At 47.7% G+C, this 57,671-nt stretch carries 47 protein-coding genes (1 of these 47 cut by a window edge); 9 read left to right on the top strand and 38 right to left on the bottom strand.

Going from position 1 to position 57,671, the window contains the following annotated elements:
* Positions 1-919: the 5' portion of an ROK family transcriptional regulator gene (locus tag FHS16_RS23800; RefSeq protein WP_183568854.1), read on the bottom strand. 113 nt of this gene lie to the left of the window's left edge; only the first 919 of its 1,032 coding nucleotides appear in the window; the start codon lies at positions 917-919; its stop codon lies off the left edge, out of view.
* Between the two features lie 159 nt (positions 920-1,078).
* Positions 1,079-2,005, bottom strand: coding sequence for a nucleoside hydrolase (locus FHS16_RS23795; protein WP_183568851.1), 927 nt, complete (start codon positions 2,003-2,005; stop codon positions 1,079-1,081).
* Between the two features lie 141 nt (positions 2,006-2,146).
* Here FHS16_RS23795 and FHS16_RS23790 point away from each other — a divergent pair, with 141 nt between their 5' ends.
* Positions 2,147-2,905, top strand: a complete 759-nt coding sequence (locus FHS16_RS23790; RefSeq protein ID WP_183568848.1) for a helix-turn-helix transcriptional regulator — start codon at positions 2,147-2,149, stop codon at positions 2,903-2,905.
* 103 nt (positions 2,906-3,008) lie between these two features.
* On the opposite strand, the gene FHS16_RS23785 is transcribed toward FHS16_RS23790, so the two are convergent.
* The 6 genes from FHS16_RS23785 to FHS16_RS23760 form a co-directional block, all read right to left on the bottom strand.
* Positions 3,009-3,902 (bottom strand): carbohydrate ABC transporter permease, encoded by an 894-nt coding sequence (locus tag FHS16_RS23785; protein WP_183568845.1) that lies wholly within the window; start codon positions 3,900-3,902, stop codon positions 3,009-3,011.
* Between the two features lie 26 nt (positions 3,903-3,928).
* Positions 3,929-4,840 (bottom strand): ABC transporter permease, encoded by a 912-nt coding sequence (locus FHS16_RS23780; RefSeq protein WP_183568842.1) that lies wholly within the window; start codon positions 4,838-4,840, stop codon positions 3,929-3,931.
* 77 nt (positions 4,841-4,917) lie between these two features.
* Entirely contained in the window at positions 4,918-6,534 is a 1,617-nt protein-coding gene (locus tag FHS16_RS23775) for an ABC transporter substrate-binding protein (RefSeq protein WP_183568839.1), read from the bottom strand.
* A gap of 297 nt (positions 6,535-6,831) precedes the next feature.
* Positions 6,832-8,214 carry an ABC transporter substrate-binding protein gene (locus tag FHS16_RS23770; protein WP_246431922.1) on the bottom strand — a complete coding sequence of 461 codons (1,383 nt, stop codon included), beginning with the start codon at positions 8,212-8,214 and terminating at the stop codon, positions 6,832-6,834.
* 21 nt (positions 8,215-8,235) lie between these two features.
* Positions 8,236-10,092: a sensor histidine kinase gene (locus FHS16_RS23765; RefSeq protein ID WP_183568836.1), complete on the bottom strand. Its 1,857-nt coding sequence runs from the start codon at positions 10,090-10,092 to the stop codon at positions 8,236-8,238.
* 18 nt (positions 10,093-10,110) lie between these two features.
* A complete protein-coding gene (locus tag FHS16_RS23760) occupies positions 10,111-11,715 on the bottom strand; it encodes a response regulator transcription factor (protein ID WP_183568832.1) in 1,605 nt (534 codons plus the stop codon).
* A 339-nt stretch (positions 11,716-12,054) separates the two neighbouring features.
* Between FHS16_RS23760 and FHS16_RS23755 the strand changes: the two genes are divergently transcribed.
* Positions 12,055-12,597, top strand: coding sequence for an NADPH-dependent FMN reductase (locus FHS16_RS23755; RefSeq protein WP_183568829.1), 543 nt, complete (start codon positions 12,055-12,057; stop codon positions 12,595-12,597).
* A 203-nt stretch (positions 12,598-12,800) separates the two neighbouring features.
* Here the strand turns inward: FHS16_RS23755 and FHS16_RS23750 are convergent, their stop codons facing one another.
* From FHS16_RS23750 to FHS16_RS23710, 10 genes are all read right to left on the bottom strand, one after another.
* Positions 12,801-13,907, bottom strand: a complete 1,107-nt coding sequence (locus FHS16_RS23750; protein WP_376769698.1) for a Gfo/Idh/MocA family protein — start codon at positions 13,905-13,907, stop codon at positions 12,801-12,803.
* A gap of 123 nt (positions 13,908-14,030) precedes the next feature.
* On the bottom strand, positions 14,031-15,344 hold the full coding sequence (locus FHS16_RS23745) for an ABC transporter substrate-binding protein (RefSeq protein ID WP_183568826.1): 1,314 nt from the start codon (positions 15,342-15,344) through the stop codon (positions 14,031-14,033).
* A gap of 118 nt (positions 15,345-15,462) precedes the next feature.
* A complete protein-coding gene (locus tag FHS16_RS32305) occupies positions 15,463-15,594 on the bottom strand; it encodes a hypothetical protein (RefSeq protein WP_281379174.1) in 132 nt (43 codons plus the stop codon).
* A 108-nt stretch (positions 15,595-15,702) separates the two neighbouring features.
* The gene (locus FHS16_RS23740) at positions 15,703-18,705 is read right to left on the bottom strand and encodes a GAP1-N2 domain-containing protein (protein ID WP_183568823.1); all 3,003 of its coding nucleotides are present in this window, start codon (positions 18,703-18,705) and stop codon (positions 15,703-15,705) included.
* Positions 18,705-19,964, bottom strand: a complete 1,260-nt coding sequence (locus FHS16_RS23735) for a TRAFAC clade GTPase domain-containing protein (protein ID WP_183568820.1) — start codon at positions 19,962-19,964, stop codon at positions 18,705-18,707. The genes FHS16_RS23740 and FHS16_RS23735 overlap by 1 nt, the downstream gene beginning before the upstream one ends.
* Positions 19,965-19,978: 14 nt before the next feature.
* A complete protein-coding gene (locus FHS16_RS23730) occupies positions 19,979-20,614 on the bottom strand; it encodes a beta-mannanase (RefSeq protein WP_183568817.1) in 636 nt (211 codons plus the stop codon).
* A 19-nt stretch (positions 20,615-20,633) separates the two neighbouring features.
* The gene (locus FHS16_RS23725) at positions 20,634-21,923 is read right to left on the bottom strand and encodes a vWA domain-containing protein (protein WP_183568814.1); all 1,290 of its coding nucleotides are present in this window, start codon (positions 21,921-21,923) and stop codon (positions 20,634-20,636) included.
* 58 nt (positions 21,924-21,981) lie between these two features.
* The gene (locus FHS16_RS23720) at positions 21,982-24,378 is read right to left on the bottom strand and encodes a transcription initiation factor TFIID (RefSeq protein ID WP_183568811.1); all 2,397 of its coding nucleotides are present in this window, start codon (positions 24,376-24,378) and stop codon (positions 21,982-21,984) included.
* Positions 24,379-24,380: 2 nt separating this feature from the next.
* A complete protein-coding gene (locus FHS16_RS23715) occupies positions 24,381-27,770 on the bottom strand; it encodes a tubulin-like doman-containing protein (RefSeq protein WP_183568808.1) in 3,390 nt (1,129 codons plus the stop codon).
* Between the two features lie 24 nt (positions 27,771-27,794).
* Entirely contained in the window at positions 27,795-29,573 is a 1,779-nt protein-coding gene (locus FHS16_RS23710; protein ID WP_183568805.1) for a vWA domain-containing protein, read from the bottom strand.
* 151 nt (positions 29,574-29,724) lie between these two features.
* On the opposite strand from FHS16_RS23710, the gene FHS16_RS23705 reads away from it, so the two are divergent.
* On the top strand, positions 29,725-29,880 hold the full coding sequence (locus FHS16_RS23705) for a hypothetical protein (RefSeq protein WP_183568802.1): 156 nt from the start codon (positions 29,725-29,727) through the stop codon (positions 29,878-29,880).
* Positions 29,877-30,827: a toprim domain-containing protein gene (locus FHS16_RS23700; protein ID WP_183568799.1), complete on the top strand. Its 951-nt coding sequence runs from the start codon at positions 29,877-29,879 to the stop codon at positions 30,825-30,827. Before FHS16_RS23705 ends, FHS16_RS23700 begins: the two co-directional genes overlap by 4 nt.
* Positions 30,828-31,190: 363 nt before the next feature.
* Here the strand turns inward: FHS16_RS23700 and FHS16_RS23695 are convergent, their stop codons facing one another.
* Both FHS16_RS23695 and FHS16_RS23690 read right to left on the bottom strand, forming a co-directional pair.
* Positions 31,191-31,529 carry a hypothetical protein gene (locus tag FHS16_RS23695; protein WP_183568796.1) on the bottom strand — a complete coding sequence of 113 codons (339 nt, stop codon included), beginning with the start codon at positions 31,527-31,529 and terminating at the stop codon, positions 31,191-31,193.
* A 186-nt stretch (positions 31,530-31,715) separates the two neighbouring features.
* Positions 31,716-32,444: a ThuA domain-containing protein gene (locus FHS16_RS23690; RefSeq protein ID WP_183568793.1), complete on the bottom strand. Its 729-nt coding sequence runs from the start codon at positions 32,442-32,444 to the stop codon at positions 31,716-31,718.
* 206 nt (positions 32,445-32,650) lie between these two features.
* Here FHS16_RS23690 and FHS16_RS23685 point away from each other — a divergent pair, with 206 nt between their 5' ends.
* A complete protein-coding gene (locus tag FHS16_RS23685) occupies positions 32,651-33,592 on the top strand; it encodes a helix-turn-helix domain-containing protein (RefSeq protein ID WP_376769700.1) in 942 nt (313 codons plus the stop codon).
* Between the two features lie 38 nt (positions 33,593-33,630).
* On the opposite strand, the gene FHS16_RS23680 is transcribed toward FHS16_RS23685, so the two are convergent.
* Positions 33,631-35,697, bottom strand: coding sequence for a beta-galactosidase (locus FHS16_RS23680; protein WP_183568787.1), 2,067 nt, complete (start codon positions 35,695-35,697; stop codon positions 33,631-33,633).
* A gap of 125 nt (positions 35,698-35,822) precedes the next feature.
* On the opposite strand from FHS16_RS23680, the gene FHS16_RS23675 reads away from it, so the two are divergent.
* Together FHS16_RS23675 and FHS16_RS23670 are read left to right on the top strand one after the other, a co-directional pair.
* A complete protein-coding gene (locus FHS16_RS23675) occupies positions 35,823-36,680 on the top strand; it encodes a helix-turn-helix transcriptional regulator (protein WP_183568784.1) in 858 nt (285 codons plus the stop codon).
* A 152-nt stretch (positions 36,681-36,832) separates the two neighbouring features.
* Complete coding sequence (locus FHS16_RS23670; protein ID WP_183568781.1) at positions 36,833-37,210, top strand: PH domain-containing protein; 378 nt, start codon at positions 36,833-36,835, stop codon at positions 37,208-37,210.
* Positions 37,211-37,336: 126 nt separating this feature from the next.
* Here the strand turns inward: FHS16_RS23670 and FHS16_RS23665 are convergent, their stop codons facing one another.
* From FHS16_RS23665 to FHS16_RS23650, 4 genes are all read right to left on the bottom strand, one after another.
* Positions 37,337-38,161 (bottom strand): ABC transporter permease, encoded by an 825-nt coding sequence (locus FHS16_RS23665; protein ID WP_183568778.1) that lies wholly within the window; start codon positions 38,159-38,161, stop codon positions 37,337-37,339.
* Positions 38,158-39,192, bottom strand: a complete 1,035-nt coding sequence (locus FHS16_RS23660) for an ATP-binding cassette domain-containing protein (protein WP_183568775.1) — start codon at positions 39,190-39,192, stop codon at positions 38,158-38,160. The genes FHS16_RS23665 and FHS16_RS23660 overlap by 4 nt, the downstream gene beginning before the upstream one ends.
* A gap of 122 nt (positions 39,193-39,314) precedes the next feature.
* The gene (locus tag FHS16_RS23655) at positions 39,315-40,019 is read right to left on the bottom strand and encodes a response regulator transcription factor (protein WP_183568772.1); all 705 of its coding nucleotides are present in this window, start codon (positions 40,017-40,019) and stop codon (positions 39,315-39,317) included.
* A complete protein-coding gene (locus FHS16_RS23650; protein ID WP_183568769.1) occupies positions 40,003-41,175 on the bottom strand; it encodes a sensor histidine kinase in 1,173 nt (390 codons plus the stop codon). The genes FHS16_RS23655 and FHS16_RS23650 overlap by 17 nt, the downstream gene beginning before the upstream one ends.
* A gap of 415 nt (positions 41,176-41,590) precedes the next feature.
* Between FHS16_RS23650 and FHS16_RS23645 the strand changes: the two genes are divergently transcribed.
* Entirely contained in the window at positions 41,591-41,944 is a 354-nt protein-coding gene (locus FHS16_RS23645; RefSeq protein WP_183568766.1) for a LuxR C-terminal-related transcriptional regulator, read from the top strand.
* 169 nt (positions 41,945-42,113) lie between these two features.
* Here FHS16_RS23645 and FHS16_RS23640 read toward each other — a convergent pair whose 3' ends face one another.
* Positions 42,114-43,004 (bottom strand): ROK family protein, encoded by an 891-nt coding sequence (locus FHS16_RS23640; protein ID WP_183568763.1) that lies wholly within the window; start codon positions 43,002-43,004, stop codon positions 42,114-42,116.
* Between the two features lie 209 nt (positions 43,005-43,213).
* On the opposite strand from FHS16_RS23640, the gene FHS16_RS23635 reads away from it, so the two are divergent.
* Entirely contained in the window at positions 43,214-44,011 is a 798-nt protein-coding gene (locus FHS16_RS23635; protein ID WP_183568760.1) for a Nif3-like dinuclear metal center hexameric protein, read from the top strand.
* Between the two features lie 115 nt (positions 44,012-44,126).
* On the opposite strand, the gene FHS16_RS23630 is transcribed toward FHS16_RS23635, so the two are convergent.
* The 12 genes from FHS16_RS23630 to larC all read right to left on the bottom strand — a co-directional run bounded on the left by FHS16_RS23630 (position 44,127) and on the right by larC (position 57,564).
* Positions 44,127-45,098 carry a proline dehydrogenase family protein gene (locus tag FHS16_RS23630; protein WP_183568757.1) on the bottom strand — a complete coding sequence of 324 codons (972 nt, stop codon included), beginning with the start codon at positions 45,096-45,098 and terminating at the stop codon, positions 44,127-44,129.
* An 80-nt stretch (positions 45,099-45,178) separates the two neighbouring features.
* Positions 45,179-45,988 carry an AraC family transcriptional regulator gene (locus FHS16_RS23625; protein WP_246431921.1) on the bottom strand — a complete coding sequence of 270 codons (810 nt, stop codon included), beginning with the start codon at positions 45,986-45,988 and terminating at the stop codon, positions 45,179-45,181.
* A gap of 9 nt (positions 45,989-45,997) precedes the next feature.
* Positions 45,998-46,612 carry a TetR/AcrR family transcriptional regulator gene (locus FHS16_RS23620; protein WP_183568754.1) on the bottom strand — a complete coding sequence of 205 codons (615 nt, stop codon included), beginning with the start codon at positions 46,610-46,612 and terminating at the stop codon, positions 45,998-46,000.
* A gap of 272 nt (positions 46,613-46,884) precedes the next feature.
* On the bottom strand, positions 46,885-47,430 hold the full coding sequence (locus FHS16_RS23615) for a hypothetical protein (protein WP_183568751.1): 546 nt from the start codon (positions 47,428-47,430) through the stop codon (positions 46,885-46,887).
* Between the two features lie 188 nt (positions 47,431-47,618).
* Complete coding sequence (locus FHS16_RS23610; protein ID WP_376769699.1) at positions 47,619-48,446, bottom strand: carbohydrate ABC transporter permease; 828 nt, start codon at positions 48,444-48,446, stop codon at positions 47,619-47,621.
* 67 nt (positions 48,447-48,513) lie between these two features.
* The gene (locus tag FHS16_RS23605; protein WP_183568745.1) at positions 48,514-49,395 is read right to left on the bottom strand and encodes a carbohydrate ABC transporter permease; all 882 of its coding nucleotides are present in this window, start codon (positions 49,393-49,395) and stop codon (positions 48,514-48,516) included.
* A gap of 92 nt (positions 49,396-49,487) precedes the next feature.
* On the bottom strand, positions 49,488-50,813 hold the full coding sequence (locus FHS16_RS23600; RefSeq protein WP_183568742.1) for an extracellular solute-binding protein: 1,326 nt from the start codon (positions 50,811-50,813) through the stop codon (positions 49,488-49,490).
* 111 nt (positions 50,814-50,924) lie between these two features.
* On the bottom strand, positions 50,925-51,713 hold the full coding sequence (locus FHS16_RS23595; protein WP_183568738.1) for a response regulator transcription factor: 789 nt from the start codon (positions 51,711-51,713) through the stop codon (positions 50,925-50,927).
* Positions 51,691-53,469, bottom strand: a complete 1,779-nt coding sequence (locus tag FHS16_RS23590) for a sensor histidine kinase (protein ID WP_183568735.1) — start codon at positions 53,467-53,469, stop codon at positions 51,691-51,693. Before FHS16_RS23590 ends, FHS16_RS23595 begins: the two co-directional genes overlap by 23 nt.
* Before the next feature lie 271 nt (positions 53,470-53,740).
* Complete coding sequence (locus FHS16_RS23585; RefSeq protein WP_183568732.1) at positions 53,741-54,868, bottom strand: SGNH/GDSL hydrolase family protein; 1,128 nt, start codon at positions 54,866-54,868, stop codon at positions 53,741-53,743.
* Positions 54,869-55,110: 242 nt separating this feature from the next.
* Positions 55,111-56,430, bottom strand: a complete 1,320-nt coding sequence (locus FHS16_RS23580) for a glucuronate isomerase (protein ID WP_246431920.1) — start codon at positions 56,428-56,430, stop codon at positions 55,111-55,113.
* A gap of 84 nt (positions 56,431-56,514) precedes the next feature.
* Positions 56,515-57,564: a nickel pincer cofactor biosynthesis protein LarC gene (gene larC, locus FHS16_RS23575; protein ID WP_312891059.1), complete on the bottom strand. Its 1,050-nt coding sequence runs from the start codon at positions 57,562-57,564 to the stop codon at positions 56,515-56,517.
* Positions 57,565-57,671 lie beyond the last annotated feature (107 nt).

Genomic DNA, 57,671 nt, shown 5'->3' with positions numbered 1-57,671 from the left:
AAACAGCACTCCTCAAGGCAATCTGAGCGAGAGCGGAATCGTTCATTTCATGCTTGCAAAAAATAATCGCATGCGGGTTAATGATGGCCGTGAAGGTAGCCACTAGCCGGCTAATGGCATCCCACCTGTCAAGCTTGGCGGCGTCTGGACGCCTGCTCTCCTCGCCAACGTTCAATGCCTCCCCAAAATTCATATCATCATATTGCGGTACATACGTAACCTCTCCGGAGAAAAAAGTGCTGCCTCTCAGCACCTGCCCGTTAATAATGATGCCCGCTCCAGGTCCATTTTGTCCGAAATACAAGTATATGAACGACATTTGGCCTTTATCCGCTTGATGAACGTTGTAGCCGAGAACGGCTGCGTTCATATCATTTTCTACCACAACCGGAATGGAGAAGCGAGTCTCCAAATATCCTTTCAAATCGAAATCATGAAAGTGCCCATAGCCCGGAATATGAATAATCCTTCCGCTGTTCACCGAGCCCGGCACGCCGATCGCAATGGATTTGACCTTCGGATGTTTCGCAAGGATCGCTTCGATATTGCTCGCAAGGCTTTGTACATCATCCGCGATGGCAGCCGAGGAGCTGCCCGTCTCCTTCACTTCACCCAAGCAATTAAATAGCCAATAATTCATTTCTGTTTTCTCCAAAAAAACAGCAAGACCAAGCATATGCTCCGGATTATACGCATAGCGATTCGCTCTTCGCCCGCCGCTAGAATGATCAAGTCCTACGATAAGCAGCTCGCCCTCTTTGTCCATCTCGCTTAAAAACTTGGATACAGTAGGAAAGCTAATGCCTAATCTATTGCTGAGCTCGACTTTCGTTGCGCTGCCAAGCGTAAGCAGCGCTTCACGGATATTGTGCAGAATGACTTTCTTCATCTCTTTCGCCGATGAAATCCGATCGCTCAAATCAATCACATCCTCCCTGCAAACCACTTATTAAACACGTTTAATAAGTCTAGATGATAATAGCAGATTGCTCAGCAAATGAAAAGACATTTTAACTGCTGCACAATCTGCTGCTAGGTGCACATTATCCGTATTCGTTTAATGCCTGCTTGCTAAGCTTCAGTTTGACGCCATTTTCAGCTTCGTAAATAAATCATGAAATACAGCATCGCGGTCGATATAGCTTGCGCAGCGAATCAAATGCCTAGTAGAATCGACACTCCAACGACAGTCCGCGGAAATTCTAGGACTTGGGATTAGCCTCGAAGGAACCGTATTCGACTGATTAAGCCAAGCGATAACCGAGATATCCCAAATCACTCTGGAATATGCAAAGTGATCATCCTTGCAGTTTTTATATGTCTCATACAGATAGGCGCCGATAGCGCCAGAAGGCAGAACATAGTCCCGAACCTCCGAAAGGGTTGTTCTAAGATTGGATGCAACGCCCATGCAAGGAATCAGCATGAGCGGAACGCCGCTGTCAAATATCACCCTGGACGCATGCAGGTCCTGCTCTAGATTAAATTCACGAGTATCTTGCCAATCGATCGCATGGCCGCCTAGCCAGACCACTACGATCCGCTCGATGATCCGCGGCTCAATGAGAATTGCACTGGCTATATTCGTGATCGCTCCGATTCCAACAACATACAATGGATCTGCTGGATCGCATGCCATTGCACGCTCAACCAGATTATAAGCTGCCGCGCTGTTTACCGGAGTATGCGGCGCTGCCAAATAGCTCTCCGATCCCCGGTAAACAGGTACGTCTTCCCGATCCATCAGCTTTAGAATTCGAATAATTTCCTCATAGCTTTTCTCCATTCCATCCTTCGGTCCCGTTGACAGATCATTATGGAAAGGAGCGGCATAAAGCGCCTGAAGCTCGATTCTCTCCGGCGAGAGGAGTGCATAGATGACCGCGAATTGATCGTCAATCTCATTAAACGTATCCGTATCGAGCACCATTTTAATTGGGCCTGCCGGTGATTCCAGCTTGCGGACCCGCTCTCCGTCTGTCATTGCTGGATAATTGATTTCCATAATTAATTCCTCCGTCTATATAATGAATTGGTTTTTCTGGCATGCTATAATACATTCATTCTATAAGTATCCCATTACTTTCTGTAGCATTAATCGGTTATCCTATATCACGAATTGGCTATATTGAGAGGAGCAGTCTGCATGTCCGCTTCTTTGGACTTTTTCTATCAGGAATCGCGAGCCAAGCATGAGTATATTGCGCTGCATAACCATCAGAGCTATGAGCTTGTCTATTATGTGAGCGGACAGGGAACGACCAGAATTGGCCATTCGGATTATGCCTTCAAAGCAGGCGATTACGCTATAATTGCGCCGCGCACGCTGCATGATGAACGACACGAAGTACTAGCGAAGGTTCTCTTCGCAGGATTCAGCAGCCGGCTATATCCGTCGTTAACCGAAGGAATCTATCAGGATACGCCTGCGAGGCTTGTTTTCACGCAGATGCATGCCATGGCATGCGAGCTTCGCGACAAGCAGCCCTATTACAAGCAGATGCTGGATTCTCGCATTTCGCATCTCTATTTAGAGCTGTTGCGAGCCCAGCCCGCGCAGGAAATAGACAGCCGCATAAACATTATTCAATTCGCCAAAACCTATATCGACGAGTACTATATGCACAAAATCGACTTTCAAGCTTTAGCAGATCAATCCGGCTATAGCTATGACCGCTTTCGTCATTTGTTCAAACTCAAGGTAGGCAGCTCTCCGAGCCAGTATATTTTGCAGCGAAGACTCGAGCAGGCCAAATCGATGCTCCAGCACACACGGTTGCAAATATCTGCCATCGCGATGGAATGCGGTTTTTCAACGGACGCGCAGTTCTGCAGCTTATTCAAGCGGGAAACCCGAATGACTCCCAAGAGCTATAGAGAGCAGATCACAGCTGATGGTCTATAGAATATGTTTTTCCTATTCATTTACTTTCGAAATGACAAAAAACTGATACCGAGCTTACCTAGTATCAGTTTTTCGAATGCTATGAGAAAGCTGACCGAATGAGTCAGCCTTTGACTGAGCCAATCATGACACCTTTCTCGAAATACTTCTGCAAGAAAGGGTAAAGCATCAATATTGGCAAGGTCGATACGATAATAACGCCGTATTTGATCTGGTCCGCGTATTTCTGCGCATAGCCGCCCGCGTTCCCGCCCGACCCGGCACCATTCTGGAACACCTGGTTGGACAGAAGAATATCTCTTAAAATGATTTGCAGCGGTTGAAGATTATTGTCCCGGATATAGATCAAGCCGGTGAAGAAATCATTCCAATGGCCAACCAGATAGTAAAGCCCGACGACGGAAATCAATGCTTTGGACAAAGGCAGCGCGATTTTGATGAAAAATCCGAAATGCGAGCAGCCGTCGATTGCCGCCGCCTCATACAATTCAGAAGGCAAAGATGACTCAAAAAACGTTCTTGCAATAATGAGATAAAACACGTTGACGCAAAACGGTAAAATAAACATCCAAATCGTATTGGTCATATGCAAGTCCTTCATCAACAGATAGGTTGGGATTAAGCCACCGTTGAAAAACATCGTAATAACAAATACGAGCATGATGATCCGTCTTGCCCGGAATTCGCGTCTGGAGAGCACGTACGCTGCAGGAAGGGTAACGAGTAAATTTACGAGCGTTCCTGCGAACGTGTAGAATACCGTATTGCGGTAACCATTCCAGATACGGTTATCCTGGAATATCTGATCGTAGCCGAAAAAACTAATGTTCCGGGGCAGAAACAATACCTTCCCGGTTGAAACAAGCGTCGAATCACTGATCGAAGCGATAATGATGAAATAGAGCGGATATACGATCGCCAGAAAAATGATGGCGCATATGACAAACAAAACAAGCCGGAAGCCCCATTCACTACTGCTAACACGGTTTCGCAACATACCTACCACTCCTCCTTGCAGCCTGCTTAGAATAAGCTCGTATTGGAAGCTTTTTTGGCGATCGCATTCATCGCAAATAAGAAAATAAAATTAATCAGCGTGTTAAACAAACCGATTGCCGAAGCATAGCTAAACTGGTTGGACACAATCCCTATTTTGTACACGTACGTGGCGATAACCTCTGAAACGGGCAGGTTTAATGAATTTTGCATCAAAAATATTTTTTCAAAGCCCGTGCTGAGTATATTCCCCATGCTGAGAATGAACAGAATGACGATTGTCGGAATCAAGGCTGGAAAATCAATATAACGGATCGTCTGCCATCTGCTGGCGCCATCCATTTTGGCAGAATCATAAAGCTGCGGGTCTACTGTAGATAGGGCCGCTAAGTAAATAATGCTGTTCCAGCCGCAGTGCTGCCAAATATCAGATACGATATTGACAGGGATGAAGGTCGAGGTTGAGGCTAATAAATTGATATCCCCAAAACCGATAGATTTCATGAAATATCCTACAATGCCCGTTTCCGGCGAGAGCAGGACATTCATCATACCCACCAGTACGATAATCGAGATGAAGTGAGGCAAATAAACAGTGGTCTGCATCAAGGTTTTAAATCTTTTCCGACGGATCTGATTCAGAACGAGCGCTAATATAATGGGAGCAGGAAATCCAATAATGATTGCTGTGAAGCTGATTAGAAACGTATTGGTCATCAGATCGGCAAACAGGAAGCTGTCGATAAACTGCTTGAAATAAAATAATCCGCGCCATTCCCCGCCCGTAAGCCCCTTGCTGAAGTCGAAATCCCGGAACGCAAGCTGGATTCCGTACATGGGGATGTAGTTGAAAATGATAATGGCTGCAATAGCCGGGAAAATCATCACCCACAATTGAAAATCACGTTTGAAGGCATTGAAGATCATCCGAGTGCCCATAGGAAATACCCCCTTTACTTTAAAAAAGAAGCTATGCCTGCTTGTGGGCGGCATAGCCCCCTTTCATGCGCAGCCTATTATTTGCTCATATACTCTTCATAATATTTTTGCATGATTTCGAGATTTTGGTCTAAGCCCGCTTTCTTGCTTTGATTCACGTATTGCTCCCACTCTGCTTCGACACCGCCTTTGGTTACCCATTTGGCAAAGCTCGTGTTCGCAAGGTTCATAATATTCGTATTGCTTAGGCTCATCGTGTTATTATCTGCCGTTGTGTATTTGATGAACATGTTCGGGAATACATCCTTCTCCGTATCAACCGCCAAGGCATCATTCAGAGGCTCTGACTGAACGAGCACCTCCTGCATATCCTTTCCAAGCGTCAAATTAAGGGTATCGGGAAGGTACAACGCCCCGTTATCGGCCCACGTAGAGGTCCATTTCCATGTGCCTGGATCCATTTTGGTATCGGCTGGCGGCAGTACGCTGTAAGAGCCGTCTCCGTTATCCTTAATATTCTCTCCGATTGAACCGAATAGCACCTGCATGCTCACTTCTTCTTTGTACAGCTCATTAATAAACCGCATAGCCGCTTCTTTGTTTTTCGTTTTCGCTGACATGACGATTTGATTTACCCCGTAATTCAACGTATCGAAATCGTAGCTCCACGATACTTTGCCGGAGAAGCCAGCCGATTCCTTAAGTGGGGACATCGACGAATATTGCGGCGCCAGCTGTTCCCCGAATCGGTCAGACGCCACCCAGCCCCATGTAAAGCCAACCTTCGCGTTGTCGCCTTCACCGCGGGCAACGGACTGGAACTTCGTATAATCATGAGTAAAGACCTCTGGATTGATCAGTCCTGCTTTGTATAGTTTGCCAAGGAATACGACCATCTTTTTGTAGCGCTCATCGGTCAAGAAGTTTTTCACTTGGCCGTCTTCAACGAAATAGCCTTGCCCGCTTCCGTCCGTCAAGGTGATGCCTAAGCCTCCAAGCAGGACAGCCGGGTTAAAGAAGCCGCCGATACCGCCTGGCCAGTCCATTGGAATTTCATCATTGGCGTCTCCGTTGCCATTTGCGTCCTTCTCTTTGAAGGCTACTAAAACGTTATAGAGCTCATCCCATGTCGTTGGCATGTCCAGACCCAGATTGTCCAGCCACTTCTGATTTATAAATTGCCGAGTGGCGGATGCTGGCCAAAATCTTTGGTATTTCGGCAGACCGTATATTTTCCCGTCGGGCTGCGTCGCAATTACTTTAGTCTCCGGCTTCGTATCAAACATGCCCTGCACGTTTGGCGCACCTGCAACCAGCTCCGTCAGATCCTGAAACAGTCCTTGGAACTGCGCGAAATCGGCATCCGTAATGACATTTGGTCCAACAAAAAGATCTGGCGTATCACCGCTTGCGAGCATCGTTCCTTTTTTCTGAGCCCAATCCGCTGTTATTTCCTGCCATTCAATATCTACACCTGCAGCATCCTCCGCTTTTTGCAGCCATTCCATCTCGGCAAGCGGCTTCGTTAAAGGATGCTTGGTTATGATCGCGGTTAGCTTTACCTTCTCCCCGCCAGAATTCCCTTGATTATTGCCGGCATTCGGGGATGATTGATTATTATTGTTGCTGCAACCTGCAATAAGCAGTGAAGTACATAAGCATGCTGTCAGAACGAGGTTCAACGATTTTTTCATTCGACATCGACTCCCTTTTCTTTTCTGATATCGCTTACAATACACTTTGCAATCTTTATGGCGTGGTGCCAGCTCGCTGGCCATATTCGCTTGTTTATTGCTTGTCTTTCGCTTGTCTTTCGCTGCAGCTCCTGACAGCCCTAATGTTAGCAAGCGTTTTCATAGCGGACAATACGTAAAATCATTGGATTTGGGAGACTTTCATTAGGTACTCCATTTTGACGGCATGATCGTTGTTTTCGTTAAACAAACAGAAAAAGGCCTCCGGCAACAGCCGAAGGCCTAACGTATAGCTCATTACGGATACGTGCCTTTGAAAGTGGCGTCGATCTTCTCGTCTACGCTCTCGAATGCTTCCTTCACGCTTTTCTTGCCCAACCATACTTGGTCTAACGCCGGATTTAGAATCGCGGTAATATATTCGTTATTTTTGAGATAGAAGTCGTAAGAATTGACTCCATTCTCGATCGTCTGCCGCATGACTGCATCTTGATAGCCGCTCGGATGGCCAGGCTTCACATCCGCCCAGCGTGCGATTAATTCGGGCTTCTCATAATAATCCTTAAGCAGCGGCATCCATAGGCCGCTGGCATGCAAATCGATGGAATTCTCAGAATCCAGCTGCCATTTGTAGAACAGCCAGGCTTCCTTCGGATGTTTCGTCGTAGCGGACATGACCAGCGGCTCCCCGAATTGCACCGTTTTGCTGGACTTCAGCTTAGGCAGCACGCCAACCCCGAAGTTGACGCCTGCCGCTCCGAGATCGAGCTGTACCCATTGTCCGTCAAGGTCCATGGCAATCTTTCTGCTTTGAAGCGCAAGCGCGGGCTGCGGCAGGTTCTTCTCTTGAACGGGAGAAGGCGAAACATGATGGACATAAATAAGGTCGGCTAGCTTTTGCACAGCATCGATGACAGCCGGATCATCGAGATTCATTCGGCTTCCGTCAGGGGTAATCACGCTCGTATTGTTGGAAGGCACCATTAAATGCCACATCCAAGTATTGAATCGAACGCCAAACTGTACGATATGCGCAGCATCGAATTCCGAACTGAGCGCGTTTTGCCCATTTCGATCCAATGTCAGCTTCTTCGCTGCCTCCAGAAACTGCTCCCACGACCATGCGTTTTCTGATTTGGCCGGAGGCAGCTCTACACCCGCTTCCAGAAATAGGTCAGCATTGTAATATAGAGCGAATGCTTCCTCCGCCACTTTGACACCTGCAACCTTCCCCTCATCCCAATACATGACTGCATTCGGAATAAGGGTTTCCTCATTGATCTCCGCATCTTCATCCAAGAAGCTTTTCAGATTATAGAACTTGCCTTGCTCCGCCCACTGCAGTGCGGTATGCTTGTACATCATAAATACGTCGGGCGCATTGTTGCTCGCATACATCGTCGTCAGCTTTGTCGTATAATCGCCGGGCTCATACATGTACTGTATCGTAATCCAAGGATATCGCTCCATAAACTTCTCGATCATCCGCTCCTTGGCTTGCTTCTCGTTAGGGGAGCCCCAAGATGCGTAGGTTAACACGACTTTATCTTTGTTCCACTCAGCCGATTTGTCATGTAGATCAGCATCGGTCGAATCGGATCCGCTTTCGCTGCAGCCCGCAAGCATTAATATGGCGCATAGTAACAGCATAAAAGACAATCCGCTCCTCGTTCGGTTCATTCGTCAGCCTCTCCTCTCTGCTCACTTTATTTCCACCATGTCACGCCTGCTGGCAATTAAGCCCATGCGAATATGAACAGTCGTTCCACCGTCTTCACTGGGATGTATGTCAACGCCATACTCGCTGCCATACAGCAGCTTAATTCTTTTATCCACATTCGGCATGCCCGTCGAATTCATTTTGCCAGTCTTTAACTGATCGATAAGAGCTTTATCCATCCCGCACCCATTATCCTCAACGGTGAAATAAACCATTAAGCTATCCGACCAGCCATTAATCACAATCGCTCCATCCTGTTCTTTCTCCGCAAGACCATGGATAATCGCATTCTCAACAAACGGCTGCAGAAACAGCTTAGGCACCTCCATGTCCAGAAGCTCCGCTGCCACATCGATCTGCACATGAAACACATTCTCGAATCGGCTGGACATGATGTAAATATATTTGTTGAGCCAGTCCAAATCCGTTCGAAGCGGCCACGTTTCCTTTTTGTTTCTGGTCGAGGTCTGAAGCATATCGGCTAGATTATGAATGATCAAGCTCATCTCCTGCTGATTGTTCTCGACAGCAATCCAGTATAGCGTCGTAAGCGTGTTATACAGGAAATGAGGATTAAGCTGCAGATTCAGCGCCATAAGCTCTGCTTCCTTCTCCCGCAGCCTTGATGCATAGTTTTCCTCGATCAGCGTTTCTATCCGGCCATTCATATGATTGAAAGTACGAATCAAATGGCCGAATTCGTCACGACCATGTTCGGGTATATGGATATGAAAATTACCTCGCTCCATCAGCTTCATGGCCTTCTTCATCCGACTGATCGGTTTCGTGATGAACACGGACATTGCGTACGCCAGAATAATCGAAACGATGAGCATGATGATTAGAAATAAAGTCGAATATCTGCGCAGCGCATTCAAATCCTGCAAGGCATCCTCTACCGGAATTTCAATATAGGATATCCAGCCCGTGCTTTCCATGCGGCTAAAACTAATGACGACCGGTTTGCCGTCAATGACCTTCTGTATGCTGCCATTGTTTCTATCCGCAGCTTCCTCCAACCAGACAGGCCGATTATGTTTCGCGATCAGCGCCTCGTCCGAATGAATGACTACTGCCCCTCCATCATCTACGATTCCGTAGGATAAATGACGGTACTCGCTATGCTGGGCATAGTCAGCGAATAACCGCCCAATATAATCCGTCGTCAAATTAACCATTAGAATGGGCTCCGGTATCGTGTCCGGCAGCGAGTGAAAGATCCCCTTCTCGTCGACAAAGGTGAGCTTGAGCTGCTTTACGGCGGAAGCGAGCTTATTGAACTCGAATTTCAAGCTGGACATATCCTTTTCACCGAGCGTCTCGGCATAGCGATACGTTGGAATCCAAACGAGATTCCCTTTCCCTTCAATCGATTTGCGATACAAAGAGGATGCCATAAAACCGTCAGGCATGACGAACATTCTTGCCGTGTTCCCGAAATTATAGGATGGAGTCACGATAAACGAAGCGTATATATCCATATCGCCGCCAAAATATTTGAATAAAATTTGTGTAATCTTGCGGTCTGTCTTCAGCAGCGACGCATTGTCCGTCACGTCTGTCTCGGTAATGACACGATACAGCTCATTGTCGATGGGCAGCATTTCGCTTTTGTCCCGAATCGATTGCAGCTTCTCATCAAGCAGTTGATTATTGTTAATAACGACGTTGCCTAAGCTCTCTTTCACGTTCAAGAGCATGTTCTTGGCACTAATTTGATAATAGGCAAAGCCAAGAATGAGGATGATAAAGCTTACCAGCAGGAAATAAGAGACCAGCAGCTTGATTCGAAATTTTGCATTGGCAGCCATATCTGCCATTTTTCTCAGGATGCGCATCGGTTTGGCCTCTTTTAATTAGGATGAGAACATTCTTCGGAATTCTTCTGGGGAATACAAAAACGTTTTTTTGAACACCTTGTTGAAATATTTAATATCTTTATAGCCTGACTGCCTAGCAATCTCCTGCACCTTCAGGTCCGAGTTCAGCAGTAAGCCGCGCGCCTTTTGCATTCGCATTTTGACAAGGTAATCGGTAAACGATACGCCGACGTTATTTTTGAATAAAATGCTGAAGTACGACGGGTTGTAGAAAAATCGTGTCGCAACCATCTCAAGTCCCAAGTCCTCATGCAGGTTATCCTCGACAAACTCGCGGCATTTCTGCATAATCAGGTCGCTGCGCGAGGATTTGTCCTTTTTCATCTGCTTAATCATATCTGCAAGCAGCTGTGCCGCGATTTCTTTCATAGACTTGAAGGACTTCGCTTCCAACAGCTCCTGGTCGATTCGTCCCGCAAGCAATCGGTATCCTTCCTCGTCTATGACCAGCTGAGCTCGCTTCAGACAGGTCGAAAGCAGCTGAGCTGCGCTGCATTGCAGCCGGAATGGGGCTGGATATCCCGCAGCCAACCGATCAAGCAGCGATACTAAGGTCGAGACCGCGAGCTCTGTTTGAATCTCTGCAACTGCACGCTCCATATCGTCAATGTCCTTGGCGGCAAGCGGTGAGCTATGCTCTTTGCCTTGAAGGCTTCGCAGCTCATTCGCCGAGAGCCACATGCCTTCAGGAAAGTAATACAAATACTGCAGTGCATGCTTAGCGCCGTCACAGCAGAGACGCATATCGGCTTCAATGCTCTCCGTTTCTTGTCCAATACCGACGCTGATTGACCTCCCATACAGCATTTCCAGTTGGTTTAACGCTTTACGCAGCTGCTCCAAGCATGCCGTTCCCGTCGTCTCCGGCTTCCATGCAGCCATAATATAAAGGCGGTCCTTCTCATGCTCCGGCGCGACAATGACCGCGTCCGCACAGCTCGAAAAGGCTTGCGTTACCGCTCGTTTTAGGATGCTTTTCCATTCGGAATCATTTTGCGGACGGCCATCGGATTTGGATTCAAGGATCAGTACTGTTCCCTGGCCGCTTAGCGCACAATGGCTTCGCAATTCGCTGCGTTCGGCTGTGTGGAGTTCCTCCGTCAGGCATTTGTACAGCAAATGCTCGAGATAGACAGGCTTTGTATGTGCAAGCTGATCACTCAGCCTCTTCTTCTCTAATTGAAGCGCGCTCTCCTGCAGAAGCTGCTGCTCCAGCTCGCATATAATCGGCTCCAGCTGCTCGGTTATGACCGGCTTGACCAAATAGTCTTTTGCACCTAGCCGCAGTGCCTGCTGTGCATAATCAAACTCATGGTATACGCTTACAAAAACAACCTTCGGCATATCCGAGCCTTGATTGTTTAACGCTTTCAAAAAATCGATGCCATTCACCAGCGGCATCTGAATGTCCGTGAATACGATATCCAGTACGCGCGTTTCAGCTAGCTCCAAAGCCTCTTTTCCATTCTTCGCCTCATGGACCTTATAATCCGGACGAAGGGAACGTACCATTGCCGCTAAGCCACGTCGCTGCTTGGGCTCGTCATCCACCACTAGAATTTCCATTCGATTCGAAATCATAATCACATCCCACTAGCGGTATGGTTAAACGATTGTCTACCTTTATTGTAGCGCCTACTCGCGCAATTGGGAATGAAGCTGAAGGAGAAAATAGTTGGATTAGGGGAATCCTATTAGATCATTTTTGCATACATAAAGATGATGATATACAAACTAATTGTAAGTAGCTTGACATTAGGTATCCTGACCGCTATCATATTTGTCGTACAAGCAATTGGAGAATAAAACCAACGCTTACACATTGTATCGCATCATCCTGCATAATTCTAAGAGCTGGTTGACCATTCTAATGCTTGAAAGACTATTTAGAAGCAAACTACTTTAGAGGAGGCAATAACAATGTCAAAGCTAAATATCGGTATTATCTTGGGAAGCACCCGTCAGGGTCGCTTAAGCCCGCAAGTCGGCGAATGGGTGAAGAGCGTTGCTGACAAGCGCGATGATGCCAATTATGAGATCGTGGATATTGCGGACTACAAGCTTCCTTTGCTCGGCGAGGAAGATGCGACTGTACAGGCAACCGCATGGAATACCAAGCTGGCAAGCTTGGACGGCTTCGTATTCATCGTGCAGGAATATAACCACAGCATCTCAGGCGCCTTGAAGAACGCACTTGATTATGCGCGTGATGCTTGGAACAATAAAGCAGCTGGCATCGTCAGCTACGGTTCGGTCGGAGGCGCTCGCGCCGCTGAGCATCTCAGAGGCATACTTGGCGAATTGTCTGTCGCAGACGTTCGCGTGCATCCTGCTCTTTCGCTGTTTACAGATTTCGAGAACGGCTCCGTGTTCAAGCCTGCTGACCTCCACCTTACAAATGTCAATGGCATGCTCGACCAAGTACTTGCTTGGAGCGGCGCGCTAAAAACGCTGCGTTCATAATGAAAACCTCGGCTCTCCATAAAGAGCCGAGGTTTTTTTAATTACGCATCCTTCATTCTTACGTTTCAATTAAACATCCTTTTATTCTTACGCTATTCTTAAATAAGCTTTTATTCTTACCCTTTGCTTAAACATCCTTTTATTCTTACGCTTTGCTTATACAACCTTTCATTCATACAACTGCTTAATCTGTCTTGCAAATGCTAATCCTCCATCATTTCGACCGATTTCCCGGTTTCCGCCGATTCGTAAATCGCTTCCAGTATCCGAGTGACCATATACGCTTGCTTCGGCATAACAACGGGATCGGTATCCAGCATGATCGCATCAATCCATTGCCCGATTTCACGGTCTGCGATCGTCTCTTCCTCCGGCGAAATATATGCGATGCCTGCTGCGGTTTGCAGCTTCGTTTCAACTAAATTGCCGAACATTTCACCATTGAACACGAGCTCATCGGTATTCGTCAGCGCATTTCTGCGCATCTCTGCTCCGCCTCGGGTACCGGACAACGTCGTCATGGCTTCACGCTCATCAAGCGTATTCAGTGCCCAAGCCGCTTCCAGATAGATTGTCGCGCCGTTCTTCATCTTAATGAAAGCAAAAGCCGATTCCTCCACGTTGAAATCCTCAGGCTCCCAAGGACCAAACGGATTCGCCTCGTTCTGTTCCCTTAATTTATTGTGGGTTACTCCGGTTACCGATTCAACCTCATAGTTGTCCATTAACCACAGTGTCAAATCCAGCGCATGGGTTCCGATATCGATGAGCGGACCTCCGCCCTGCAAATTCTTGTCCATGAAAACGCCCCAGGTAGGAACGCCGCGGCGGCGCACTGCATGGGCTTTGGCCACGTAAATCTCACCCAAATCTCCCCTTACGCAAGCGTCCTTTAACAAGAGGGAGTCTTTTCTGAAACGGTTCTGATAGGCAATCGTCAGTTTTTTGCCGGTGCGCTCCGCTGCATCCAGCATTCTTTTCGCTTCATGCGCATTAATCGCCATCGGCTTCTCACACATCACATGTTTGCCGGCTTCAAGCGCGGCAACCGCCATTGGTGCATGATGCACGTTAGGCGTGCAAATATGGATGACATCGATGTTGGCATCCTTGACCATATCCAAATAATCCGTATATAAGGCAGCCTGCGGCGCATACTCGTCCGCAGCTTTGCGAATCGTCTCCTCATGCCTGCCACAGAACGCGACCAGCTCTACTTTGTCGCTGAGCTTTGCCAGGGCGGGGAGATGCTTCTCAAGCGCGATGGCTCCGCAGCCAATGATTCCTACTCTTAGTTTGCCCATATCCATATGAGCACCTCCTTTTTTGCTAAACACTTCGTTTTCACGCGACCGAATCATTCTGATCCCATTGCGCTATACTGTATTTAACCGATTTAGAGGCTGCGTAAACTTTAATAGCGATCGTCCTCTCTATTTGCCAGCATGCGATAGCGCGATGTTCAGTTGTTTCTCTATGGTAGCCAACGCTTCCGGCACAGAAATCTTCCCTGAAGAAATATCAGACATGTAGGCAGGCGTTATTTCGTCCATCATGGTTATTAACGGAGCCGGCAGATCTCTCAGTTGGTTGATTAGTTTGTTGTTTATCCGCTGTAACTGATAGAAGGCGGCTATCTTCTGATCCTCCATGTCCGAATTAGATCTCGATGGAAGCTCCGTTAAATTAATTTGCGGCAGCAATTTTGCGTAATTTTTCCCCGCGACATAGCTGACAAACTCCCAAGCGTTATTAGCATCAGGAGCATTTGCTGAAATGGAAATAATATCGTTCATTTCAATCCCGTTGCCCATATCCGGATTTTCGGCGCTTGTGGGAAAAGAGACAACGCCCCACTCGAATGTTTCATCGGCATCTTTATTTTTTTCTAAAATTTTGTACAGGTTGAAGCCGTCAATTGCAAGCGCAATATTGCCATTCAAAAAGGGATACGACTCTTGCTCCATCGTTTTAATATCCCTTGTCTCTTTTTTAATGCTTTCATTAGGATCGTAGCAAACGCTATTCTTAAAACATAGGGCTACATGTTGAAACACGTTGTGCCAGGATGGCGTGTCCAATGTGAATTTTCCATCGTTAATCATTGACAACCCGCTGCCCTCGCCAATTGTCAGCCCCATCATAAAAGGCGAATATAGGTTTTTATAATACAACCCGAATTGTCGATTCTCTTTGTCTTTCAAACTAGGGAATTGCTGCGCTATTTCAAACATCTCGTCCCAAGTAATGAGCCCTGCCGGATAGGCTAAACCGTATTGATCGAATAGCTTTTTGTTATAAAATAAAGCGTTACTGTTGAAAGTAGGTGCCAGACCGTGCAATGCCCCTTGCTCATTCCTCAAATAATCGATGACTGCCGGCGAATACGCCTCAATATCGAATTTGTCCTTTTTAATAAAATCTTCTAACGAAACCAGCTTTCCTTTCTCTACGAGTACGGAAAAGGAATCCATCATATTTACGACAATATCGGGATTCTCCTTGTCGATCAGCTCTTCGATGGTCGTTGTTATGTTCGTCCCAGCCTCTAGACTATCCATAATCGACACCACGTTAAGCGTATAGTTCGGATGAGTGGCCAAGAAAAAATTACCGTATAGCTGATTGAATTGCTGCGCATTAAACGCCAGCACCTTTAAGGTTTTGCTTTCCGGCTCCTCAGGTTGGCGCGATTGGCAGCCCGCCATAATGAAAACGAAGATGAGCAGCAAATAGTATTTCTTCATCCTACAATTCCCCTTGCTCTATTTAGTGGTTATTTCAAACAACAGATACAAATTATACCACGTATAATGTTGTATCTATCACCCTTTTTTTGTATTAGTAAGCTGCTTCATTAACCTTTTAATCAGACATTATTTTCATATGCGCAATTCTGATTTGCCACACAAACAAAAAGCCTGCCCAGCCGAATGAAATCGGCTGGGCAGGCTTGCTGTTTCTGACAAGATCGTCACTCAAGTCATCATCTCTCATTCTCATTACACTCGTTTACGCCATTATGCAAAAAAATAGTCAGCTCGCGTGTTGACTATCCTATTCGCTGATTAGCGCTGTTCCTTGGGGAACGCTGCAAACCATCCATTAAAGCTTTGTCAGCCTATATTCCGTCTCTCCAATCAGAATTGCGCTGTCGCCAGGAATTTCGACCTGTTTGCCAAGCTGTATGACCACCCGGCTTTCATAATTTGCGAAAAGCGTGTCCGCTGTGCTGCTCGGCGAAGGCTGCGGACTCGTGTCCGTGGCGCTATCCGTTGTTTCGCCAGCATCCGCTTGGTTGCCTGTAGCCGAAGAGCCATCCGTAATAGGCGTTTCCGAAGGCGTTGCCGCTGGGGAAATCGGAGCGTCTGTCTCAACAAGATCAGATCCATTAGATTCATTGGATCCATCTGATCCAGTCGTTTCTTCCGTACCGTCTGGATTAACCGTATTCAAGGCTGCATCAGATGTGTCCGCGCAATCTGCAAGCAGCTCCAGCTCCTTATACTCAACCGCCTCTGCGCTTGGCGCCTGTATCTTTAACGTGTTTGGCGCAAATGCGGCGCATGCTGCACCGTCCTTGAACAAAAATACGAGCGAGGTGGACGCCTCTTCCCCCTCGGCCGCCTCACTATGCTCCGCATATACAAGCGTGTCCGGCTCGTCGGAGCCCGCTTCAGCCGTTGGCGTCGCTCCAGGCAGTATGGCTTCTTCGTTTTTCGAATCACCCTTATCGGATAACGAAAACATAATGCCTGCGGTCACCAGAACAATGCCGATTGCAGCGAGTGAAGTAATCAGTGTCCCTTTGCGGTTCTGCCTGAAAAGCTTGGCAAGCGGAGATGCGAGCTCCCGCTCCGCCTGTTTGTATACTGCTTTTAATGCAGGGCCAGCCTTTTCGAAATAAAGCTTCCGATACGTGCGTTTTTTGAACGCATTCCGATCATGCTTTTTGAAGTACCCGACAACTGCCGCTGCATAGGCCGGCACAAAGCCCCTTGCCTTAATGAAGTCAGGCTCCTTCTCCGTCCATTGGAAAAAACGGTAAATCAACTCTTTGCTATGAGCGTGCTGCTGCCAGTAATCAATCAGTCCCGCATAATCGACCGCTTCCAAATCCGAGCTGCTCAGAAAGGCCAGTGTTAGCCTTGGAGCTTCCTTCAGCTCCAGCTGATCGGACAGCATCCGGCGGCCAGCCTGCTGCACACGGCTCACCTCCGACGGCGCCAATCGGCCGAAAAGGTCAGCGGTTGGCTCGGGCAGCATCAACCAGTCATAAAGGGCAAGCAGCGTTTGAGCTGACGATTTCTGCCTTGGATCACTTAGCTCGTTCTCCCACTGCTTAAGCTGATCCTTATGACTAAGGAAAGTCGCCTGTCCGAGCTGATCCTTGGTCAGCTTCTCCAAATTCAGCTCCGACAGCATGCCGCGATATACGGCTAGCTCAAGCAGCTCATACAAGTCAGCTGCGGGATAAGCAGGCGGCTGCTTTCTTGACTGCGTGCGCGCCTCCCCAGCCAGCTTGCTCAATTGCGTCAATACTTTGCTGCTCGTCGTAATCGAATACCGCTCGCGTTCAAGCTTTGAAGCGAGCTGCTGGCGGGCAAGTTCTTGAAACGATTCATAACCGAACAATGCCGGATGAATGCTCCCCAGGCTTTCAATTTGCTCCAGCACGCTCTTTGCACCAGTCAAAGCGCCGAGCTTCTTCTCGATATAAGGCAGCAACAAACGGTCAGCCAGTCTTCTATCGAACAAAAGCTTGGCGAAAAACGCTTGGCTTAAAGCCAGGTTGCTTTCGACGGCTGCATAGATGGAATCAATTGTCTCCTGCCCGTTTCGCTTTCCCGCATCATTAAGCGCATGGACAAAATAAGTTACGAGCTTGCTTTCGATATTCGGACGGTCAATCACATAATAATCCTTAAACGCCTCAACGATAAATGCTTCTGGTACGAAGCCTTGCCTGATCCTGTCAAATTCATAATCAAAACGCGATAGCATCACATCATTCAGGCGGAGCTTGGTATCAAGCGCTCCTGCCGGCCGCAAATAATCGAGCAGCACGCGAAGCACCATCGGTTTATGCGCTTCATACAACGCTTCGTTGCCTTCCTCGATCTGATACAGTACGCTAAGCTCATGATAGCTCGCAGCTGCAAGGCGACGAGCCGGATCCATGCCAGCGAGCATCGACTCCGCGAATTGAAAGAAACGGTCGGCATGCTCGGGATTGTCCAAATGGTTCCAGGCAAAATCCAGAAACGGATGCTCCACGCCGTCCAGCTCGACATTCGATATACGCCCGCTTACGAAATCGAACGCATAATCCTTCTCAATGCTTCGATCTCCCGGGCGCAGACTTCCTTGCTCCACAAACGTAAGGTGGATCGATTTACGGCTCTGGGGCTCCTTGGCGTAGGTTATGAAGCCGAGCTGATTACGATAAGCATACGGCAAGCTTGCATAAAGAACATGCAGCAGCTGCAAGGCCTTTTCAGGCAGCTGCGCAATCGGAACGTCAAGTGAAACGTACATTTTCTTTTTGCCGCTGACTGCTGACATCACCGCGTAAAGCAGCTGCTTAAACGGCTTTTCCCCCATGTTCAGCAGCGACAGCAGCGAGCGATTCGACGGTTTGACGGCAGAGGCTGCTTGGACCGGAAGACTGCTGAGTTCGGGAAGCTCCATGCCATTATCGATTTGATAACTACTCGTGAACGCGGCTTTCAGCCAGCTTTTATAATCATCAGCGGATTCACGAACCGTCTCGTGCGGAATCAAATAGTTATGCGTAAAGAAAGCGCTGCGGAGTCCGGTGAAATCCGCTGCTTGATAGATGCTGCGTCCGAGCAGCACATCGCCATTCTCCAGATGAAGCAAATGCATGGTCTCGGGATACAGCGCTTCGTCTTTCTCGCCGCGAGCAGCCAGCTCGGTCGGCGCATCGTACACGCAATAAGGATGGAGCATTTTTTTAATGAAAGAAGGGTCTAAGCCGCTTGATTTGGCAATCGTATCGTACCCTTCCGTGGATCTGAAAATACCGCGTCTCTCCCGTGCGTACATCTGCTGCTGGATCATCCTGCGGGGCATGGAATCGCGCACTATTCTCTTCTCCCTTCAATGAAATTCAGCTTGTAAAGCAGCCAGATGAAGGGCTCGTCCACGCGGATCGGACTAACGACGGTTTGCAGCTTCTGGTCAACGGGATTGCTGCCGAGAGCCGAAACCGCATAATAAGCCGTTTCCTTGAAATAGACATCCATTGTGCCTTTGAAGGGCCGATCGACCTTCTCTATAAAACGGCGGATTTCCCCATCGATATTTTCGAATTCCGTCAGATTGAAATAATCACGGTGGACCATATTATTAAAAATATTGCTGTTGGATTTAATATATTCGCCATCCTCATCCTTTAGGGAATGAAGCATATCGCTTTTAGTTAGCACCACGGCTGTCGGAATATCCGTTTTGTTATTGTCCTGGTACGCAATAAAGTCACCGAACATCGTCAGCACGACGTCGCGGGGCTCATCATATTGGGAAACCCACTCGCCCGGCTTGTCGCCTAGCTTGATTCGGATTTTTTCCCGAATGGAACGGATTTGGAGCGGATCAACCATTAACAGAATGCCTGCCGAGTTTTTAATATGCTGGCCATGCAGGCCAAGATAATCCTGTTCCACCATACCCTCGCCCGCCACATCGAAAAAAACAAGCGTAAGCGGAGGCTTGGACTCATCCTTAAAGACGAATTGGAAAATAAACGGCTCCTGCATCTTTTCTTTCTGCGTAGACGCCAGCAGATCGCCGCGCTCGAACAGCGGCTCCTCGTAATTGGTGCGGAACTTGCGGCTGATCTCCGCATTCAGCGGCATGCATGCCGCATTGAAGTGGTCGGCTGTCGTGTTCTGAAGCGTATGGATCAATGCGGTCATATAAACCGATTTGCCGACTTGGGATGCGCCAATAATCGATATGATGTTGCTTGGCACCTTGCCTGCCGTTACCGGAATCTCATTATGGCATTTCGGGCAGAGCCTTCTTCGCGTCAGCTCTCCGTAACGGTCATTGATCCCGATAAGTACATGATCCGAATATACCCGGTGCTCCTCGGGCACGTCATTCGGATAAAGAACCGCCTCCATGTCGTGCACGGAATCGAGGCCGAAGCGCTCGCGGTATTTGTTCAGCTCCTCGTCCTCGCCTAGCGCGTAATCCTCATCATCCTCACGGGAGTGGGCAGCGCGGAATACGACCTCGTCCGGCGTAAATTTACTAAAGCAGTAAGGGCAGACAATATCGTAATACAACGGCCGCTGCTTCGCTTCCGGCTTTTTTTTGAATAGATCGAACAAACCCACGCAATCTACCTCCTTTATACTGAAATCAATTCATATAATTGTCCGTATGTCTTGCCGTCCGTGAAAAACAGCCGAACGTAATCCTCTTTCCCAATTTCTATAGCAGGCAGCATGTTTTTACCCGCGTCAAAAGGAGCTACGAATGGGTATGCCATGCCATCTTCCTTATTGGCGGGATAGCCGCCTTGTTTCTTAACGTAGCACAGGACATCCTTCGCGATCGGCACTTCAGCCGTCACTTGGATTTGTACCGTTTTGAACTTGCGGAACAATCCGCTTTTACTCATGACCGAATAATGGATTTTGGCTCTGCCGGCACTGATCTCAATCCGATTCTCGCGGTTGGCCTGCTGAATAAGCAGGGGACCGCCGTCCCCCTCTTGATAGGCATACACCGTAAACGCTACTATTCCGATTCCTTCAATCCGGGTTTGATAGCCGTTATTCGCTTTATACTCCGCCCTCGTGTAAAGCTTGGGCTCGCCTTTGTTTCCGAAACCGTCCGCTGATTGGCCGGCAGCCATTCTCTCAATATATACGGCATCTATGCCACTTGGCCAAATCCAGCGCAGCGTGCAGTGATCCTCCTCCAAGGAGCGAGTCAAGCCGGTGATGGCTGGAGAACCGTCCTCTGCATCGACAAACCGCATCTATATCCGCCTCCCGCTTCTATTTAAATCCATGGCTGCGGCTATCTTTCTCCCGCTGGCCTATACCCGCAGAAGCAGTTTGATTTAGACTGCCCGTTCTTCCGCCTCCGCGCGGCTTTGATGCGTTGTTATCCCTTATAGGTACGACTAGCGTGAACAGTCCGATGATTGCTGCGAGCACAAGTACGGCTATCAATCGAGACATAGCATCTGTCAATAAATGGCCGGACAAGCCTGTATCCAGAATGATACCGGCAAGCAAGCCGCCAACGATGCCTCCGCTGCCAAAGCTTAACGCCAAATACCGGTTGTCGAACAACAGCCCTAAAGCTACTCCGATGGCTGCACCTATGATCACCAGTGACAAGATTCGAAGGATCGTATAATACATGCTCTCGGCCGCATCTCCGGTCCGCTCTGTCAGGAGCGTCCGCTTGTCGAGCTTATCGTAAATATTCTGAAAAACGAGCGATATCCCATTCGCTTCCGAAACGTCATAGTAGCTGCCGCCCGTCGCGGCAGCCAATTGCTGGAGCAGCTCAGCCCCTCCGCTATTCATTACGCTAAGGCCAACTGTATTCACGGCAATTTGCTTCTCTTGAAATGCCGCAATCTGCTCGTCGAGGCTGGACTCGCTGAACCCGTCTGACAGCAGGATGACCATCGTGCCGCGTCCCGGGTTCTCTTTGCTTGTGATCGTCTTCATGGATTCCGCTAATGCAAGGCTGAAGTCCGTTCCGCCATTCGTCGGCTCAAGTGTATCAATAGCCGCGTTGACAATGTTTTTCTCGGCTTCGCTTCCTACCTTGACGAACGGCTGCAGCAGTTCCGCCGCATCATTAAACACGACGACTGCTACCCGGTTATCGCTCTCCATGTTGCTGATCAGTTGCTTCGCAGCTATGTAACGCTCATTATCCGGGTCTGTCTCGGACATGCTGCCCGAATTATCGATCGCAAGCACGATGTCCTTCACGGGCTTCGCGCCGCCGAACTGCAGGCCGTAAATCAGCTGAACCAGCCCTCCCACGACGAACAGCAAAGCCAGCGTAGACGGAATTAGCAGCTTCCAGGATAAATCGGTGTAGCGCTGCCGCCATGAAGCCCCGTTCAAACGCGGAGCTATTAATTCCGCGATTAAACATGACAATCCGATGCATAGAGCAATGATGCCGAAATAAAGGCCAACAACGACGAAGCGCGGCCATCCTTCCGACAGCTTGCCCAGCGTGAATTCTCCGATTGCAAATCCGGCTGCCCCTCCGACTAAACTAAGCATGAGGAGCAGCACATTCATTTTCCGTTGCATAATTGACAGCATCCTTTCCGCTTGCTAGTGGAGCGCTGCGAATAGCCATATAAACCGTTCAACGCAGCTCTGGCAGAAGCGCGTGGTCGATCGCATGGAATTCATACCCGCTCTGCTGGTAGGTTTCATAATAAACCTTGCCGTTTCTGTAATACATCAAATCCTCCAAGTGAAAGCCGCCCATCAGATTCAATTTCTCCACGCCGCTGCTGAGCTTCTCATGCACGCTGCCAAGCTTGTAGATGCGAGTGGTTTCGTCAACCCCAATCGCATAGCGGATAAAGTCGCTTTCTTGATCTCCGAACACGTATTTCTCTTCGTAGCGGTGCTCGTGCGTATAGTCGAGAAGCCGGATATGGATAGCCGCCTGCTCCTCCAGCGTTCGGTACAGCTGATGAAACAGCTCATCTTTGGACAAAGCTTTGCGATTGCTGTAGGCTACGGAAACGTTGGCCCGCAGCAGAAGCTCCTGCTCGAAGCTCTGATGGAACGGCTCCGCGCGCAATACGTACTTGCGGCATACTTCGATTAACCGCTCCAAGAGAGCTTGCTCCCCTTGATCGAGAAGCCCCCACACATTGCCGAGAAACCTCTCTTCGAATAGGAACGAAGCGCCGCGTTTTTCTTCCGTCTCGAGCATAACGCCATGGGTGACCCGCTCATAATATTCAAATACATTTTGACCAATGTAATCATCGGCTGAACGGATGCTCTGCAGCGCCGCCTCCTTAAGCTCTGAAGCCAGCCCGTTCATTTGCAGCACACGCAGTCGATAGGATTCATGGAGCAGCTCAAGCTCAGCGACAAGTCTTCGGTGCAAAGCAAGCTCTGTCTCCAAGCGGAACAGCTGCCATTGCTGTCGGTAGACCGTGTCGAAAAACGCACGGATAAAAGCACGGAGATTTTGCTTATCCATAAACGGCAGCCGCTGAAATTTCAAATCCTCGACACGCATGTTACGGAAGCGCGCAAGCTCCTCGCCGGCTAATGCAATTTCTCTCGCCAAATCTCTCATTCGCAGGCGGACCATATGCAGCACGCTGCCTTCTTTATGCTCATCAGTCCAATCAGACACCTGATAGAAGGTAACTAGCGGCTGTTCGTTCAAATGACGTGCGACTGTACGGCGTATTTCATCCGTCGCGTTAATCTCGCTAAGCCGCAAATCGGTTGGTTCCACGAAATGCTTCTGAAAAAAGGCCTCGCTGCTATCGCCGAATAGAACGCCCTCAGCCTCGCTGAGCGACATGCGGCGAAGCTGCTCATAGCGAACGCCGCTCGTCAATAGTCCCGTCATGTCTATGAGCCTATCTTCTCCAGGCACCAGCTCCGCGATCCTTGCCTCCATTGCGGCATTGTCGAGACCGAAATACGCCAGCTTCGCTTTACTGTCAAGCTCGGGCTCGCGCTGGAGGCGTTCAGTCATATGCTCGAACAAGTGATAGAGCACGGTCAACGCAATGGAATAAGAAGGACGCATCGCTTTGGCTAACCCGGCTGAGACGAAGCCCTGCCTGCCGGATTCGGCAACCAGGCTGTTTCTGAACGATGAATTGTTATAGCTTCCGTCATTCGCATGTAGCGAACCTTCCTTTCGTTTCCTGTTCTTCAGCAGCAATATGCGGCAAATCATTTCATAGTTGTCCTGCATGCCATTCGGCGTAGTCATTCCCCGTTCGTTGCGGTCCGAAAGCAAATATACCAGATCAAATAAAGGAGCCTGCTTGTGCATTACTGGAATGGCAAGCCCATCGCCGGTAACCTGCAGCTTAGCAGAATACGAATAATCCGGCTGCTGCATGCCATCAAGCTCACGTAGGAAGCTGATTCCAGCCGCGCCTGCGTAGCCGAAAGTCTCCGACTGGTCACTCTCTTTGATCAAAGCGTATAAATCCATTTGCACCGATTTGAACATCTGTTGGAATATTGATTGCGCTAGCAGCGAAATTTCCGGAATAAGCACATTCATCGGATCGTCAGCTTGCGTGATGACCGCAAGGTGCAGGCGATCGAACGACGCGTACAGTCGACCATAATCCGCAATGGTATCGCTAACCTGCCGCAATGTTTGGTTGAGTATGCTCAAGAGGCTGTCTTGCTTATGGAATGCAACGCTTATATCCTTGCGAATGGACCGCTTATCGCTGTCGCCTGGCACAAGCCCATGCAGTGCTGAAACCCAAACTTTTGATAAGGGACGATCTTGCGTCCCTATCCGGTTAGACTCTATCGAAGAAGCTGGCTTCGATGATATATGCAAGTAGATAACACCCGCATTGTTGTCCCATTTCTGCTCATTGGAGCGCATCATCGGTTCTATCGCATGTCCAGCTTCATCCCCTACGAATAGAAAAACGGTTGGATAGTGAATACTGCTCTGATCATCCTCAAGCCCTTTTAATTGATGCTCCGAGACCGAATAATCGGTCGCGAAGCGATTCAGCAATTCTCTCATCTCTATTTCAACTTTCTGCGGATTTCATTTAGTTTGGAAGTCATTTCTTTATAGAACCTATGCAGCTCTTCACCGTTTGCAAGCTCCAGCTTCTCGTATTCAAGACGCTCGCGCGCATCAAGGAATTGACCAAACAGCTCCTCAAGCTTATGAAGCAACAGCTTCGTGTCCTCTGTTGCCGTAAGTTCTGTTACTCTTCGGGACGCTTTGCGCATCAACGTGCTGCGGCTTTTCTCGTCCAAGCGCCGGAAGCTCTCGAATACCTCATGCTCCACATAGCTGCTGCTTTTCATGAGATTGGCGAATGGCGTCCATGCCTCTTCTTCCGGATCACGGTCGTACACGTAAAGCGCGCCTTTCTTTGCGATCGTATCCGTGTAAAGCGCCTCAATAAATTGGTCAAACCATTTCTCTTCGCCTTGATGCAGAAGCAATAGCTGCTCAAGCTCGCCTGCTTTAGCTGCAATCTGCTCGTATTTGGCTAATTCGTCGCGAACCCGCATCAGCTGCTCCGGTGATCGAATCAAGTTTTCTTGGGCAAGCTCTGCGGAGAAGCTTCCGAAAATATCCTTGGTCGATTCCGTCTCCAGCCCTTCTGCCAGCAGACGCTTCAATTCAATCAACGCCCGTTTCACCTCGCCTAAATTAGGCTTCGCCGCATCCAGCTGCATATTGAAAGACTTTAGATGCTCGGAGAGCTGGAATGGTTTCGTGAACCGAACCGAATAACGATTGCTCGTATTGTGGTCGACACCCTTCTCGGCAATGATTTGATAGCTCTCCGCTTTCGCAAACTCGGCACGGACTCTAGCATTATAGCTTTGTACCCGTGTGTTCACATACGTATCTCCCCATGACTTCTCGGGAATTGGCGATGGCAAATACGTCCAGTTGTTGCGGTCAGTCTGCACCAGATGGCGGCCGATGCCTTCCTTATCCAGAATCGTGCGCTCATAGCTTTCCTCATATACCTTAAGCGGCGTATACACGAACAATGGCACGCCATTCCTCGTATTCAGCCAGAATATCCGGTTTTTCACTTCGCTTTCCTTGATCGTGAAATGTGATTTTCCGATCGAGTTGTTCTGGTAGTTCCGAATGCCGCGCAGTATGCTCGGTGCTTGTACGGGAACCGAAACGAAGCCCCATGACGGTACATGCAAATTGCCGGAGCTGTTGCTTAGATGAAAGACGGGCACAGCCTCTTCATCCAGCTTGCTTGCGATATGGCGCTCAACGAATTTTTCGATCGATTCATCGTGCCCGTACTTCATGACAAGAAACTCTTCCATTGATTTCATAATGAGATCGCCGAATTTATCAGTCAAAAACTCCGAGATCGAGCTGACGATATCAATTTCCTGCTCCTTCACCCAAAGGTTGGAATGGTCGAGCAGCTCCTGCGTGAAATCGCGGATGAGATCGTCGCCGTCTTTCTTGTCCATCATGCGGCTGATTACATCGGATATATCGGGCACGCCGACAATGTTCCAATAGTACGTTTTGTTTCCCTTATGATCCGCTTGCTCATCGCCTTTCATAAGAAGATCGCCGTTTTTCGCAAAAATGGCATTAAGCGTATTTAAAATTTCGGTAAATACGTTGTAGATCCGATTGTTCTCGTTGTTCAGCAGCTGATGAAGATCCTCGTAAAATTCGATTAATTGCTCCATGCGCTCAACGTCGGCATGCAGCCAATACTCATTGATTTTTGCTTCGATATAGTTGTTTTTCTTTTTATCCTTCGACACGAATGCGCTTTTGGCATCGCCCATGCGCTCATCGGCCTGCTCCCTTGCCGCCTCGATTTCACGCGGAAGCCTAAGCAAGCCCTCGCGAAGCGTCTCGATATAAGAAAGCAGCATTTTCAACAAGCAGAATCCTTTCTCGGTGTAGAGCAGACGCGACACATAGAAAGGGCCCTGCTCCGGATGCAGGAAGGTACGCCTGATTTGGTCGGTAAATTGCCCAACGATTTCGCCGGGCAGCTGTTTCTTGGCCTTAATGTATTCCTCACGGGCTCTTGCAAGGAAGTTTTGCTCCAGCTCGGTGTCCATGTTGACCGCTTGCAGCTTAATCACGTTACTGTAATTCAGCCGTTCGCTGTTCTCGAAGCCCGGAAGCGGCTCTGGCACGCGCGAATCGAATGTTTTCATCATCGTTTCGAGGTCGATGCCCAGCTTGCGCGCAAACTTCTCGACATCATCCTGGCTCGGCGCCTTCTCGAACATCTTATCCATTTTATTGAATAGGCGATATGCCAAATATGTGGTCATTTCCTCGATCGGCAATACGGCCGAGGAAGCCCCGATAATATTGTAATCGTAGTTGGCCGGGTACATCTTGTTCATTTGCGCGATGTTCGTCCGGATATTGCTGATATAGTCATGGATGGCGAATTCTTCGCCCGACTGCTTTTCTTCGCTTGAGATGAAGTTCGTAATATTCTCTGCCGTTACGTTCATGCAATAATCGTATGCATTCTCAAGTAGCTTGCCCTCCGCGTTCGTCGCAGAGATCAGATGGCATAGATTAAACGGCGGAAGCGGCGAATTAACAGATAGGATACTGCCGTACTGCTGCTTGAACCGCTCGCCTCGACCGTCTACGTTCATCCAATAGTCGAGCTCTTTCAATGCGGCGTAGCCATTCTTTTTGATATACTCGCGCGTATGGTCACTCAAACTTTTGTTCGCCAGATTGATATCCGGCGTGAACAGGTATCCCAGCGTATTTACGCGGTCAATGCCCGCGGAGCCGTGGTCGCGCTCGATGATCCCTCTTACGATATACGAAATATCGAGGAAGCAACCGCTGCCCGTGCCTCCGGATAATCCAGTCAACAGAAATACCATCAGCTTTTTGTTCGTGCCGACAGACAGCGTTTTAATTTTCTTGTCGATGCTCTGCACGACTTGGTTAATCTTTGTGAACAGCAGCAGGCGCCCAGCCTGGCGCACGCCTGCAGCACCGTTCATCCCGTCCGTAATGCTCAGCTCAGGGGACAGCCAATCGGTAATGTACGGCTCCAGGATGCTGCGGTTTTGCAGAAGTCCGCCAACCTCGGCATTGGATAAAAGCACGAATTCATTAATCGGGTCGAGTCCGATCCCCTTGTATTTTTTATTGCGGTCTTGTTCATTCGTTTCAAAAGCAAGAAATTCCACGTTATCCGGCTTATCGCGTTTACGCTTGGAGATCGGATCCTCCGGCAGCTTGAACCGGCGGTTAATCTGGTATTTCAGGCGCAGGAGCGCATCGATTCCGGTACCCCCAAGTCCAATAATCAGAATCGGGTTGTCGATGGTGTCAACCCGGATTTTCTCGCTGACAATGCCTCCGCCAAGCGATACGTCAAGCTGCTGTATATGTTCTCTTACGATCGGTTTCATGTTTATTTCCCTCCAGGGCTCTATTTATACCAAATATTCAATGAATATCGTCTTGTCTACTTGCTTCAGCGACACCGTGATGCTGTCTCCGCTTTTCATTTCAAATTCACGGGATGCATCGATGGTTCGCCCTGCTTTCTCGATCGTGCATAAGGAGGCGTTTTGCAAAACAATACGATCATTGCTGCCTGGCTTGAAAAGCACCTTCTCCGTTTCCTTAAGCTCGGGAGCGAGCTGCAGCAATTGATGAAGCAGCAGCTTGCCTTTGAAGGCGGACAGCTTCTTGTACTGCGGCGACGTTTTGTCACCGGTGTTCTCGTCCCTAATTTCTATAATAAGCTGGCCAACGAAGCCTCGGTTCGCCTTTTTCAGGAGACGCAGGATAAAAAATGCTGCCGCGAGTACAGCTGCGAGACCTATTACTCCCAGAATGACAGGTACGACCGGGAACGGCTTCTTTTCTTCAACCGCAGGCTGATTCGGTGTTGCCTGACCTGATCCTGCCCGCTTGGCCGTAATCGCGAGCGCCTCGGTTTCACGGAAAAAGCTCTCTTCTTCCGCTTTCACTTTGATTTCATAGTCGTGCTCGTCCTCAATCTTATACGTTCCTTCGAAATGGTCGCCTCCATTGTCCATAGGCACTTCCTTCGTCGTACCCGTATCCAAATCCTTAACGAGCAAAACCGCGCTCATGTTGCTGTACTGCTCCTCATCCTTCAACTTTTGTCCGCCGCTGATCAAATAGGAACGGACTGTAACGGCATCCCCCTTTGAATAGGAGGTTTGAGCGAGGGGATCTATCGCCAAACCCAGATCGTAGTTGAAAATAAGATTGATATCGATTTTATCGCGATTCACGCCTTTTACTTGCAGCGTCCAATCGCCTTCGACTGGTGTAAGCAGCTTAATCAATGAATAGCTCTTCGACTTCGACAGCAGAATATCATCCGAAGGAATGGCGACGCTATTGCCCGATGGGTCGATTAGCTTCGCTTCCACGGGCTTGGATGACATAATTGAAATATTCGCCTCCAGCACGTTTGCGTTGGGAACGGAGATTTTCACGTTTTGGTAGTTGCCGTCCGCCGTAAAAGAATCCACAGGAACGACGTTCAAATCGAGATGGCTGGCAAATATCTCGCTCAATATTTGCGGCAGATCATCCGCCGAGTCCGTGGAGAACGACTTGCCCCCGGTCAAGTCCGAAAGCTCAGCGAGCGCCTCCTTATTCAGCTTCCCATCCGCATTCAGACCAATCGTGTAAATCGGCACGCCGCTGTCGTTCGCTTCTTGAATGGCCTTGTCCATGTCTGCATCAGACTGTGCTTGCGTTCTGCCGGATGCATCATCGAAATCGTTGTTTCCATCCGCCAGCAGAATAATCATGGGCTCATGCGCAGGATCAGCGCCATCCTCCAATATTTGCACGGCTTCCTTAACCCCAACGGAAACGTCGGTGTAAGCGCCGCGGTTCAATTGGTCAATGAAGCCTTTCAGATTCGTTTTATCCGCAGCAGATTCAATCTCCAGCAGTGCTTTTTCGCGCTGAATCTCATCCGTGTAAGCAACGATTCCGACCTGATCTCCCTTGGTCGACAGCATATCGATGAACATCTTCATCGCCTCGTTGCCGATTTTCCCCGGATCGCTCTTGCTCATGGAGTTGCTCACATCAAGTACCAAAACCGCGTCAATTCGCGATGTTCCCTGCGCTGCATGCGCGATAGAGAGACTGCTGATTGAAAGCAAGCATATTGCGGAAGCCAATATAAGTTGTCGTGTAGCTCGTTTAAGTCTATTCATGTTTGTACTCCTTTGTTGTGGGACGAACGGACCCGATCTGCTAGTCCTATAGTCGCTGTTAGTCATGGCTCCCAGTAAGGTGGTATACTACTAAGTAAGTATACCTGATAGATTTCCATAAATCACTTTTACTGTAAGAGAGGGACCATACATGGTTACATACGTCTGCCTAGGATTATTGTTTCTTTTTGTCAGCATCAATGTCATTCGATACCGTTCCAAACAAAAACAGGCCCCATCTCCGGAACAGCTCAGCAAGCTGGTCTTATCTATTCTAAAAAGCAGTGGGCAGCGTGACCGCGAATGATAAAAAAACAGCCGGTGCTCCTTGCTCCTTATATTAAAACACGCTTTCCTTACGATAAGCTTAAAATTTGCCGCAGCTGCAATCACTTTACTGTTCTTGGCGAAGAAAAATGTCCGATATGCGGCAAATCGGCATTGCAGCAGGTGGAGAAACGAGCTGCTTCCAAGCTGCGTCGTTCACTGTGGGGATCACGAACGATCGTATTGCTGCTACTAGCATTCGGCCTCATCATGAGCCAGTCAACGATGCAAACGATATGGCTCGCTCTAGGAGGCACGTCGCTACTCGCTCTATTATGGACGATGCAGAGACGGTCGACCCCTGCACTTTTGCAAATAGAATTAGATAAATTATTTCGCAAGGAGGCTTACTCTCTCATAACGGGCCTTGCCCATGACCGTGAAATGGCCATTAGCGTATTTCATGGCGGTAACAAAACGCTCGCTTATGAGATGCTCCGGGAGATCGGCGCTCTCGTTCATACAGACCAGCTTCGCATCGAACAAATCTTGCTGCTCCAATCCTTTGTGCTCCGCAAGGACATGGACTTAATGCTGGATCCATTGCTCATGGACCAATTCGATCCCGATCTCGTCGAATATATTGGCGAGCTTGCCAAAATCAGACGCGACCTGCTGAAGGAAAACACATTCCGGTACGTTTTGCTCCACGAGTCTCATATTCTAAAAATGGAGCATGGCGAGAGCATCCTCGTGAACGTCACAAGTGCTGCAGTCCGGTTGAAGAGATATATGGTACTCTATCCCTATTTGATTGTTCGATATGCGCGCAAGCTGCCCAAAGACCGCTTCCTGCGGCTGTATCGAATGGTGCAGAGCAATGCCCAAACCAGCAATGGCCCGTTATATGAAGAGGTCATGGCTATTTATAACGAGAAGTACAAATTTGACGAGGATTTCCAGCTCGGCAAACGGAATCGCGACTAAACAGAACGCTCGAATCGATTTGAGCCATAATAAGTGATGGGAATAAGCGTAAACGGCTGAAGCCGTCCTCTGGCGGGTAGCTTACGTTTCGCGGAGAAATATAGAGAAAGTCGGCGAAATCATATGCTTTCCTATATTTCAAAGAAAATGGCTGTACAGGCGATCTAACCTGTGGAGCCATTTTGTGTCTTCGGGTGATTTCTATTAAAAGCAGCACAAGGCTAATGTCGTAGATTAAAAGTCTCGGTAACAAATATCCAATCATAGCACGAGGTTCGTACATATGTTAAATAAAATACGAAAAAGGAGGTACAAATAGCCGCGAGAGAATCAATTCCGCTAGCTATAAGCTTTTCAATTCGTTTAGAAGCTTTGACGCAAATCATGAAAGAAAGGAAAGTGATCGATAGTGAAACGAATAAAAAAGGCTCGGACCAGCACTATTCTTCCAACAGGAAGCGAGTCACTGATGGACATCACCATGTCACCTGTATCGCCCGCATTGCCGGCAATGCCTGCAGCTCCTGCACCGGCGCTTCCTGAAAGCGAACGTCCTTCCTTTTCCCGAATAGGCGTTTTTGGCGGCCTCGACGGAATGATGTCCATGATGGGCAAAGTCCAGCAATTTTTCGGTATTTTCCAGCAAATACGGCCTGCTTTCAAAATGGCAGGCAATCTATTTGGTGCAAAAGCTTTCGTCAAAGGCGTGCCTTCTCCTTCAAAAACGACAAAAAAACAAAAACATAGATCAAGAGCCGTCGCAGCATCCCGCAGTAAGTCAAATCGAAAACGCCGCTAACCATTTAGACTCGCGGACATTCCCAAAACTAAAAAAGCTGCATGCCACCTAGATGGGAGGCATGCAGCTTTGCAGCTTGTATGAAACGTTTAGTTGCCCTTAGCCGAAATTTTCTCTAATGGCTGTGCATTCCCGTATACGGGGCGCTTGCGGTCAACCGGCTTTGCCCACTTCACGGCATTGACGATGACGCGCTGAATGTCTTTATTATAGTAGGTAGGATACGTTTCGTGGCCTGGCCGGAAATAAAACACTTTGCCATTCCCGCGAGTGAACGTACAACCGCTGCGGAATATTTCGCCGCCTTCGAACCAGCTCGTAAAGATAAGCTCATCCGGCGCCGGAATATCGAAATGCTCGCCGTACATTTCTTCCTTCTCCAGCTCGATGTACTCACCGATGCCTTCCGCGATTGGATGGCTCGGCGCCACAACCCACAGGCGCTCTTTCTCGTCCGCTTCGCGCCATTTCAAATCACAGCTCGTGCCCATCAGCAATTTGAAAATTTTCGAGAAATGACCCGAATGAAGAACGATCAAGCCCATGCCGTCAAGCACGCGCTGTCTTACTTTTTCAACCACTTCGTCCGCAACGTCTCCGTGTGCAAGATGCCCCCACCAGATCAATACGTCCGTGTCGTTCAAAACATCATCCGTCAGGCCGTGCTCCGGCTCATCCAGCGTTGCCGTCCCGGCAACAAAGCCCGCTTCTGTTAAAAAACCTGCAATGGCGCCATGTATGCCAATAGGATATAATTCACCGACTAGCGGATTTTGTTTCTCGTGGCGATTCTCATTCCATACCGTTACCTTTGCCATTCTGTTAGCGCTCCTTATTAGCTCGATTAGTTAGTCTCAGTATAGGAAATCCGCCTCTTCAGAGAAAGGCTATATCATGCCTATTTTATATTCAAAAGTGTCTTCCTATTCGAGAAATTCTCAAAACATGCACAATAGCTGTCTTTATGATGCTTCAATCATCTCCAAAAATGATATACTCCAAATAGGAGGTTGTACTGATGACTATAACTGAAACGACTGCTTCCGGTTTAACCGAAGCGATAAATGAAGAGGTCATTTATCAGAATCCCCTGCTCTTCCTGAAAATATGGGAGATCACCGCCGACGCTCCTTTGACTAGCAGCATGGAGAGGCATCCGTGGCATGTTCACAAGGAAGTCGAATTTCTTGCTATTCTAAAAGGCCGTCTCGGCGTACAAAGCAAAAATGATTATCGCATCATCGGACCTGGCGATGTAATCGTGCTTGGCGCCTCCCAGCCTCACCGAACGCATAAGCCGTTTGCGGAAGCTCTGCATTATATCGTGTTTCAAGTCGATTTGGGAAAACATTTTGACCAAAGCACGATGCCCTACCTTTACTGCTTCTCGGAGCTGACTGAGCCGCTTGACAAGCTCAACTATATATTCGATCTCAGCGAGGCAGCCAAACGCGAAGCGCATTCATTCATACTCGACATATTCGCTGAATCCCAAACAAGGCTGAAAGGCTATGAGATATCCATCAGCTCTACGATAAAGAGAATGCTGCTCCTATTGTTAAGAAACGATACACGCAACGTGCTGAACTATACCGTCGAAGCCGAAATTAATCGCTTGCGCCCGGTTCTTGATTATATTAACAACTGCTTGAATGACAAGCTCTGCGTTGAGGAAGCCTGTGCGATGCTTAATTTGAGCTACCACTATTTCATCAAATATTTCAAAAAAACAATGGGCGTTTCCTTCGTTGAGTACGTCAATTATAAGCGTATCAAGCGTTCTGAGCTGTTATTGCTGACTAGCGATCTTAGCATTATCGAAGTAAGCCTTGAAGTGGGCATATCCAATATGGCTCAATTTTATAAGCTGTTCAAACGACATAATCAGTGCTCGCCGCGAGAATTCAAGCTGCGCATGCGAAGCGAATCCAAAGTCGCGATGGAAAGGATACAACCCTTTCTCTGACCGTTTTTTTAAATCTTACGATTCGGGACGAACTGCAATTAGCTTCGATTTGCTTCACGCTTTATGATCCGGATCCCGTTTGTCTCCAGCACAACGTTTCGGGTTAAGGTTTCGCTAGACTCTAGGTCGACGTAGAGCCTATCGTCCAATCGCACCGTTTTCTGTTGTCCGGTAAAGTTCATGAGGAATACATAATCAAACATGCCGTCAGTTCGCAACTGCGCGGTTACGCCTGGAGGAAGCTTCGTGTTCAGAGCCTTCTCCAGTCCGATATCTTCCGCTATTTTACAGTAGAAAACCGCTAAAAAATCCTCCTTCATTCGTGTTGCCATATAATAGGCTCGCCCCTTGCCCAGCCGATTGACGGTTATCGCGGGCTTCCCCGCGTAGAACTCCTCCCTATATACGCCGATGATCTCGGCGCCTTCGGCATGGATGACCTCACAAATCTCATGTGATTCAAAGGTTCCTGCAAGCCCTAATGCATGAGACTCGAACAGGGACACGCTATTCGTATCCTGATCATATAAGCCTTCTATTTCCTCTGCCCATATGCCAAGCGTCTTTCTTAACGGGCCAGGAAATCCCCCTAGATGGCAAAGATCATATTCGTTTACGATTCCTGACCAATACGTCATAACGAGAGTTCCGCCATTCTCCACGAATTTCTCTAGCTTGCATCCGGTCTCCTCAGTACACAAGTAGAGCATTGGCGCTACGATTAACCGATATGGCGTGAAATCTTCTTCTGCTCCAATGACATCTACCGGAATGCCCTGCTGCCAGAATGCCCGATGATGCATAAGCACAGTTTCCTCATAATGAATGCCCGTATTGCGCGGGCCCGATGCATCGTTAATCGCCCAGCGGTTATCCCAATCAAACAGTATCGCCGTCTCGGAAGGCGTGGCCGTGCCTGTGACCTGTGAAATATCCGCTAACGTATGGCTTAGCTCCGTTACGTCCTTGAATACGCGAGTATGCTCATGTCCGGCATGATCCACCACAGCGCCATGGAATTTCTCGCTAGCCCCACGGCTCTTGCGCCATTGGAAGTATTGCACGGAGTCCGATCCGTGTGCGACCGCCTGCAGGGAAGAAAGCTTATGCATGCCTGGCCGCTTCAGCTTGCTGACTGCCTGCCAGTTCGTCGCGCTAGGAACGCTTTCCATCAAGAGAAACGGCTTTCGCTTTAATGATCGGTACAAATCATGGTGAAAAGCAAACGTTGATCCAAGCTCGCTATCGTCTTTTTGTTCATGCCACATCGGATAGGCATCCCAGGAGACGACATCTATAATGGCTGCAAGCTTTCGATAGTCTAGGCTATCGATCATATGCATGTTTGTCGTGACGGGCAAGGTGGAGTTCATCGCTTTTACCGCTTCAATTTCATGCCTGCAGAAATCGATGGTCCGATCCGTGACAAACCTGCGCCAATCGAGATTATGCCCATGCATCGCGTATTCGCCGTGCGGTGCCGGTGACTCAATCTGCTCCCACGCCGTAAACGTGCGCGACCAGAACGAAGTCCACCAAGCCAAATTCAGCGATTCCAGCGTTCCGTATTTCATTTGCAGCCATTGCCGGAATTGTTCCTGGCAGAGCTCGCAGTGGCACTCGCCATGGTACTCATTGGAAATATGCCAGCCAATAACCGCTTCGTGGCTCCCGTATCGTTCGGCCAGCTTGCCGTTTATGATGGCTGTCTTCTCCCGATATACCGGGGAAGAGTAGCAATGGTTATGCCTCATGCCATGCAGGTTGCGGACACGGTTCGTCTCTGTACGCAGCACTTCTGGATATTTCATAGACATCCACGCCGGCCGTGCTCCGCTCGGTGTCGCTAGCCACGCATACAGTCCGTTATTTGCAAACGCATCCAATACTCGGTCCAGCCATTCAAATGAAAAGCGTCCTTCCTCCGGTTCAAGCGCCGTCCATGCAAATATGCCGATAGCCATCACATTGCATCCCGAGAGCTTCATTAGCCGAATATCCTCCTCCAATATGCCCGGCGCATGCAGCCACTGGTCTGGATTGTAATCGGCGCCGTGCATGAAGTTTGGTATCTTCTCGCTTACAGGCAGGAACTTTTTAATCATCCGTTTTCTCTCCTTTTGCAATCGTCATTTTCTCTCATTAGCTTTATCATAGTTCACGCATCCTTTATACTGATAGGATAGAACGCTCCAATAATCGTACGATCCTAACATGGAGTTGAACGCCAATGATGCCTTTTTTGCTCGCAGAGTTTGCGAACCGAGAGAAATTTCTACCGCTCTACGTCTGCTGCGTTGGCAGCCATGAACAAAAGCAGCTGACCCGCCCGGTCGGGCATTCAGCGCATCAGCTGTTTCTGTCCAGAGGCGGCACAGGCGTTTTTCGTATCGAAGGATATTCGGATCTCGTCATGACGCCTGGCACGGTTCTTATTCTGCCTGCCAACATTCCGCATGCCTACTTCCCTCAATTAGCCGGCGAGGCGATGTGGGACCTGGGCTTTATCGCTTTTCAGGGACAAGCTGCCGCTCCTTTGCTGGAGCAGATGAACGCGTTCGTTTTAAAAGTGCTGGACGCGCCTAATTTCCAAGCTTTATGGAATCAGCTCTCTTCCCTTTGGCATCTCATTAGCTTAAATGGCGAGCATGCCTATTGGGAAACCTCAAAGCTGCTTTACGATACTACGCTCACTTTACTAGAGGGCCAAATCAAGTTCACGAAGGATTACGCCAGCCCCTTGCCCATTTCCCAGCCAAACAGGGCACTCAATTCGGCTATTAAACTCATTCATGACCATTACAATGAGCGTTTGTCACTCTCGAACGTAGCCAGGGCGGTCGGATATTCCGTCCAGCATTTCCACCGTTTATTCGTCGCAAGCATCGGAATTACGCCGCAGCAATATATTTTGCAGCTGCGCATGCGCAGCTCCATTCAGCTTTTCCATGATCATCCGGGCATTACGATCGAGAGGGTGGCAGAGCGGGTAGGAATGGATACCAGCTATTTCATTCGCATGTTTAAACGGACATACGGTTCCACGCCTAAGCAGTATGTGAAGGAGAACGACAGCCAGCTTCTTTAATAGAAGAATTTACTTCTCATTTCTGGAATGGATCATACAATGTAGTCTACAGCGGGCGTGTGCTAAGGTATAATGAATGAGCAATACATAGCCATATTTGTCAGGCACGCTCACATGGATGGATCAATCGTAGTCAGTGGAGGAATGGAATAATGGGATTTTTAGACGGATTGATGGGAAACGCATCAGAATTAAAAATGGAGGAAGTCCACAGGGAGTTCAATCACTTGCTAGGAAGCACGGAAAATTTCGAGAAGGCGTACAAGCTGATCAGAGATTTGTTTATTTTCACGAATAAGCGGCTTATTCTCGTTGACAAGCAAGGACTCACAGGAAAAAAAGTCGAAATCCATTCTTATCCGTATAAGAGTATCACGCATTTCAGCATCGAAACAGCAGGAACATTCGATATGGATGCTGAGCTGAAAATCTGGATTTCGGGAGCATCGACGCCCGTCGAGAAAAAATTCAATAAAAGCCTAAACATATACGAGCTGCAGAGCGTTCTCGCCGATTACGTGATGAGATAAGGAATAAGGCGACTCTTCTCGTTTTTATAAGTTAGCTAGGCATAAACGAAAAAGAAATGCTGCCGGCTTTGACTGCCGATAGCATTTCTTTTGTTTGTTCTGCCTCTCCTTCCACAGAAGCATTCCTTATGTCCGGCGCATATAGGCACGAACCGTAATCGGTGCAAAGATTGCCACAATGACGGCTGCGCCGATCAGGGAGATGCCCAGATCCCAACCTACATGGCCCGTATTAGCAAGATCGCGTACCGCCGTAACAAGATGCGAGACCGGATTAATGTTAACAAACCACTGAAGCCAATTGGGCATCGTGTCTACAGGCACGAACGCATTGGAAAGAAACGTTAGTGGAAACAGCACAAGCATGGATATCCCTTGCACACTTGAAGCCGTACGTGCAATGACGCCAAAAAATGCGAATATCCAGCTAATTGCCCATGCGCAGACAATGACGAGAATGCCTGCAAGTGCGACATGCTCCAGACCGCCTTCCGGCCGATAACCCATAATATAGCCCATCGTAAAGGTAAGAACCGTCGCAATGGTATACCGAACGGTGTCTGCAAGCAATGCCCCCGCGAGCGGGGCAATTCGTGCAATAGGCAATGACTTGAATCGGTCAAACACGCCTTTATCCATATCCTCGCGCAGCTGGACACCTGTGACGATCGAAGTGGTTATGACCGTCTGCACGAGGATGCCAGGAATGATAACAGGCAAATAGCTGCCGATATCGCCCGATATCGCTCCGCCAAAAATGTAAGTGAACATTAAGGTGAAAATAATGGGCTGGAGCGTAACGTCAAACAATTGCTCTGGCGTACGCCGGATTTTGAGCAGGCCGCGGTAAGCCATCGTCAGCGAGTTTCGAATCGTCTGCCCGAAGCTTGTATAGTTTTTCAGCTCACGCTCCGCACCTGGTTTAATGGAAGTAACGGAAGTCGTTCTCATACGCTCGCCACCTTTGCTTTTTGTGATTCACTAGGCGAGGAGCTCTCGTCCTCCTGCACACCATGGCCTGTGATGGTTAGAAATACTTCGTCCAAAGTCGGCTTCTGCACGCTGATCTCGGCCAAATGCACCCCTTTTTCGCGCAGAGCGTTCAATACGTCAGTAACCACGTCCACGTTTGTAATGGGTGCAGTCATTTTTTCAGCTTCTTGCTGCGATACCAATAGCTGAATACCGAGCACCTTCTCAATGGTGTTACGAGCGACAACTGCATCGTCTGGATTCTGAACGCGCAATTGCAGTGAAGAGCTGCCTACCGATGCTTTCAATTCATCAACGGTCCCCTCTGCAGCAACCTTGCCGCGATCGATAACCGCAATCCGATCGGCAAGCTGATCCGCCTCTTCCAGATATTGCGTTGTAAGCAGCACAGTCGAACCCGTCTTCACGAGCCGACGAATCGTATCCCACATCTGCGCACGGGTTCGAGGGTCCAAGCCGGTAGTTGGCTCATCCAGAAAAAGCAGCGGCGGCTGTGCAATCAGGCTTGCTGCCAGATCCAGCCTGCGGCGCATACCGCCAGAGAAGTTTTTGAGCGGCCGTTTCGCTGCTTCCGTTAAGCCAAACTCTTCAAGCAGCTCCCCTGCTTTTTTCCGAGCTTCAGCACGTCCAAGACCGAGCAGCCGCGAGAAAATAATCAGGTTCTCGGTAGCGCTGAGAGACTCGTCAACTGAAGCATATTGCCCCGTCACGCCGATTAATTGACGAACAATCTGCGACTCCTTTACAACATCATGACCGAAGATTGTTGCCGAACCCGCGTCGGGCCGAAGCAATGTTGCCAGCATTCTAATGGTCGTCGTCTTGCCTGCTCCGTTCGGGCCAAGCACGCCATATATCATTCCGGCCCGCACGTTCAGATCCACATGATCCACCGCTCGGAAGCTTCCGAACGTTTTAACAAGCCCGCTCGCTTGGACCGCCCAATCGCCATTGTTAGGCTCTAGTTTTTTCTTGAATCCATAATCCATTGCCATTCCTCCAATATGAGATGATGTAGTCATCCTAACTCACCTATTTAAACGGAATATAAACGAATCATTTATGAGCAAAAAAAAACCACATGCAGCCTAAAACCGCATGTGGTATTCGCTTACCGCCCCTCCTCTTTCACATCGTGAAGATAGGCCATTGCTTCCGCTCGACTTGCAACATTCAGTTTTTTATAGATTGCGCTTAAATAATTTTTCACCGTACCTGTTGTTAAAAATAATTCGGAAGCAATTGCTTGATTGGATCGCCCTTGTTTCAATTGGCTTACAATATTCCGCTCCTGTGAGGACAAACCATTCAACCGATCATCCTGCAGCGGATTAAAATTGGATTCCGTTGTTTCTTTCGTTGATTGTTGTTCCGTTTGTTCTGAGGAGCGGAGCGCTTGCACAAGCCTAGTTTGAATACGGCTGGGATAATTGATTCTCCCCTCTAAGCAGTCCTGAACGATGGAGAAAAGCTTTTTCGTCTCGACTCCTTTAACTAAAAATCCGCTGGCGCCGTGACGTATCGCCTCCCATATGTATTCTTCATCCTCGAAGGTGGTTAGAATCAACACCTTAATCTCGGGAAATTCCGCTTTGATCTGCTTCGTTGCTTCCAATCCATCAACCTTAGGCATATGAATGTCCATCAAGACAAGCTCAGGACGAAGCAAACGCACTTGAGCGATCGCAGCCAATCCATCGCCGGTTGTAGCTACTACATCATATTCATCCTCCATGCTGAGCATAGCTGCCAATCCGTCGCGAATTAAAGGCTGATCGTCTGCGATCAGAATGGTTCTTTTAGAAATGTTGATCACTCCGTTCCATCGATTTCGTTGGGAAAGGGATGCTTATATCTAACGTGACACCACTCTCTGATGACTTGTTCATAATCAATAGCTCTCCGCCAATTTCCTTCACCCTCTCACTCATGGCCTTCAAGCCAAAGCCGTGAGTGAAATGGGAAGGAAACCTGCCATTATCAGATAATCTAAACTGGATATGCCCATCACGATAATTCAGCAGGAAGTAAAAAGCAGTGCTGGAGCCATGCCGAATGCCATTGGTCAGCCCCTCTTGTAAAGCACGGTATATGGTTAACTCGGTCATTGGCAGCAAATCCGGCAGATGTGTGTCTATGTCGTAAATAATATCTACTTGTGTCTGCAGCTTCGTTTCATCGATAAGCTTAATAAGCTCAGGTATGAACGGCTGATCCAGCCAATGTTCATGAAGCAAGTGCACGGAGCTGCGCACATCATCCAACCCGCTGCGAATATAACCTTTCGTTCGGTCGATCATATCTTTTGCTATGTCATAGTTGTTTTTCTCTATCGCATAGGTTGCTGTTTGCAAGCCCGTTAAAGCTGCCGTTAATGTATGACCAACCGAATCGTGAATTTCGCGCGAGATTCTAGTCCGTTCTTGTAATTTAACTTTTTTTTCCAACTCAATGGATGCAATTCGCAGCTGTTCATTGTCTTTAACCAACTGATTTTTTTGCTGAACAGCCATTTTGGCAAGCAGACTTATGCCAAATATCGCAAAGTATTCGACGATACGCGGCAGCAGATAAAATATCTCTTGAAAAGGGGGAAATTGGCGATACACCAACAGGCCTAATACACAACTAACATAACTTGCCATAGTAAAGAGCAAAGAATGGCTTCTGCGGTGATGAAAGCTAAATTCTCCAACGAGAACTAAGATATAGATTTGCGCAAAAAAACTTTCCGACCCTATTGAGATCAAAGAAGCTATCGCCAGCTGAAAAATTAAACATAGCATCCCAGCCTTACTTTGCAGATTGACTTTCATGATGTAGTTCCGAACGAAAACCGCTAATACATACGTGCCTAATAGTAATAACAACCCAACAAAGTAGTGATTAGTATGGAACAACAAGCAGACCGTTGCACCGATTACGATGATAAACAAGATGTGAGTCATTCTATGATTTAATTGAACATCCATATTTAAGTCCCCGCAGAACATGATCGTTTTACCAAATATTTTATCATAAACATGACTTTAGTCATATGAATAAGCAAATTTCAGCGAGAATCATCGGATCACATGTCTTTTTAGTGAACTTTTTCATCTAGAATAAGTCTTTATCATTATTTATAATGATAAAAGAGGAATAGAAAGAGACCTTGGAACCATTTGAATAAAAGTTTTCTCATCCGTAATGAGGCAAAAGAATGAGATATTTATTGTTTAGACAATCATTAAGATTGGTACTCACTTATCTTTAGCAGATGAGAATAAAACTTCAAGGGAGACCTAACGACATGCTATGGATACTCTGGAACGTATTAGGCTGCTTCCTGCTCCTCTCAAGTATTTTTTTCTCCATCCGTTTGATGCTCGAAAGCAAGCATAATAGATGAAACTCACTTATGAAGACAGGAAACCATCACTTGAAGAATTGATCATACAAAAATGCGTTGCCGCAAACGAGGCTTTGGAGCATTCCGTAGCACAAAAGCTAAACTGTTCAATGCAAGAGTTTTCACTGATTTATCGCCTGACGCAACGGGAATCAGAGATACTCGCCTTATCTGTAATCCATGGTTTTTCTAATCGCGAAATTTCCGAGAAATGCGTCATCAGCGAAAAAACAGTCAAAAATCATCTTGCCAATCTAATGAATAAGATTGGTGCGCATTCCATGCGAAAACTGTTCTCGATGCTGCTGCATCATGCATTATCCGCAAAGAAAAACCATCCAGACGACTAACCGTTTCGCGCATATCATCCGAGTTCCTAAGCTCCAGCCAACTAACAGCCATGGACCCAAATAGAAAATAGCGGCACAGGAATAGACACCTGTACCGCTATTCGTTTCGCTTTACCCTATTTCTATTCAAAACGATTTCTATTCAAAACAAGTTATCATTCCCGCGAGGTTATTGCTGCTGGTCCCTATTCTCCCATGCAGCAAGGCCAAGTGCGAGCGAGCCGCATAAGCCGGCATTGTCGCCTAGTCCAGGCAATACGATGTAATCGTCCATTCCGGACAACAGCTGCGCTGCGCTGACGTAGCCATTAAGATTTTTGCTTACCTCGCTACGAATCATAGGCAGCAGTTGCTCTTGATGCATAACACCACCGCCTAAAATGACCCGTTTGGGCGAAAGCATCAGAATCGCGCTCGTCACAGCTTGACCTAGATAATAGGCCTCCATCGCCCACGCAGGATGATTAGCTTCTAGCTCGCTGCCTTTCACGCCCCAGCGTTTCTCAATCGCAGGACCTGCAGCCATCCCCTCCAAGCAATCGCCATGATATGGGCAGTTCCCCTCATAGCGGTCATCTGGATGACGTCGCGGCAATATATGTCCGCCTTCTGGATGAACTAAGCCGTGAACCAGCCTTCCTTCGGAATAGACACCAACTCCAATTCCTGTCCCGATCGTGAAATACACACAGCTATCCAGTCCCTGAGCAGCTCCCCAGACTGCCTCTCCGTAAGCAGCGGCATTTACATCCGTGTCCCACCCAAATGGTACATGAAATTCACGCTTAAGCGTATCCAGAAAGGGATACCCTGACCAACCTGGCTTCGGAGTCGTCGTAACACTGCCGAACGTCGCACTTTTACGGTCGATATCAATCGGTCCAAAGGTGCCAATGCCTATCGCTTCCGGTTTTTTTACTTTAAAATAGGAAATAACCTGCTCCATCACCTGTTCAGGCTTCTCCGTCGGAAAGCTGATCCGGTCCTCGATCTCACCGCTTTCATTCCCAATCCCGCATACAAATTTCGTGCCGCCTGCTTCAATTGCTCCAATTCGCATGAGTACGCATGCTCCTCTATTCGTATTTATGTCAGAACGTAATCGTTTTTCTGATTATAGAAGCTTCGTTCATTTCTCGTCAACCTTTTATGCACCTTCATTTCGCTGTACCTATCATCAATTAGTATCCTTATGCGAAAGGAGTATGCTTCCTTCTATCGAAGTGTATATGGAGATGGAGTCCACCCATCCAGAAAGGATTTATATCTATGACAATAACGATTAGAAATGTAGTCGATGCCATCCGTTCCTCCGTCCACTCTATTGCGAATACGGTCGATGGATTGGAGTTCGGCTCTCCGGATATGAAAGTACGCGGAATTGCGACGACGTTTATGGCAACTCAGCAGGTCATTGAGCAAGCTTTGTCCTTGGACGTGAACTTGCTTATTTCCCATGAAACCTCCTATTACAGCCATCGAACGATTGACGGGCTATTGATCGGTGATCCGGTATATGCGAACAAAACAAAGCGCGTTCAGTACTCGGGTCTTGTTATCTATCGACACCATGACTATTGCCACAGCGCACAGCCTGATCCGATTATGATCGGCCTGCTGCAGGATTTGAAGCTGGAAGCGTGCGTAGAGGAAATGCTGCCTACAGCAGCTATTCTCCGTATGCCCGGCGAAATGCGTGCCGATGAGGTTGCGGAATACGTCAAATCAAAGCTAGCTATCCCCTATGTGCGTTTAGCCGGCGACCCGCATATGATTTGCAGGCGTATCGGCATCCTTGTAGGCTACAGGGGCGGAATAGCTAACGCTATCCCGCTCTACCGCGACAAGGGAGTTGACCTGATCATCGCTGGTGAAGGGCCTGAGTGGGAAACACCCGAATACGTGAGGGATTCTGTCAATCATGGCATTCCAAAAGCATTAGTAAGCATAGGGCATGCAGAGAGCGAAGAGCCCGGCATGCGTTATCTGGCCGAACAACTAAGGAGAGCATATCCGAGTCTGCCTGTTCACTTTATAGCGTCTAATCCGGTATTTCAGGTGCTGTAAGGCACGGTGATCTGCTGTAGCCTTGGATCGCAGCTGATGTAATCATCCTAGCGAATGGAAGACGAACAAAGCCCGCCGACAGATCGGCGAGCTTTGTATTTGTATCCATTTGCTTTTACGCATACGCCTGAACTGACTCTACTTTCTCATTGCTCACGGTGTCTATGACGGCTTGGAAAAGATTCGGAGGGTACTCCGCAATACGATGACACAGATACAAGTACCATTCATGGCCATACGTCAGATAAATGCGTATCGGATACCCCGCCGCTTTCAGCTTGCTGCTCAAGTCTGGGCGTATGCCGTACAGCATTTCAAACTCTACATTCGAATTGGACAACCATTCCTGATCGAGAAGCTCTTCGATGATGAACGCATCATGCGTCGCGATAGACACATAATGCCCGTGTCGAATAACGCTTTCTACAAGCTCAACAAATCGTTGATTAAGCTCGGAAGAACGAGGAATCATGCAGTCATCTGGCTCTTGATAAGCGCCTTTGACAATCCGGATGCGACCAGGCGTGCCGTGCAAAGCGGCCAAATCCTGAGGTGTTCTTATCAACTGCGCCTGTAAGGTTATGCCGATATTCGGATAAGTTAAGACAGCCCGTTTATAAATAGAAAGAATCCTATCCGTCTTAGAGGACTCCTCCATGCTAATAAATAGCTCGACGCCAGTCTTCTGTGCTTGATGAGCTAGATTCATGAGATGTGAATAGGCAAGTTCGGTATCCAGTAGAAGACCGATATGCGATAGATCGAATGATACTCGTGCCGAGACTTCATTCTGGCCAACTTCATGAATTAATGCCAGCAACTCCCTAGCCGCAGCCTCGCATGCAGTGGCATCGGCCGTATTCTCACCAATATATTCAATAGATGTCGCATAGCCTTTGGCGATAAGCTTCGCTGCTGCGTCAAGTCCATCTTGACGTGCCTCACCTGTCACATACCTGGCAGCCGCAAGCTGCAGCACATGCTTCAGCTGCGGTGTACTCTCCACATAAGACTTTAGATCTGCACGGCGAGCGATTGTTTTAAGTGCAGCTGTAAATGATTTGTCCAATTCTGATCCCAGATGCATGGTTCTCTTCCTCTCCTTCTTTCAAGTAAACCTAGTTTACAAGTTAGATCGGAATCGGTATAGTAAAATATTGCTCTCTTTCAAATCGAAAACGCATATTTTTGCGGGGTTGTCCCCACTATTTTAAAGAAAGCCTTCGCAAAGTGACTTTGGTCATAAAAGCCTACCTCAGCCGCTACATCGGCAATAGGTCTTTGCTTCGCCAGCTCTGCCTTTGCATGATTGATTCTTAGTAGAATTTGATAAGCATGTGGAGGAAGATGGCTCCATTTCTTAAATAACCGTACGAGATGAAACTTGCTTATTCCTGTTTCGATCTCCAGGCCTTCCAACGTGACCTGCTCGGCAAAATGCGCATGCAGGTACTCTCTGATGCTTTTAACATACTTTTGATCCTGTTTGCATGGTGATTCATGCTCAAGATCGGAGGCATTCTGGCTGACAAGCGCTTGTACGAGATCAATTAAAGCCGATTCAATCTCAAGGGGAGTGCCTTTTCTAGCTATCGCATCCATCGTGCGGTTTAAATGCAACCGACAAGCTTTATTTTTACCATCTTCCAGCAAGTAAGGGATGTAAAGCTGATCAATCTCTCGCTGCTTGAGGCCTTGAAACCATTCAGGCTTGATATACAGCATCTTGTATTCCCAATCTGAATCTTCTTGAGGCTGACAAGCATGGATCATGGTGGGTGGAAAACTGATCAGTCTCCCCTCATCAACCTGAAGCAGCTTTCCATCGCACCAAGCGTTCGTTGTTCCTTTATCAATTAATCCAATTGAATATTCCTCATGAAAATGCTTATGATAAGCAAGATCGCTTCTCATGCATTGCTTAGCTTCCAATAAAGGCAACAATGGATCGCGGTGAAAGGCCACTGCTGACATCATGATGCCCTCCTATTTATTCGGATTTGTCGTCTTAGCTGATGTTGACCGCAGCAAAACAAATTGTTTGGCGAGATAAAGCGGTGTATAGGGCATATCATTGCGAAGCCAAGCGATAATCGTTCCAATCAATGCCGAAGATCCGTACCAAATAGCAATATCCTTCTGTATATTTAACGAAGAACGAACGGAATCGGCCTCCTTTTTTTCTATTCGATCGGTAACTAATCCTGCAAGCAGCTTTAACAAACGGTCAGAAAAGATCGTCGTCCGATGCGTGGCAAGAATGACCTTGTAGAATTTCGCATGTTTGGAAAGATGCTCTAGCAGATTCACCAGCAATGGCCAAGACTCTTCCTCATTCGAGTTCGGATTCAAATGAAGCGGCGTTTCATTCAGAACCTTTTGAATGTCCTCGACCATCTCATCAGCCATCTTCTCCAGCATATCTGGAATATCCCGATAGTGCAGATAAAAAGTAACACGATTGATGGTGGCGCGTTCTGCCAGGCGATTGACCGAAATTTTCTCGATATCTATTTCCTGCAGCAGCTCAATAAAAGCGTCCCTCAGCAATTGTCGCGTTCGCACGATACGGGGATCGGTTCGCGGTGTTGCATGATCCATATCTTTCTCCTTTCTAATTAAAATCTATCTAATTTATATTTTGTTCATTATATAACGCAGTGTAAATTAAGTACACACAGAGAGAAGATTGAAAAGGATGGAAAGTTTAGCATTTCGGCTGAAACTGCCCAATGGTTGACTACCGGGTAGTTTAGCTTGCTAACTTCCAAATACGCTTTAAAACTAAACAAGACTACTCACCTACAGAGCATAGGAGAGTAGTTTTGTTTTCGTCCAAAGATTATTCGCAGCTTCATGTATAAACTTTTCTATTACTCCGTTTGTGTGACCATCAAATTGAGCATGAAGCTCTCGTTCTCCTTATCACTCTCGTCTTTTACGATTTGCACCGTCACATTTAACAAATCCGTTTTTCCATTCATGAATATGGAATGGATAGAGCCGTTTTCCTCATCCTGGAGTTCCGTTCGCTCTGGCTGAATCCCTTTTACCTTGAGTGCCTCTTCATAGAAAGCGGCTAGATCAACGATTGGTTCAGAGCTGGACAATGCAACGATATAATGTTTGCCGTCTTCTCCATCGGTAGTCATAGAGCTTTCAATCTTGGCACCGGGAAAAGCGGATAACGGGAATCCCTCTGGAAGCTTTTCCGATTCTCCGCCAAGCGTGATGTCCCCATCTTTTGATTGAATAGTAACATCATTGCCTTCTTGATTGACCTTCACGCCAGTCGATTGTTCGATTAGTTTTTCGGCTGCGCGTTCAGAAGCATTTTCCGTGATTCCACAGCCGGACATGAAGGCTAGCGTAAGGATGATAAAGATAGATGGTTTAATGAAATTTTTGAGTTTTAACATTTTTCTATTCACTCCTTTTTTTAATATATTAATCTACCTCGACGAACAGAGTCGACGGACTATAAGTATCATTCATCTCCCTTTACGTTTTTAAGTTTTCGTATCACACAACGAAAAAAGCTGGTTGCGGACAATTTCCCGCAACCAGCTCTTAATCCTTACTAAAGCTTGCATGATCTAATGTTTGACTACCCCTTCACCGAGCCCGCAGCAATGCCTTCAACTATACGGTTGCTAAGGAACAGGAACATAATTAAAATGGGTAAAATGCTTATCATGAGTGTTGCACCAATTGCGCCCCAGTCCGTCGTATATTGCCCAATAAAATTTTGCACGCCTACTGTCAAGGTCTTGTATGCATCTGAGCTGATAAACGTGTTGACGAATATAAATTCATTCCAATTATAAATCATGTTAATAATGGCTGTGGTAGCTATTACCGAACTGGTCATGGGAAACACGATCTGCACGAACATGCGGTTGACTGAACAACCATCTATAATCGCTGCCTCCTCCACCTCTTTGGGCAGTGCATAATAAAACCCAAGCAAGATCATAATGGTAATCGGCATATTAAATGCAATGTAAGATAAAATCAGCGACAACGGGTGATCGGTTAAGCCTACCTTGCTGAAAAGGCTAAAGAGCGGTATAAGCGTAGAATGAACGGGAATCATCATCGCTACCATAAATAAACCAAGCACGAATGAGCTGCCCTTCCATTTCATCCTCGTCACGGCAAAGGTGACCAAGCTTCCCAAAATAACGGTTAACAGCGTAGCCGTTATCGTAATCCACACGCTGTTAAGAAAATAAACATCAATATTTCCTGCACTCCATACCTTTGCATAATTTTCCCAGCGAGGATTCATCGGCAGCGACAACGGAGGAAGATTGAATACCTCTTGATTGTTTTTGAGAGAAAAAAACAGCAGCCATACGAGCGGAAAGAGCTGCAGCGCAGCAACCGCAGCCAATACGGCATATAACAAGGCATAGCCCAGCTTTGAAATCATTCCCGACTTTGATTCGGCTATCCCATTAGGGTTCCTTATGTTTCCAGAAATCATGAAGCGTTCCTCCTTACGAATATTGGATCGTATCCTTCGTGGCAGTTAGTTTGCGAATGACCCAAGTAACAGCAAGACAGATGACAAGAAGGAAGAAGCCAATTGCGCTTCCGTAGCCAAAATCGTATGCCCGGAACGCTTCGTGATACATATAGGATGCCATCACTTCACTCGAGCCGCTCGGACCGCCGTCTGTCATAACAAAAATAAGATCGAAATATTTCAACGAGCCGACAACGGCTAACACGATCGTTACTTTGACTACTTCCATAGCAAGAGGGAGCTTGATCTTCCAAGCGATTTGCAGCGCGTTCGCCCCGTCAATCTTAGCAGCTTCCTCGAGCGATGCCGGGATGTTCTTGAGTGCCGCATAATAGATTAAAATATAAAAACCCGCATATTGCCAAAGAATCGGTATAAACAGAGCAAATAATACGATCGAGGACTCGGCGAGCCATGCGGGAGGGTTTGCAATTCCAATCGACTCCAACAGGGTGTTCAACACGCCATTCGTTGGATGATAAATTTTGAGCCATAACTGTGCAATGGCGACAGATGACAACAGCATTGGAATGAGATAAATTTTACGGAACAGTTGAGCTCCTTTGATTCTAGCGGCCAATACCATTGCAACAACGAGATAAAGCATTAGACTTAGTCCCGAGAATAAAGCCAATAACAGCGAATGCCATGCACTGTTCCAGAATGTTGCATCCTTAAATAAGGCCATATAATTATCAAGTCCGACGAATGTCATGGCGCCAATGCCATTCCACTCATTCAATCCGTAGTATGCGGTCAGCACGATCGGAATATATACGATGGCTAGAATAAGAAGCAGAGACGGCAGCACGTATAATGCAATTATTTTTTTATTCGATAGCACTTTGTCCAATTGGGCCGGCTCCTTTCCTTTATATTTGATTAATGAGAAGACATATTCGGCATCAAACTTCGAATATGTCTCCTTCTTCATAAGCTCAGCTTTTATTTTCCTGATGCAATTGCTGTGTCATGTTCTTCCGAAAATTTCTCCGGTGTTGTCGCTTTTCCGAATAACGCCTGTATCATATTAAGATGAGTTTCGGCAGCATTCGCTTGCATCTGGACGTCCGCGAATAAAGTGATGCTGCTTGCTTGATTCATTTCATTAAATAGATCAATGTACAGCTGCGGCAGATCCATGTTGGAAGCATCAACCTTTGTTGCCGGAATAACGCCTGCACCCGTAACGGATTGCTCCCCCCATTTGGTAACGAAATATTCAACGAATGCCTTCGATTCTGCTTTCACCTTGGAATTCTCGCCTACAAACAATCCAACGCCAGGACCACCTACCCAGCTGTTAATATCACCTTTTCCGCCCTCTACTGTCGGGAATTTAAAGAAGCCTACACTGTCGCGGAAGTCCTGCGGAATATCTTCGTTAGTCGTAAAGTTTGGCAGCTCCCACGTGCCCATCATGTACATGGCGGCTTTTCCGTTTAGAAATTCCGACTTCGCCTCTTCATTAGACAATCCGTTAAATCCTTTCACGAATGCTTGGCTGTCGACAAGCGATTGCACTTCGGCTGCTGCTTTCAGCAGCCCTTCTTCTTTAAATGAACCTGCTCCGCTTATTGCGCTCGATAATGCTGGTTGTCCGGCCATCCGGTCAGCCAAGTACATATACCACAGGGAGCCGGTCCAACGATCCTTGTTGCCAAGCGCTATTGGGGCAACGCCGTTGTCAGACAATGTTTTTACAACAGCTTTTAATTGCTCGTACGTCTGCGGAATTTCCAGCTTGTATTTCTCAAATATCGATTTGTTGTAATAAATAGGCGCAATGTTGAATTCAAGTGGAAGCGCATACGTTTTTCCGTCAATCGCATAAGCCTCCGTAGTGCCTGCTACGAACTTGTCCTTAAGCTCACCGCTTAATAAATCATCAACCGGTGTGAACAGCTGCCCCTCCACATACGGCTGCAAAAAACCTGCTGCCCATGTAACGCCAACATCCGGCAATTTGTTAGATGCGGAAAGCACTTTCAGTTTGTTCTTGTATTGTTCGTTGTCCAAAACCTCTTGCTTGATCGCCACATTCGGGTGCTCATCCTGGTATTCCGTAATGATTTGATTGACGATTTTGTTTTGCCCAGCGGAGACGCCTTCCGGCCATAAATGCATAAAGTTTATTGTCACTTTATCTCCGTTTTCGGCAGGTTCACCGTTTGTTCCGCCAGTTCCTTCATTGCTGTTCGCCCCGCAGCCAGAAACAACCAATACAAGACAAACCGATAATAGCAGCATGGCCCTTTTTTTGTTGAACACGTTTACATCCCCTTTAATTCTAGTAGTAAGCGAATTGAAACCGCTTTACATAAATTGTAGCAAGTTCTCGCAATCGTCGTAAGGACACAGGCATTGGGACTAATACCACTATTATTGGATCGTCTCTTCCGGGTTTAGATTGCTTTGGCGATATTGTCCAGGGCTTACCGCTTCAATTGAACGAAAAACCTTCACGAAATATTTGGCCGTTTGGTATCCAACCTGCTCTGCAATCTCGGCAATGGAATACCGTGTATTTACCAGAAGCTCCTTCGCCCGCTGTACTCTTCTCCTGCTCAAGTATTCGCTGAAGGTTAGCCCCGTTTGCTCTTTAAACAGGACGCTGAAATAACTGGCATTCATGTGCAACTGATCGGCCACGGCACGCAGCGACACCTGCTCACTCAAATGCGCATCTACAAAACGAAGCGCTTCTTGCACCTGCACGCCATACGTTTTGTCTTCTTGCAACGTTTCCAGCAGCTTGGGATCGAAGAGCTTCTCCATCCTTTCGATCCGATTCAGCTCTTCCTCGCGTTTCATTGCCAGTTCTACCGCTTGCACCAGCTTGAGCTTGTCCAAGGGCTTTAACAAATAAGAGATGACGCCTAGTTGAAGCGCCTTTTGAGCATAATCGAATTCGGGATGCCCCGAAATGACGATAACGACTGGCGGATGTGCCATTGCGTTTAATTTCTCAACCAATTCGAGCCCGCCAACCTCTGGCATTCTAATGTCGGTTACAAGCAGGTTGGCGTCATTATGCTGCAACCAACTTAACGCTTCGACTCCGCTGGAGGCTGTTTCTATCCGGTAGCGTCCGCATGACCACGATTCTAACGTTTTACGAATACCCTGCCTAGTTCTTGGTTCATCATCAACGATCAATATCGTCTTCATTGCCACTTTCCCCTCCCCCTCTATTCGGTATTTCAAACATAACGGTCGTTCCCCGTCCTAATTCGCTTTGAATATCCAAGCCGTTGTTTTCGGATGGATAATACAGCCTCAGCCTGCGTTCTACGTTCGATATCCCAACACCGGTTCCCTTGGATCCGCTTATATGGCCTTCTTTCATCGATGCCAGCAGGCCAAAGACTGTATCCGTATCCATGCCCCTGCCATCATCGGTTATAACCATCCGAATATACCCATTTCGGCTCGAGGGCTCTGCACGCAGAATAACTGTTCCAATGCCAACTCGCTGCTCGATGCCGTGTAGAATGGCATTTTCGACGATCGGCTGAATGAGCAGCTTGGGAAGAGGCACCTTGCGGCATTCCTCATCGGCTTCTATGCGCCACACGAGCCTGTCCACCATCCGCATCTCCATAATTTTCAAATACCTTTCCGCATGGTCAAGCTCATCCCCGAGCGTAACCCATTCATCATCGTCTGTTCGATTGATCACGTAACGGAAAAGGCCCGACATCGCCACTACGATCTGCGCAAGCTCCTCCTCCCCTTTATCGTCCAGCTCCCAATAGAACGCTTCCAGCGTGTTGAACAAAAAATGCGGATTGATTTGAGATTGCAGCGCTTTCAACTCCGTGCGACTCTGAATGATTTCTTTCTGGTAAACGACCTCGATTAATTCATTTAAAGAATCAACCATCTGATTATAGGTATTGTTCAGCTCATTGATTTCCATCGTTGAGGAAGAGTTCGGATTTGCCTTTAACAAGCCGAATCTAGCGCCGCGCATGGCTTTAATTAAAGTGAGAATCGGACGTGTGATCATCGTTGACAAAATAAAGGTCAACACGAGAAACAGCAAGCCGCCAACGGCAGCCGAAACCATGATTGCTGTTCGAAGCACGGAAATGCCTGCAGTCGTATAGTTTACGGGAGTCAATATGACCAGCTTCCAGCCCGTCACCTCAGACTCCTGTTGGACAGCTATATAAGATTCACCTTCCACAGCAATGATTTCACCGCCTTTGTCCAGCATCATGCCCGCGTCGCCATCAGCTGGGAAATCCGAATAAATTTCTTGCCCCATTCCGTCAAAAAGGCCCATGGATTCACCGGTTTTGTTTTCGTTATCCGTCAACGCGCTAGCCAGCTCGAAATAGCTTTTTTCAATATAGACCATTAGATAGCCTGCATGGATAAAAGAGCGGTCAACCAGTCGAACATGGCGCATGGCCACGACAACATCCGGATTCTGTGGATCGAAACCTAGCCAGAGTAAGCGGCCCTTTCCGCTATCAACGCGGTTAATCCACGCCATCGGCACCCGGTTGTCCAGACTGATATCATCAAGCGGAAACAACCGCCTATAATCCGTCGTATACATTTCCATTGAACGAATGCCCGTCGCGTATGCTTCATATTTGCGCGCGTCCTGCTGAAGCGATTGTCTCTCTTCAAAGCTAATCCGCTTACCATCGGCCTCCTGTGCCAATAATTGCTGGATGGATGCGTTCGTGGCCACTTGCGCCGTGAGCGTATCGATTTGCCCTAGCAGCACATCCAGCTTGCCCATGGCTTGAACAGCGGTTTGCTGAATATGCTTTTCCGCGTTGTTGCGAAGGAGTACAGAAACTTGTTCATACGTAAAGGCACCGACGGACGCTAGTACAATGATCATAACGAGCATAAAGCCAATAAATATCTGATTGCGCAGCGTATTCAGCTGTCCAAGCTTTTTCACGATCTACATTCCCTTCTTTCAATGCTATATCGGAACTACTATACACAAATTACGAGAAAAAAAGAAAGCTTCGATTTAAAGCTTTTACTTTCATTTTTTAATGTTGACAGCATAATACCCACTTTCTGGTACGAATCGTATAGAGTACTGGAGCACCTATTCCAATGCTTAAACTAAGAAACGAGCCAACCTCGAAGGTCGGCTCGTTTCTTAGTTACTGTCAACATCGTGCATATTCCGCAATTCGGAAGAGCTTTTTCGTGTATTCGTGCTATCTTGCCGACAAAATCTCCTTCACATACCCCGATAAGGCTTTAGCTGCATATTGGTGAGCTAAGATGCCTGGATGGTTTCTTGCGCCTACGGTTTCATCCGTGGTAATCGGAAGCTGGAATACAGACACCTTTCGATCTCCCGTGTTCTTCACAAATGCATCCACGGCGCGGCTGATGGCGGGCATCATCGGAATGCCTAGCATTCCATACGCCCATACGATATGCGCATCCTTGTTATATTTTCTAATTTTAACGAGGAAATTCTCGGCTGCCCTTTCAAAAGCTTGAAGATCCATTTCATTGTAGCTGCCATCTTCATTTAGCCGCTGTTTATGGGTTTCTCCAGTGGTCTCATCACGCCATTCCGGCGATCGGAATGCTCCGCCATCATTGGTTCCCAGATTAATGATCACGACATCCGGCTGCCAAGCAGCAAAGTTATTTTCTTCAAACGCGCCAAGCGCCTTATTTTTATCTCCGGTAAGAACACCGCAAACCTGCTCATAATAATCAGGAATATTCGCACGCGGATTGTTATCCCAGCTCGTTAGCACGCCCCAACCGCTTTGGGAAATAATTCGATATTCCGCGTTCAACGCTTCTGCGGTTATCGTGCTGTAATTATGAATGGCGCTGAACCACATCGGAATCCAGTCTTCTTCTGCTTTTGCCCCGACAGCGCCTTCACCAGAGGTGATGCTGTCTCCGATGAACTCAAGTTTATACGGCTTGTCCTTAACGGGTAAAAATTCGCCGTCGCTCTTCACGGCATGAACTTGCAGCGAACAGCTCGAATCTGCGTTCATCGCCTGCAGGTCTTTTATGATACGCACATTTTTTAAAACGCTTTCATTCATCCCTCTAAATAAGCACACCCAGTATCTTCCGGCAGTTAACATTTGCCTGCTAACGGGAACCTCGTTAATTATGATGCTCACCCATGGCTCGTAATGATCATAATCAACCTCAAATTCAATCCATAGCTCTGAACCTTTTACCTGGCATTCAATTGCACTCCCAGTCCAAAACAAAGTTAAGGGAGAAAGATTACTCGTCGTTCGGCCATGAACCTTTAAATGATCGATTTCTGATAATGAATACACTTTTAGTTTTGTATCATTCATTGATTACCCCTCCTCTATCATCTCGCTTGTTGAATGAATCCATTATACTTTCATTGGCGGGGTTAGTTCTACTTATAAGTTCATATCCATATTCCCCAAAATACAGGGAAGAGGTAAGGGGAAATCCCCTTACCTCTGTCCTCGTAAACGGCTGATGTTTATAGGTTTCATCATAGAGCCGCAGCCCATGCCTATATGCTTCATCATGGAGCCGCAGCCCATGCTTCTACGCTCGCCTATGATTACTCTTTGCCAAGAAAGCGCCAGAAATTCCGATTCAGCATATCGTCCAGGTCTCTTTGGATTTCTTCTTCCGTCACGATCCACCCGCTATGATGCAGCTTCTCGTATTTATCCGCCAGTACATTCCCAATGATTCTTCTGGAATGTTCCCATTTATAGATCAACTGCTCGAAGACGCGGCAATCAGAGTGCTGAGGAATCATTGAAGTGCCCAAAAGCTCTAAACGGAAACGCGTCATTTCTTCGACCATTGACTCGATGTGGAGAAACCACCAGCAGCCGAAAATCATCAAATTGCGGAATTTTCGGGCAAGTACCGTAAGTTCATGCTGGTTTTCTCTTGCCAGCATCGTGATGAGAAACTTCTGATTGGGATATTGGCGGCATAACGCTTCCACTGCCGAAACATCGGCATGCATGCTCATATCCCCAGCCAATCCAAGCGAGGGGTTCACTTTTCTTCGAACGCCGATCATGAGCGCAAACGGAATATTTTGCTCTTGGCATACCGGAATCATGACCTGATTTATCATTTGGTTTCGATGGTCATCCGCTGGATATTTGAAGTCGCCTGGCATGGAAACAGCAAGATAGAGAGCGTCCATACGAATGATCCATTCCGATAAAAACCGGCGTGTTTCTTCTTTTGTTCGCTCTGTCCACTCCGCCTGTACGTCATAACCTAGACTTTGAAGCTCGTTTACGGCTAGGGGCCAGTCATTTAGCAGTGCATCCACCCGAAGCGCAGCGTAAAAGCGGGGGTCCGTTTTGCCTTTGCCAGATTGCCAGACAGGGCGTTCAGCAGAATCAAACGGGTCGTTTGTCATGACGATTTTCTCAATTCCCGCGATCAGCATGACCGTATCTACTTGTTCGCGTACCGTGCGCTTCTCAAGTGCCTGACGATAATCATCCAAGTTTCGAGAAGATACGTCAAGTCCCAGTCGCTTGAGAATCGTAATGAAGCCGGATGCCGCTTCGCTCACCGGTGAATGATCTAGGAAAAGAAGCTTCCAGATCCAGTCCGCTTGCTCTCTTTTGGACATCGACCAGAAGCGGCTGTACTCTTCCTCCGACCACCGGAACGACTCTGAGATTAAATAATGATAGGTCAATAAATCATCAATGCCCCATAATAGCAAATCCCCGAATTCAGGCGCATATAAATGCGTATGCATGTCGGTAACGGGCGTGTTGAGAGCCAAGCGCTCAACCGTCTGCCTAAGATCAACCAAATTCAAATCCAGCTTTGTACTCAGATTAATTCCCCTTTTCTTAGCTATTCCGTTTATGTGAATATAAAGTAGATTGTTGTACATTCGATAGATAACAACGTTGGTAAAACGGAGCGGATTATTTTCTTTTTATGGCTTCATGACGCTTGCAATGCTAGTTTCCTGTTTTTAATCGTTGAGCTGTTTATAAACTTCGCGGTATACCGTTTCCAGAGGAACGCCGAACGATCTTGCGGCTTGAGCGGCATCCTCATATTCCGGCGATTGACGCATGATTGTTTCTCCCTCAAGAGCTTGCTTCACTCTCACTAGTCCGAAAGGCGTTTCCACCTGAACCCACTGACGCGCAAGCGCCCTGCGCTTCCATTCGCTCCTGCGTACGCCGAACGTCGATGTTTCTGCAAGCATCGTCTCCTCGCAAATTGCGCTGCTTGCAGGATGGCATAGTACGGTGACAAGGACGCCAGGACGGTTCTTCTTCATATAAACCGGCGTATGATACACATCCAGAGCACCGACTTCGAACAGCTTTTCCATTGCAAAGCCAAGCGTCTCACCGGTTGAATCATCTACCTGCGCTTCAAGTACGACTATTGTTTCATAACATGTTTTCTCTTGTTCCTGCTCGTATAACACCGCTCGGACAACGTTAGGATGCTCGAAGTTTTTTGTGCCTGCACCGTATCCGATTCGATCAATCGTTCCCGCGGGCAATGGACCAAAGGCTGAGGCAAGCGCTTTGACGATTCCTGCACCGGTCGGCGTAGTCAATTCCCCTTTAGCCGTGAACTCAGATAATGGAACACCGCGCAGCAGCTCTGCCGTAGCAGGAGCAGGAATCGGATATAAACCGTGAGCCATACGCAGCTTCCCCGTTCCTGTTGGCACAGGAGAAACGATAATAGTGGAGGCGTCAAGGCTCTCCAGTGCAAGGCAAACACCAATGACATCCAAAATCGAATCCATCGCGCCTACTTCGTGAAAATGGACATCGGCCGGATCCATGCCATGGATCTTTCCTTCCGCTTCAGCAATGAATTGAAAGATGGACAAGCTTCTCTTTTTCACGCGATCAGGCAAATCTGAGGACTGGATCATTTTCAAAATGTCCGATGCTTTTCGATGTACATGCGTGTGGTTATGATCATGGTTATGTTCGTGAGTATGATCATGCTTATGTTCGTGAGTATGATTATGGACGTGAGTATGGACCTGTATATGCTGTTGATCAACTTCGTGATCATGCCCATGGTTATGGCTATGGCTATGGTCGTGATCGTGTTTATCATCTTGGCCGTGAGTATGATCTTGCGTAGAGTGGTGTT

The sequence above is a fragment of the Paenibacillus endophyticus genome (genome assembly GCF_014192395.1).
Lineage (GTDB): Bacteria > Bacillota > Bacilli > Paenibacillales > Paenibacillaceae > Pristimantibacillus > Pristimantibacillus endophyticus.
Note: the sequence above shows the minus strand (reverse complement) of the source record. Positions and strands in the feature narration are given on the sequence as shown.

Excerpts from the sequence above, each read along its gene's own strand:
- FHS16_RS23675 (WP_183568784.1), top strand. The coding sequence starts at position 35,823 with ATGATGCCTTTTTTGCTCGCAGAGTTTGCGAACCGAGAGAAATTTCTA.
- FHS16_RS23730 (WP_183568817.1), bottom strand. The coding sequence starts at position 20,614 with ATGCGGTTTGTCGATGCAGAGGACGGTTCTCCAGCCATCACCGGCTTG.
- FHS16_RS23680 (WP_183568787.1), bottom strand. The coding sequence starts at position 35,697 with ATGATTAAAAAGTTCCTGCCTGTAAGCGAGAAGATACCAAACTTCATG.
- FHS16_RS23640 (WP_183568763.1), bottom strand. The coding sequence starts at position 43,004 with ATGCGAATTGGAGCAATTGAAGCAGGCGGCACGAAATTTGTATGCGGG.
- FHS16_RS23610 (WP_376769699.1), bottom strand. The coding sequence starts at position 48,446 with ATGATTTCAAAGCTGGGCTATGCCTTGTTATATGCCGTATTGGCTGCG.
- FHS16_RS23665 (WP_183568778.1), bottom strand. The coding sequence starts at position 38,161 with ATGAGAACGACTTCCGTTACTTCCATTAAACCAGGTGCGGAGCGTGAG.
- FHS16_RS23775 (WP_183568839.1), bottom strand. The coding sequence starts at position 6,534 with ATGAAAAAATCGTTGAACCTCGTTCTGACAGCATGCTTATGTACTTCA.
- FHS16_RS23785 (WP_183568845.1), bottom strand. The coding sequence starts at position 3,902 with ATGTTGCGAAACCGTGTTAGCAGTAGTGAATGGGGCTTCCGGCTTGTT.
- FHS16_RS23790 (WP_183568848.1), top strand. The coding sequence starts at position 2,147 with ATGTCCGCTTCTTTGGACTTTTTCTATCAGGAATCGCGAGCCAAGCAT.
- FHS16_RS23660 (WP_183568775.1), bottom strand. The coding sequence starts at position 39,192 with ATGGATTATGGATTCAAGAAAAAACTAGAGCCTAACAATGGCGATTGG.
- FHS16_RS23760 (WP_183568832.1), bottom strand. The coding sequence starts at position 11,715 with ATGATTTCGAATCGAATGGAAATTCTAGTGGTGGATGACGAGCCCAAG.
- FHS16_RS23705 (WP_183568802.1), top strand. The coding sequence starts at position 29,725 with ATGGTTACATACGTCTGCCTAGGATTATTGTTTCTTTTTGTCAGCATC.
- FHS16_RS23765 (WP_183568836.1), bottom strand. The coding sequence starts at position 10,092 with ATGCGCATCCTGAGAAAAATGGCAGATATGGCTGCCAATGCAAAATTT.
- FHS16_RS23580 (WP_246431920.1), bottom strand. The coding sequence starts at position 56,430 with ATGTACAACAATCTACTTTATATTCACATAAACGGAATAGCTAAGAAA.
- FHS16_RS23650 (WP_183568769.1), bottom strand. The coding sequence starts at position 41,175 with ATGGATGTTCAATTAAATCATAGAATGACTCACATCTTGTTTATCATC.
- FHS16_RS23710 (WP_183568805.1), bottom strand. The coding sequence starts at position 29,573 with ATGAATAGACTTAAACGAGCTACACGACAACTTATATTGGCTTCCGCA.
- FHS16_RS23645 (WP_183568766.1), top strand. The coding sequence starts at position 41,591 with ATGAAACTCACTTATGAAGACAGGAAACCATCACTTGAAGAATTGATC.
- FHS16_RS23725 (WP_183568814.1), bottom strand. The coding sequence starts at position 21,923 with ATGCAACGGAAAATGAATGTGCTGCTCCTCATGCTTAGTTTAGTCGGA.
- FHS16_RS23620 (WP_183568754.1), bottom strand. The coding sequence starts at position 46,612 with ATGGATCATGCAACACCGCGAACCGATCCCCGTATCGTGCGAACGCGA.
- FHS16_RS23585 (WP_183568732.1), bottom strand. The coding sequence starts at position 54,868 with ATGAATGATACAAAACTAAAAGTGTATTCATTATCAGAAATCGATCAT.
- FHS16_RS23595 (WP_183568738.1), bottom strand. The coding sequence starts at position 51,713 with ATGAAGACGATATTGATCGTTGATGATGAACCAAGAACTAGGCAGGGT.
- FHS16_RS23750 (WP_376769698.1), bottom strand. The coding sequence starts at position 13,907 with ATGGATATGGGCAAACTAAGAGTAGGAATCATTGGCTGCGGAGCCATC.
- FHS16_RS23625 (WP_246431921.1), bottom strand. The coding sequence starts at position 45,988 with ATGATGTCAGCAGTGGCCTTTCACCGCGATCCATTGTTGCCTTTATTG.
- FHS16_RS23690 (WP_183568793.1), bottom strand. The coding sequence starts at position 32,444 with ATGGCAAAGGTAACGGTATGGAATGAGAATCGCCACGAGAAACAAAAT.
- FHS16_RS23615 (WP_183568751.1), bottom strand. The coding sequence starts at position 47,430 with ATGTTAAAACTCAAAAATTTCATTAAACCATCTATCTTTATCATCCTT.
- FHS16_RS23630 (WP_183568757.1), bottom strand. The coding sequence starts at position 45,098 with ATGCATCTGGGATCAGAATTGGACAAATCATTTACAGCTGCACTTAAA.
- FHS16_RS23700 (WP_183568799.1), top strand. The coding sequence starts at position 29,877 with ATGATAAAAAAACAGCCGGTGCTCCTTGCTCCTTATATTAAAACACGC.
- FHS16_RS23745 (WP_183568826.1), bottom strand. The coding sequence starts at position 15,344 with ATGAAGAAATACTATTTGCTGCTCATCTTCGTTTTCATTATGGCGGGC.
- FHS16_RS23755 (WP_183568829.1), top strand. The coding sequence starts at position 12,055 with ATGTCAAAGCTAAATATCGGTATTATCTTGGGAAGCACCCGTCAGGGT.
- FHS16_RS23715 (WP_183568808.1), bottom strand. The coding sequence starts at position 27,770 with ATGAAACCGATCGTAAGAGAACATATACAGCAGCTTGACGTATCGCTT.
- FHS16_RS23770 (WP_246431922.1), bottom strand. The coding sequence starts at position 8,214 with ATGAACCGAACGAGGAGCGGATTGTCTTTTATGCTGTTACTATGCGCC.
- FHS16_RS23635 (WP_183568760.1), top strand. The coding sequence starts at position 43,214 with ATGACAATAACGATTAGAAATGTAGTCGATGCCATCCGTTCCTCCGTC.
- FHS16_RS23720 (WP_183568811.1), bottom strand. The coding sequence starts at position 24,378 with ATGAGAGAATTGCTGAATCGCTTCGCGACCGATTATTCGGTCTCGGAG.
- FHS16_RS23795 (WP_183568851.1), bottom strand. The coding sequence starts at position 2,005 with ATGGAAATCAATTATCCAGCAATGACAGACGGAGAGCGGGTCCGCAAG.
- FHS16_RS23780 (WP_183568842.1), bottom strand. The coding sequence starts at position 4,840 with ATGGGCACTCGGATGATCTTCAATGCCTTCAAACGTGATTTTCAATTG.
- FHS16_RS23670 (WP_183568781.1), top strand. The coding sequence starts at position 36,833 with ATGGGATTTTTAGACGGATTGATGGGAAACGCATCAGAATTAAAAATG.
- FHS16_RS32305 (WP_281379174.1), bottom strand. The coding sequence starts at position 15,594 with ATGAGAGATGATGACTTGAGTGACGATCTTGTCAGAAACAGCAAGCCT.